At 69.7% G+C, this 57507-nt stretch carries 57 protein-coding genes; 39 read left to right on the top strand and 18 right to left on the bottom strand.

From position 1 onward, the window contains the following. Positions 1-146 precede the first annotated feature (146 nt). Positions 147-1952 (bottom strand): bifunctional metallophosphatase/5'-nucleotidase, encoded by a 1806-nt coding sequence (locus IQ210_RS45495; protein ID WP_194085127.1) that lies wholly within the window; start codon positions 1950-1952, stop codon positions 147-149. A gap of 182 nt (positions 1953-2134) precedes the next feature. On the opposite strand from IQ210_RS45495, the gene mshD reads away from it, so the two are divergent. After that, entirely contained in the window at positions 2135-3061 is a 927-nt protein-coding gene (mshD, locus tag IQ210_RS45490; RefSeq protein WP_194085126.1) for a mycothiol synthase, read from the top strand. A 45-nt stretch (positions 3062-3106) separates the two neighbouring features. Here the strand turns inward: mshD and IQ210_RS45485 are convergent, their stop codons facing one another. The 5 genes from IQ210_RS45485 to IQ210_RS45465 form a co-directional block, all read right to left on the bottom strand. Next, complete coding sequence (locus tag IQ210_RS45485) at positions 3107-3751, bottom strand: ABC transporter (protein WP_322658521.1); 645 nt, start codon at positions 3749-3751, stop codon at positions 3107-3109. Positions 3752-3868: 117 nt separating this feature from the next. After that, complete coding sequence (locus IQ210_RS45480) at positions 3869-5389, bottom strand: ABC transporter permease (protein WP_194085125.1); 1521 nt, start codon at positions 5387-5389, stop codon at positions 3869-3871. Further along, entirely contained in the window at positions 5386-6249 is an 864-nt protein-coding gene (locus tag IQ210_RS45475; RefSeq protein WP_194085124.1) for an ABC transporter ATP-binding protein, read from the bottom strand. Before IQ210_RS45475 ends, IQ210_RS45480 begins: the two co-directional genes overlap by 4 nt. Continuing rightward, a complete protein-coding gene (locus IQ210_RS45470) occupies positions 6246-7064 on the bottom strand; it encodes a cupin domain-containing protein (protein WP_194085123.1) in 819 nt (272 codons plus the stop codon). Before IQ210_RS45470 ends, IQ210_RS45475 begins: the two co-directional genes overlap by 4 nt. A 142-nt stretch (positions 7065-7206) precedes the next feature. Continuing rightward, entirely contained in the window at positions 7207-7746 is a 540-nt protein-coding gene (locus IQ210_RS45465) for an RNA polymerase sigma factor (protein ID WP_194085122.1), read from the bottom strand. A 144-nt stretch (positions 7747-7890) separates the two neighbouring features. Between IQ210_RS45465 and IQ210_RS45460 the strand changes: the two genes are divergently transcribed. The 13 genes from IQ210_RS45460 (at position 7891) to pstB (ending at position 21374) form a co-directional block, all read left to right on the top strand. Beyond that, the gene (locus tag IQ210_RS45460) at positions 7891-8319 is read left to right on the top strand and encodes a GntR family transcriptional regulator (RefSeq protein WP_194085121.1); all 429 of its coding nucleotides are present in this window, start codon (positions 7891-7893) and stop codon (positions 8317-8319) included. Continuing rightward, positions 8316-9224, top strand: coding sequence for an ABC transporter ATP-binding protein (locus IQ210_RS45455; protein WP_194085120.1), 909 nt, complete (start codon positions 8316-8318; stop codon positions 9222-9224). The genes IQ210_RS45460 and IQ210_RS45455 overlap by 4 nt, the downstream gene beginning before the upstream one ends. Further along, positions 9221-10216, top strand: coding sequence for a TMEM14 family protein (locus IQ210_RS45450; RefSeq protein ID WP_194085119.1), 996 nt, complete (start codon positions 9221-9223; stop codon positions 10214-10216). The genes IQ210_RS45455 and IQ210_RS45450 overlap by 4 nt, the downstream gene beginning before the upstream one ends. After that, positions 10213-11043 carry a hypothetical protein gene (locus tag IQ210_RS45445; protein ID WP_194085118.1) on the top strand — a complete coding sequence of 277 codons (831 nt, stop codon included), beginning with the start codon at positions 10213-10215 and terminating at the stop codon, positions 11041-11043. The genes IQ210_RS45450 and IQ210_RS45445 overlap by 4 nt, the downstream gene beginning before the upstream one ends. Then, positions 11040-12068, top strand: coding sequence for a hypothetical protein (locus IQ210_RS45440; protein WP_194085117.1), 1029 nt, complete (start codon positions 11040-11042; stop codon positions 12066-12068). Before IQ210_RS45445 ends, IQ210_RS45440 begins: the two co-directional genes overlap by 4 nt. Then, on the top strand, positions 12065-12916 hold the full coding sequence (locus IQ210_RS45435; protein WP_322658516.1) for a hypothetical protein: 852 nt from the start codon (positions 12065-12067) through the stop codon (positions 12914-12916). The genes IQ210_RS45440 and IQ210_RS45435 overlap by 4 nt, the downstream gene beginning before the upstream one ends. A gap of 161 nt (positions 12917-13077) precedes the next feature. Continuing rightward, entirely contained in the window at positions 13078-15447 is a 2370-nt protein-coding gene (locus tag IQ210_RS45430; protein WP_194085116.1) for an RNA degradosome polyphosphate kinase, read from the top strand. Then, a complete protein-coding gene (locus IQ210_RS45425; protein ID WP_194085115.1) occupies positions 15428-16531 on the top strand; it encodes a CHAD domain-containing protein in 1104 nt (367 codons plus the stop codon). The genes IQ210_RS45430 and IQ210_RS45425 overlap by 20 nt, the downstream gene beginning before the upstream one ends. 51 nt (positions 16532-16582) lie before the next feature. Then, positions 16583-17041, top strand: a complete 459-nt coding sequence (locus tag IQ210_RS45420) for an NUDIX hydrolase (protein ID WP_194085114.1) — start codon at positions 16583-16585, stop codon at positions 17039-17041. A 229-nt stretch (positions 17042-17270) separates the two neighbouring features. Further along, a complete protein-coding gene (gene pstS / locus IQ210_RS45415; RefSeq protein WP_194085113.1) occupies positions 17271-18398 on the top strand; it encodes a phosphate ABC transporter substrate-binding protein PstS in 1128 nt (375 codons plus the stop codon). 104 nt (positions 18399-18502) lie between these two features. Further along, positions 18503-19507 carry a phosphate ABC transporter permease subunit PstC gene (gene pstC, locus IQ210_RS45410; RefSeq protein WP_194085143.1) on the top strand — a complete coding sequence of 335 codons (1005 nt, stop codon included), beginning with the start codon at positions 18503-18505 and terminating at the stop codon, positions 19505-19507. Next, the gene (gene pstA / locus IQ210_RS45405) at positions 19504-20550 is read left to right on the top strand and encodes a phosphate ABC transporter permease PstA (RefSeq protein ID WP_194085112.1); all 1047 of its coding nucleotides are present in this window, start codon (positions 19504-19506) and stop codon (positions 20548-20550) included. Before pstC ends, pstA begins: the two co-directional genes overlap by 4 nt. 47 nt (positions 20551-20597) lie before the next feature. After that, complete coding sequence (gene pstB / locus IQ210_RS45400; protein ID WP_194085111.1) at positions 20598-21374, top strand: phosphate ABC transporter ATP-binding protein PstB; 777 nt, start codon at positions 20598-20600, stop codon at positions 21372-21374. Between the two features lie 303 nt (positions 21375-21677). Here the strand turns inward: pstB and IQ210_RS45395 are convergent, their stop codons facing one another. Continuing rightward, positions 21678-22676, bottom strand: a complete 999-nt coding sequence (locus IQ210_RS45395) for an inorganic phosphate transporter (protein ID WP_059195746.1) — start codon at positions 22674-22676, stop codon at positions 21678-21680. Positions 22677-22683: 7 nt separating this feature from the next. Further along, positions 22684-23304, bottom strand: coding sequence for a DUF47 domain-containing protein (locus IQ210_RS45390; protein ID WP_015659485.1), 621 nt, complete (start codon positions 23302-23304; stop codon positions 22684-22686). 224 nt (positions 23305-23528) lie between these two features. Here IQ210_RS45390 and IQ210_RS45385 point away from each other — a divergent pair, with 224 nt between their 5' ends. Beyond that, positions 23529-23855 carry a metal-sensitive transcriptional regulator gene (locus IQ210_RS45385; protein WP_194085110.1) on the top strand — a complete coding sequence of 109 codons (327 nt, stop codon included), beginning with the start codon at positions 23529-23531 and terminating at the stop codon, positions 23853-23855. Positions 23856-23888: 33 nt separating this feature from the next. Here the strand turns inward: IQ210_RS45385 and IQ210_RS45380 are convergent, their stop codons facing one another. Continuing rightward, positions 23889-24068, bottom strand: coding sequence for a hypothetical protein (locus tag IQ210_RS45380; RefSeq protein ID WP_059195744.1), 180 nt, complete (start codon positions 24066-24068; stop codon positions 23889-23891). Between the two features lie 97 nt (positions 24069-24165). After that, complete coding sequence (locus tag IQ210_RS45375; RefSeq protein WP_194085109.1) at positions 24166-24981, bottom strand: hypothetical protein; 816 nt, start codon at positions 24979-24981, stop codon at positions 24166-24168. A gap of 521 nt (positions 24982-25502) precedes the next feature. Between IQ210_RS45375 and IQ210_RS45370 the strand changes: the two genes are divergently transcribed. Beyond that, on the top strand, positions 25503-27068 hold the full coding sequence (locus IQ210_RS45370) for an FAD-binding oxidoreductase (RefSeq protein ID WP_194085108.1): 1566 nt from the start codon (positions 25503-25505) through the stop codon (positions 27066-27068). 6 nt (positions 27069-27074) lie between these two features. Here the strand turns inward: IQ210_RS45370 and IQ210_RS45365 are convergent, their stop codons facing one another. From IQ210_RS45365 to IQ210_RS45355, 3 genes are all read right to left on the bottom strand, one after another. Further along, entirely contained in the window at positions 27075-27782 is a 708-nt protein-coding gene (locus tag IQ210_RS45365) for a phosphatase PAP2 family protein (RefSeq protein ID WP_194085107.1), read from the bottom strand. A gap of 230 nt (positions 27783-28012) precedes the next feature. Further along, the gene (locus IQ210_RS45360; protein ID WP_228049600.1) at positions 28013-29020 is read right to left on the bottom strand and encodes a C40 family peptidase; all 1008 of its coding nucleotides are present in this window, start codon (positions 29018-29020) and stop codon (positions 28013-28015) included. 75 nt (positions 29021-29095) lie between these two features. Further along, entirely contained in the window at positions 29096-29803 is a 708-nt protein-coding gene (locus IQ210_RS45355; RefSeq protein ID WP_194085105.1) for a trypsin-like serine peptidase, read from the bottom strand. A gap of 183 nt (positions 29804-29986) precedes the next feature. Between IQ210_RS45355 and IQ210_RS45350 the strand changes: the two genes are divergently transcribed. Both IQ210_RS45350 and IQ210_RS45345 read left to right on the top strand, forming a co-directional pair. Further along, entirely contained in the window at positions 29987-31189 is a 1203-nt protein-coding gene (locus IQ210_RS45350; protein ID WP_194085104.1) for a hypothetical protein, read from the top strand. Next, positions 31182-31817: a class F sortase gene (locus tag IQ210_RS45345; protein ID WP_194085103.1), complete on the top strand. Its 636-nt coding sequence runs from the start codon at positions 31182-31184 to the stop codon at positions 31815-31817. The genes IQ210_RS45350 and IQ210_RS45345 overlap by 8 nt, the downstream gene beginning before the upstream one ends. 25 nt (positions 31818-31842) lie before the next feature. Here the strand turns inward: IQ210_RS45345 and IQ210_RS45340 are convergent, their stop codons facing one another. Next, positions 31843-32757, bottom strand: coding sequence for an oxidoreductase (locus IQ210_RS45340; protein ID WP_194085102.1), 915 nt, complete (start codon positions 32755-32757; stop codon positions 31843-31845). 71 nt (positions 32758-32828) lie between these two features. Here IQ210_RS45340 and IQ210_RS45335 point away from each other — a divergent pair, with 71 nt between their 5' ends. From IQ210_RS45335 to IQ210_RS45320, 4 genes are all read left to right on the top strand, one after another. Continuing rightward, positions 32829-33431, top strand: coding sequence for a TetR/AcrR family transcriptional regulator (locus tag IQ210_RS45335; RefSeq protein WP_194085101.1), 603 nt, complete (start codon positions 32829-32831; stop codon positions 33429-33431). A 251-nt stretch (positions 33432-33682) separates the two neighbouring features. Next, positions 33683-35032: a S53 family peptidase gene (locus tag IQ210_RS45330; RefSeq protein ID WP_194085100.1), complete on the top strand. Its 1350-nt coding sequence runs from the start codon at positions 33683-33685 to the stop codon at positions 35030-35032. A 412-nt stretch (positions 35033-35444) separates the two neighbouring features. Continuing rightward, complete coding sequence (locus tag IQ210_RS45325; RefSeq protein WP_194085099.1) at positions 35445-36734, top strand: S53 family peptidase; 1290 nt, start codon at positions 35445-35447, stop codon at positions 36732-36734. Positions 36735-36844: 110 nt separating this feature from the next. Further along, on the top strand, positions 36845-37132 hold the full coding sequence (locus IQ210_RS45320) for a hypothetical protein (protein WP_194085098.1): 288 nt from the start codon (positions 36845-36847) through the stop codon (positions 37130-37132). Here the strand turns inward: IQ210_RS45320 and IQ210_RS45315 are convergent. Both IQ210_RS45315 and IQ210_RS45310 read right to left on the bottom strand, forming a co-directional pair. Beyond that, the gene (locus IQ210_RS45315) at positions 37129-37773 is read right to left on the bottom strand and encodes a Uma2 family endonuclease (protein ID WP_228049599.1); all 645 of its coding nucleotides are present in this window, start codon (positions 37771-37773) and stop codon (positions 37129-37131) included. The genes IQ210_RS45320 and IQ210_RS45315 overlap by 4 nt on opposite strands. 103 nt (positions 37774-37876) lie before the next feature. After that, complete coding sequence (locus tag IQ210_RS45310; protein WP_228049598.1) at positions 37877-38320, bottom strand: ATP-binding protein; 444 nt, start codon at positions 38318-38320, stop codon at positions 37877-37879. A gap of 187 nt (positions 38321-38507) precedes the next feature. On the opposite strand from IQ210_RS45310, the gene IQ210_RS45305 reads away from it, so the two are divergent. From IQ210_RS45305 to IQ210_RS45255, 11 genes are all read left to right on the top strand, one after another. Beyond that, positions 38508-39350, top strand: a complete 843-nt coding sequence (locus IQ210_RS45305) for a helix-turn-helix domain-containing protein (RefSeq protein WP_194085097.1) — start codon at positions 38508-38510, stop codon at positions 39348-39350. A 10-nt stretch (positions 39351-39360) separates the two neighbouring features. Next, positions 39361-39687 (top strand): DUF397 domain-containing protein, encoded by a 327-nt coding sequence (locus tag IQ210_RS45300; RefSeq protein WP_194085096.1) that lies wholly within the window; start codon positions 39361-39363, stop codon positions 39685-39687. A 109-nt stretch (positions 39688-39796) separates the two neighbouring features. After that, a complete protein-coding gene (locus IQ210_RS45295) occupies positions 39797-41968 on the top strand; it encodes a PrsW family glutamic-type intramembrane protease (RefSeq protein WP_194085095.1) in 2172 nt (723 codons plus the stop codon). Beyond that, complete coding sequence (locus IQ210_RS45290) at positions 41965-42837, top strand: hypothetical protein (protein WP_194085094.1); 873 nt, start codon at positions 41965-41967, stop codon at positions 42835-42837. Before IQ210_RS45295 ends, IQ210_RS45290 begins: the two co-directional genes overlap by 4 nt. Positions 42838-43035: 198 nt before the next feature. Beyond that, the gene (locus IQ210_RS45285; protein WP_194085093.1) at positions 43036-43692 is read left to right on the top strand and encodes a hypothetical protein; all 657 of its coding nucleotides are present in this window, start codon (positions 43036-43038) and stop codon (positions 43690-43692) included. After that, positions 43680-44729 (top strand): hypothetical protein, encoded by a 1050-nt coding sequence (locus IQ210_RS45280; RefSeq protein WP_194085092.1) that lies wholly within the window; start codon positions 43680-43682, stop codon positions 44727-44729. The genes IQ210_RS45285 and IQ210_RS45280 overlap by 13 nt, the downstream gene beginning before the upstream one ends. A 41-nt stretch (positions 44730-44770) precedes the next feature. Beyond that, the gene (locus IQ210_RS45275) at positions 44771-45085 is read left to right on the top strand and encodes a hypothetical protein (protein ID WP_256780055.1); all 315 of its coding nucleotides are present in this window, start codon (positions 44771-44773) and stop codon (positions 45083-45085) included. Then, complete coding sequence (locus IQ210_RS45270; RefSeq protein ID WP_194085090.1) at positions 45082-46362, top strand: putative T7SS-secreted protein; 1281 nt, start codon at positions 45082-45084, stop codon at positions 46360-46362. Before IQ210_RS45275 ends, IQ210_RS45270 begins: the two co-directional genes overlap by 4 nt. Before the next feature lie 12 nt (positions 46363-46374). Next, complete coding sequence (locus IQ210_RS45265) at positions 46375-46947, top strand: hypothetical protein (RefSeq protein WP_194085089.1); 573 nt, start codon at positions 46375-46377, stop codon at positions 46945-46947. Next, a complete protein-coding gene (locus tag IQ210_RS45260) occupies positions 46944-47642 on the top strand; it encodes a hypothetical protein (RefSeq protein WP_194085088.1) in 699 nt (232 codons plus the stop codon). Before IQ210_RS45265 ends, IQ210_RS45260 begins: the two co-directional genes overlap by 4 nt. Then, a complete protein-coding gene (locus tag IQ210_RS45255) occupies positions 47639-48187 on the top strand; it encodes a hypothetical protein (RefSeq protein WP_194085087.1) in 549 nt (182 codons plus the stop codon). Before IQ210_RS45260 ends, IQ210_RS45255 begins: the two co-directional genes overlap by 4 nt. A gap of 22 nt (positions 48188-48209) precedes the next feature. Here the strand turns inward: IQ210_RS45255 and IQ210_RS45250 are convergent, their stop codons facing one another. After that, positions 48210-49442, bottom strand: a complete 1233-nt coding sequence (locus IQ210_RS45250; protein WP_194085086.1) for an HNH endonuclease signature motif containing protein — start codon at positions 49440-49442, stop codon at positions 48210-48212. Between the two features lie 341 nt (positions 49443-49783). Here IQ210_RS45250 and IQ210_RS45245 point away from each other — a divergent pair, with 341 nt between their 5' ends. From IQ210_RS45245 to IQ210_RS45220, 6 genes are all read left to right on the top strand, one after another. Next, the gene (locus IQ210_RS45245) at positions 49784-50092 is read left to right on the top strand and encodes a hypothetical protein (RefSeq protein ID WP_003991275.1); all 309 of its coding nucleotides are present in this window, start codon (positions 49784-49786) and stop codon (positions 50090-50092) included. 196 nt (positions 50093-50288) lie between these two features. Next, entirely contained in the window at positions 50289-51098 is an 810-nt protein-coding gene (locus IQ210_RS45240; RefSeq protein ID WP_194085085.1) for a hypothetical protein, read from the top strand. Further along, positions 51088-52449 (top strand): hypothetical protein, encoded by a 1362-nt coding sequence (locus tag IQ210_RS45235; protein ID WP_194085084.1) that lies wholly within the window; start codon positions 51088-51090, stop codon positions 52447-52449. Before IQ210_RS45240 ends, IQ210_RS45235 begins: the two co-directional genes overlap by 11 nt. Beyond that, the gene (locus IQ210_RS45230) at positions 52446-54005 is read left to right on the top strand and encodes an SCO6880 family protein (protein ID WP_194085083.1); all 1560 of its coding nucleotides are present in this window, start codon (positions 52446-52448) and stop codon (positions 54003-54005) included. The genes IQ210_RS45235 and IQ210_RS45230 overlap by 4 nt, the downstream gene beginning before the upstream one ends. A gap of 14 nt (positions 54006-54019) precedes the next feature. Continuing rightward, positions 54020-55450, top strand: a complete 1431-nt coding sequence (locus IQ210_RS45225; RefSeq protein WP_194085082.1) for an ATP-binding protein — start codon at positions 54020-54022, stop codon at positions 55448-55450. 18 nt (positions 55451-55468) lie between these two features. Further along, the gene (locus tag IQ210_RS45220; RefSeq protein ID WP_194085081.1) at positions 55469-56905 is read left to right on the top strand and encodes a TraM recognition domain-containing protein; all 1437 of its coding nucleotides are present in this window, start codon (positions 55469-55471) and stop codon (positions 56903-56905) included. A gap of 4 nt (positions 56906-56909) precedes the next feature. Here the strand turns inward: IQ210_RS45220 and IQ210_RS45215 are convergent, their stop codons facing one another. Next, positions 56910-57455: a GNAT family N-acetyltransferase gene (locus tag IQ210_RS45215; protein WP_194085080.1), complete on the bottom strand. Its 546-nt coding sequence runs from the start codon at positions 57453-57455 to the stop codon at positions 56910-56912. Between the last annotated feature and the right edge of the window lie 52 nt (positions 57456-57507).

The following is a 57507-nucleotide window of genomic DNA, read 5'->3' as shown; positions in this document are numbered from 1 at the left end:
CCAATTCCGCTTAGACCTCGATGAATTGAGCCTGAGACAAGTTTTCAGGGGAAACTCGGAACCGAACCCGGCCTCACACAGGTTTTAATACGCGAAGAGGCGGCCACGTCGGTGACATGGCCGCCTCTGGGGTGCTGCGGGAACCGCTACTGCACGATCGTGATCCGGTTCGTCGCCGGGGGCGCGATCGGGCTGGTGGCCGAGGAGTTGGCCGTGAGGTACTGCTCCAGGGCCGCCAGGTCGTCCGTGCCGACGAGGTCGTTGGTGCCCTGGCCCAGGGTGGTGATGCCGTCGCCGCCGCCCGCGAGGAAGCTGTTGGTGGCGACGCGGTAGGTGGCCGTCGGGTCGAGGGCCGTGCCGTTGAGCTTGACGGAGTCGACGACGATCCGGTCGGCGCCGGTCTTCGTCAGGTCCAGGGTGTAGGTGAGGCCCGAGGACGGCTGGAGGATCTTCGGGGAGGCCGCGTTGCTGCCGCTGACCTGCTCCTTGAGGACCTGGATCAGCTGAGCGCCGGTGAAGTCCTGGAGGTTCACGGTGTTGGAGAACGGCTGGACCGTGAAGCCCTCGGCGTAGGTGACTACTCCGTCGCCTTCCGTGCCCTTCTGCGCGTACGTCAGCCCCGCCCGCACACCGCCCGGGTTCATCAGCGCGAGGTCGGTCTCCGGGTCGAGCGTCTTGCCGTACGCCAGTTGCGCGTCCGCGATCAGGTCGCCCATCGGGGACTCGGTGCCGGTGTTCGGGATGTCGGCGGAGATGTAGCCGATCGCGCGGTTGCCGATGGGCGCCGCGAGGGTGTTCCACCTGCTGATCAGCTCGGTCATGTCCGGCGCCTTGGCGACGGTCCGGGTGACCACGTGGTTCGCCGACTTCACCGACGTACGGGCGATGTCACCCGTCCAACGGTCGTACGTCAGCGTCGTGTCCGTGTAGAGCCGGCCGAAGGACGCCGCTGAGGTGACCGTGCGCGGGTTGCCCGCCGGGTCGTTGATGGTGCAGGCGTACGCGGCGTGGGTGTGACCCGTCACCAGCGCGTCAACCTGCGGGGTGATGTTCTTGGCGATGTCCACGATCGGGCCGGAGATGCCGTCGCCCGCGCCGGGGGAGTCGCAGTTGTAGTTGTACGCGCCGGAGGCCGGGGCGCCGCCCTCGTGGATGAGGGCCACGATCGACTTCACGCCCTGTGCCTGGAGCACACGCGCGTACTTGTTGATCGTCTCGACCTCGTCCTTGAACTTCAGGCCCTTGACGCCCTCGGCGGAGACGACACCGGGGGTGTCCTCCAGGGTGACGCCGATGAAGCCGACCTTGATGCCGTCCTTCTTCCACACCCAGTAGGGCTTGAGGATCGGCTTGTTGGTCTTCTCGTTCAGGACGTTCGCCGCGAGGTACGGGAAGTCGGCGCCCTCGAACTCCTCGTCCGTGTAGCAGCCGGCGGTCGGGTGACAGCCGCCGTTCTGCAGGCGGCCCAGTTCCTTCGCGCCCTCGTCGAACTCGTGGTTGCCGACCGAGGTGACGTCCAGGTCCAGCTTGTTGAGCGCCTCGATGGTGGGCTCGTCGTGGAAGAGGCCCGAGATCAGGGGCGAGGCGCCGACCATGTCACCACCGGCCGCGGTGATGGAGTACTTGTTGCCCGCGCGCGCGTCGCGCAGATGCGTGGCGAGGTACTCGACACCACCGGCGTCGATCGTCTTGCTGGTGCCGTCCGCCTGGAGTTCGGTGACGCGGCCGGAGGAACCGGACGGGGGCTCCAGATTGCCGTGCAGGTCGTTGAACGACAGCAGCTGCACGTCCTGGTAACGGCTGGGCAGCTTGCCCGGCTTGCCCGCTTCTGCCGGGGCGGCCGACGAGGGCAGCGCGGCGGCGAGGGCACCGGCGGTCGCGAGACCGGCGGCTGCGGCGAGCAGTCGGACGGTCCGTCTGCGGCGGTGGTGCGGCTGGGATATGGCTGGCATACGCCCCCCTGTGGGTCGTCTGAGCAAGTGGGCCCCGTCCGGCGCAGCCTAAAGTCAACGCGCGTAGCGCGACAGGGGTTTCTTGGTTACATCCTGGTTTCCCTTTGCCCTGCCCTTTGCAGGCACTTTGCAGGGTTTACGGTGCCGCCACTTTGCTGCCTCTCCCCCGTACCCTCGTACGCATGACCAGCGACGACACCGTGCGGCCCGGCAGCACTCGCTCCATTCAGACCTGCTCGGCACTCTCCCCGGACCAGACGGACGCCGTCCTCGCGCTCCTCGCGGCGGCCGCCCGCAGCGACGGCCAGCAAGCCGTCTCGGAACAGGGCCGGTTGCAACTGCGCGGCGGCGCCCGCGAGGGGGTGGCCCATCTGCTGCTGACCGTCGACGACGAACTCGTCGGCTACGCCCAGCTGGAGGACACCGACCCCGTGGAGGCCCCGGCCGCCGAGCTGGTCGTCCACCCCGGGCACCGCGGTCGCGGCCACGGCCGGGCCCTCGGCTCCGCGCTCCTCGCCGCCTCCGGCAAACGGCTGCGGGTGTGGGCCCACGGCGGTCACGCCGCCGCCCGCCATCTCGCCCAGGTCCTCGGCCTCACCCTGTTCCGTGAGCTACGGCAGATGCGGCGGCCGTTGACCGACCTGGACCTCCCCGACCCGGTCCTGCCGGAGGGCGTGACCGTACGGTCCTTCGTCCCCGGCACCGACGACGCCGCCTGGCTCGCCGTGAACGCCGCCGCGTTCGCCCACCATCCCGAGCAGGGCTCCCTCGTCCAGCGCGACCTCGACGACCGGATGGCCGAGCCCTGGTTCGACCCCGCCGGCTTCTTCCTCGCCTTCCGCGGCGACGAACTCGTCGGCTTCCACTGGACCAAGGTCCATGCGACGGAGGGGCTGGGCGAGGTGTACGTCCTCGGTGTGAAGCCGGGCGTCCAGGGCGGGGGCCTCGGCAAGTCCCTCACGACCATCGGGCTGCGGCACCTCGCCAAGCAGGGGCTGCCGACCGCGATGCTCTATGTCGACGCGGACAACAAGGCGGCGGTGTCGGTGTACGAGCGGCTGGGGTTCGTGACGCATGAGACGGACCTGATGTACCGCACGGAGACGTGATGTGACGCCGGGGGCCTCAGGGTCCGGGGCTCAAGGTCCGAGGACTCAGGCCCTGGTGGGCTTCAAGAACACCCGGCGCCTCAGGGGTTCCGGCCCGCACACCCCCCACACCACCACCGCGCCGACCAGCACCATCCCCCACCGGTCATGCGCCGCCGCCCACTTCGGGTCCTGCGTCCCCACGAACAGCTCCCACCGCCCCGGCCACAGCAGCAGCCCCAGCACGGCCGTCGTCAGCACCGCGCCGGCCACCGCCTGCCCCGGTTCCGCCGCCTGTGTGAGGCGGATCGCCGCCGACGCCGCCGCGAGCGCCAGCGTGAACGCCGCGCCCGCCTCCAGGGTCACGTCGCCCACGGGCGGACGTATCCCGTCCGGCACGAGCAGCAGCGCCGCCGTCCACCACGCCGCGGTGACCGGCGCGACGAGCGCGACCCGCAGGGCGTGACGGGCGGGTCGGCGGGTCGGCACCGCAGCCGTCGTGTGCCGGGCCGGGTCGTCCAGCACGAACGCCAGGCCCAGGGCGAAGGCGAGGGCGGCGGCCCGCAGCAGGTTCAGCGCCAGCATCTCGTCGGCCTCGTCCGTCAGCCGCGCCATCGAGACGATCAGCAGCCCCACGGCACCGGCGGCACCGAGCGCCCGCCAGGGCAGGGTCCGCAGCACGGGTACCAACAACGCTCCGGTCAGCCGCACTTGCCCACCTCCAACGCCCCCGGAACCGGCACCACCGGCCTTCCCTTCACGCACACCTGCCCACCCCCACCATCACCTCGGCGAGCACCCGCGGAGCAGGCACCACCCGCCCTTCCCTCAGTCGCATTTGTCCGCCCCCACCTTCGCCGTGACCCCCAGCAACTCCGCCACCCGTGCCGTCGTCACCTTCGGGGACGTCAGTTCCGTCCAGTTCGTCCGCACCTTCGCCGCCACCCCGTCCCGCGGCTGCTCCAGCAGCTTGCGGACGACCGTCGTCTGACCGGCCGTCATGGTCAGCGGGTTCGTCTGGGACAGGACGATCGCCGAGCCGCTCACGCTGTCGTCGAGGCGGACGTTCTTGAGGCTGCCGATCGGGTCGGACCGGCCGGCCAGGGCCAGCCACATCACGGTGACCATGCGGCCGTCGCACAGCTCACCGGCCGTCTTCTCGTCGCCGGTGACCAGCACCCCCGCGACGGCGGCCGAGAACTCCGGGACCCGGTTGCCGCCCCAGGCCGTGCCCACCGTCACCTGGTGCGGGGTCGTCGCGGGGTCGAGCGCGGCGTCGCCGTCGAGGCCGTAGCGCGCGTCGAGCCGCTGGCGGACGAGGAGGCTCTGGTCGTGGGCGGTGCCGCCGGCGAGGGACTGGACCTCGGCCACGGCCCGCGCCCAGTCCGCGGTCCGGCCCCGCCACTCGGGGAACGCGCAGTAGCGCGACCCGTCCCGCTCCACGCATGTCTGCACCTGCTCGGGGTGGAGCGTGGCCCGCTCCCGCGCCGCCGTCACCTCGGAGGAGACGCCCTGGCCCTGCGCGACCGCGCCGAGGACCGTCAGCGCCAGCGCCCCGACGAACCCGGCCTGCACGGACCGCGCACGCAGCCCGCCGCCGACCAGCACCGCGAGCAGCGCCACCGTCAGACCGAGCGCGGCGAGATAGAGCGCGTGCCAGGCGGCGGGGCGGCCGATCAGGTCGGAGGGCAGGGTGTTGCTGCTGGCCACCCCTATGACCGGGGTCAGCCAGCGCGTCCAGCCCTCGTCGATGCCGGCGCCGGTGCTGAGCAGGAAGAGGAACAGGAAGAAGACCACGACCAGCGGTGCCGTGAAGGGCGTCCTGATCACGCGGGCGATCAGCACCCCGGCCGCCCCGAACGCGAGCACCGTCAGCGGTCCGACCAGCAGCTCGCCCGGCGAACCGTGCCCGAGCGCGCCCGGCTTGAGCGCCTGCCAGCCGAACTGCCCGGCCACGCACACCGCGGTGAGCAGCGCGGCCGGGACGACGGACAGTAGATGCGCGGCCGTCCGGTGTGCCGTGCTCATCACCAGCACCGTGAAGTGCCGTTCCGTGTCGCGGCGGAGGGATCTCAGCACGGCCTGGTTCACCGCCAGCAGGACCGCGAGGCCGACGAGGAGCGGGCCGCCCTGGGTGGCGCGGTCGGCGTCCTGGAGGGCCGGGTAGCCGTCCGCGTAGTCCTGGGCGCGCCATACGATCCAGGCCGCGTAGACGAGGAAGCCGAGGAGCACCGGGATGGTGGTGAGGAGCCTGCGCGCCTCGAAGCGGGCCAGGGCGAACACCGCCGGCCAGGGGTTGTGCGACTGCGTCTGCGTGGCGGTCGGGGCCGCCTCCATGACCGCGCTCATGCCGCCGCCACCTCCACGCCCGCGTCGTCCAGGGTGAGCAGGTAGCCGTCCTCCAGGGTGGGGTCGGTGAGGTCCGCGCCGGCGGGCGGGTTGCCCACGTTGCGGAAGGAGCCGGTGCCGGTGCGCCAGCCCGCCTTCGCGCCCGGGTCGCGTTCCGCGCTGTTCCACACGCGGCCCGCGGCGACCGCGGTCAGCTCGGCCGGGGTGCCGTCGAAACGGATCCGGCCGCCGGCCATCACCACGACCCGGTGGCAGAGCATCGCCACGTCCTCGGTCTGGTGGGTGGACAGGAGCACGGTCCGGCCCTCGCCCGCCCGGGCGATCAACTCCCGGAACCTCATGCGCTGTTCGGGGTCCAGGCCGACCGTCGGTTCGTCCAGGACCAGGAAGCCCGGGTCGCCGACGAGGGAGGCCGCCAGCGCCACCCGCTGCCGCATCCCGCCGGACAGCTTCTTGATGCGTTTGCCGCGCACGTCGCCCAGGTCCACCTCGTCGAGCACCCGCCGCACCTCGCGATGGCGGGCGCCGCGGTCGGTGAGCTCCTTCAGGATCGCCACGTAGTCGACGAACTCGAAGGCGGTGAAGTCCGGGTGGAAGCCGGGGGTCTGCGGCAGATAGCCGAGCCGCCGCCGCACCTCCTGCCGGCCGCGCGCGGTACCCGGGTCGTTCCCGAGGACCGTGAAGGCGCCGCGGTCGGCGGGGACCGCCGTGGCCAGCACCCGCAACAGGGTCGTCTTTCCCGCCCCGTTGGGGCCGAGCAGCCCGGTGACGCCCCGGGTCAGCCGCAGCGACACGTCGTCGAGGGCGCGGGTGCCGCCGTAATGGAGGCTGAGCCCCTCGGCGGAGACGGTGGGTGTCATACGGCACTCCTGGGGAAGACGTCGAAACGGTCACGTACGAGGAAGAGCAGGCCGACCGCGAGGGCGGCGACCGCCGCGGCGGCGCCCTGGCCGGCCGCGGTGAACGGCACGAGCGGGCCGTCCCCGGCCCGGTCGGCGGCGACGAGCAGCGCGACCCATGCCCCGCCGACCAGCGACGGCGCGAGCACCGGCCCCAGCCGGGGGGTGAGCGCGAGTCCGGTCGCGGTCAGGGCGAGCGCGGGCAGCAGCCAGGCCAGCGCGCGCAGGCCGTACGAGGGCAGCGCGAGGGTCGCCAGGCCGTTGAGGCCGAGGCCCGCGGCGAGCACCGCCACCGTGCGGATCATCAGCAGCCGGAAGCCATGGAGCGGGCTGACGACCGCCATCTCGTACGTCGGGTCCAGCGCGGGGCCGTACGACAGCGCGACCCCGGCGAGCGGGAGCAGCGGGGCGAGGGCGAGGAACAGGGTCGGCGAGTCCGCCGTGTAGACCACGCCGACGGTCGTCAGCAGCAGGAACACCACCGATGCCAGCCATGAGCGGCGCAGCACGGGTGTCGCCGTGAGCAGCCGGGCGACATGGTCGGCTACGCCGATCCGCACGAGCAGCGACTCGAACAGCCCCCTTCGGGGGACGTCGAGTTCGGCGTCGAGCCGGTCCCAGCCGGCGTCGAGGGCGACCGGGTCGCTCACCGCGGCGAGCGCCTCCCGGCACTCCGCGCAGGACATCAGATGCGTGTCGGCGGACCAGAGCATGGGCGGCGCCAACTCACCCTGGGCGTAGGCCCGTAGATCCTCGGCATCCACATGCCACGTCATGCCGCCACCTCCACTGTTCGTACCCGCACCGACCGAGCCGTCCGCGCGCGGCCCCGCGGACCGCGTCCGCCGGTCTGCCATGTGACGCCGTCACCCACCGTCCACGCGCGGCCCCGCAGACCCCGTCCGTCCATCCGCCCGCTCATGCCAGCGCCTCCCGCAGTTGCTTGCGGGCGCGCAGGGCCCGCGTCTTGACCGTCCCCGGCGGAATTCCCAGGACGACGGCGGCCTCGCGGGTGGTCAGTCCGTCGATGACCGTCGCCTGGAGGACCGCGCGGAGTTCGGGCGAGAGGCGGACCAGGGCGCCCGCGAGGTCTCCGTGCTCCACCCCCGCGAGCACGCGTTCCTCCGCGGACGCCTCGTCCCGGTGCCGCAGTCTGGCCAGCGCCTGCCGCAGCCGCCCCCGCGCCCCGTCACCGCGCAGCGCGTCGACCAGCCGCCGCGACCCGATCCGCCACAGCCACCCGGCCACGTCGCCGTCCTCCCGATAGCGGGCCTTGCCGCGCCAGATCGCGAGGAAGGTCTCCTGCACGACGTCGTCGACTGTCCCGGCGTCGGCGCACCGGCCCCGCAGTCGCGCGGTCAGCCACGGCGCGAACCGCCGGTACAGCTCCTCGAAGGCGCGCCGGTCCCCGGCTGCCGCGGCCCGCAGCAGCTCGCCGTCGCTTCTCGTCTCGCTCACACCCCCTCATCGCACGAGCCCCACCGATCGGTTCACGGATCGGCGAACGACTTTCCGCAGCCGTCGCCCGAAGCCGCCGCTTGACTTTGCCACCCCCCTTCCACCACCCTTTCACTACTCAATTAGTGAAAGGGTGGTTCACGGGTGCTCGAGTACCGCATCGACCGGCACTCCGGGGTCGCCACGTACGTCCAGATCGTCCAGCAGACCAAGCAGGCCCTCCGACTGGGCCACCTGGAGCCGGGCGACAAGCTCCCCACGGCTCGCGAGGTAGTGGAGGCCACCGCCATCAACCCCAACACCGTTCTCAAGGCCTACCGCGAGCTGGAGCGCGAGGGACTGGTCGAGGCCCGCCGCGGACTCGGCACCTTCGTGCGCCGCGGTCTCGGCGCCGCCCCGGCCGACTCGCCGCTCAACGCCGAGCTGGACGGCTGGACGGCCAAGGCCCGCGAGGCCGGCCTGGACCGGGACGACGTGGCCGCCCTCTTCACCGCCGTACTCGACAAGCACTTCCCGACGCAGTTCCCCGAACAGACCGCCGCGACCCAGCACAGCCAGGGAGACCCTTCATGACCGACACCGCCCTCGAGGCAGCCGCGCTGGGCAAGCGTTTCGGGCGGCTGCGGCGGAGCGCCGGCTGGGCCCTGCGGGACTGCTCCTTCGCGCTCCCCGCCGGGCGCGTGTGCGCCGTCGTCGGCCCCAACGGCGCGGGCAAGTCCACCCTGCTGGCCCTCGCCGCGGGTCTGCTGGCCCCGACCGAGGGCACGCTCTCCGTGCTCGGCGAGCCCGTCGGCCAGGCACGCGCGCGTGTGGGCTTCGTCGCGCAGGACAAGCCGCTCTACCCCCAGCTCACCGTCGCCGAGACGCTCCGCATGGGCGGCGACCTCAACCCCGGCCGCTGGGACGCGCGCGCCGCCGAGCGGATCGTCGCCGGCGGCGACCTGGACCCGAAGGCCCGCGTCCGCTCCCTGTCCGGTGGTCAGCGCACCCGGGTCGCGCTCGCGCTCGCCCTCGGCAAGCGGCCCGAACTGCTGCTCCTGGACGAGCCGATGGCCGACCTCGACCCGCTGGCCCGGCACGAGCTGATGGGCGTACTGATGTCGCAGGCGGCCCAGCACGGCACCACGATTGTCATGTCCTCGCACGTCGTGGCGGAGCTGGAGGACTCCTGCGACCACCTGCTGCTGATCGGCGGCGGACGGGTCCGGCTCGCCGGGGAGATCGACGCACTGCTGGAGACGCACGCGCGCGTGTCGGCCGCCGCCGACACCGACCTCGCCCCGCACACCGTCGTCGAGTCCCGCACCACGGGCCGTCAGCTCACCGCCCTGATCCGCCCGGCTGCCCCGCTCCCCGCCGACTGGCGCCCCGGCACGCCGTCCCTGGAGGAGCTGGTCCTCTCCTACCTGCGCAACCCCGAGGCGCAGACGACGGCGCCGGGCACCCCGGCGAAGTCCCCCGAGGAGTCCGCCGTATGACCACCCTCACCCCACCCGCCCCGGGCACCCCGCACCTCACGCGCTGGCTGATCCGCCTGCACCGCCCGGCCCTGCTGTTCTGGACGGCCGTGGTCGTCACCGTCTCCGGCGTCCTGCTGTGGCTGGGCGGTCCGCTCGCGGACGCGTCCGCGGCGGCCTGGCGGGCGTACGACGCCTGCCAGGCGTCCGCGTGCCGGTACGACCAGGCCGCGATCATCCACTACAAGGACGTCTACCAGTACGCGACGATCGCCGTCCTCGCCGCGCCCTTCCTGGTCGCCGCCTGGGCGGGCGCCGCCCTCACCGGCCGCGAGGTGGAGACCGGCACCGCGCGGCTGGCGTGGACGCAGAGCAGCTCCCCGCTGCGCTGGTTCGCCTCCCGGCTGGCGCTGCCGGCGGCCGTGGTCACCGCGGGCACCGGCCTGCTGGTCGTGCTGCACCACCTGGCGTGGTCGGCGGGCAAGGGCCGCATCGGCACCCTCAAGAGCTGGTACGACCTGCCGACCTTCTACGCCAACGGCCCGGTCGTCGTCGCCCTGGCCCTGGCCGGCCTGGTCGCGGGCGCCCTCGCGGGCCTGCTCCGGCGCGGCTCCCTGCCGGCGCTGGTCGCGGGCCTGGGCTTCACCGGCCTGCTCTGGTACGCCGTCCAGCTGGTCATGCCCCATCTGTGGACCACGTCCACCAGTGTGGTCGCCCTGAAGCGGTTCGCCCCGACCGGCGGCGGCCTCGGCGTCGACGAGGGCATCGTCACCGCCACCGGAGCCCACGTCTCCAACCTGACCTGCGGGAACTCCGAGAACGACGAATGCCTCGCGTTCTACGACAAGTTCGACGCCGTCGGCTGGTACCGCGACTACCACCCGGCCTCCCACTACTGGCCCCTCCAGCTCACCGCGACCGCCCTGGTCCTCGCCCTCACCGCCCTGCTGACCCTGCTGGCCTTCCGGCTGCTGCACCGCGAGACCGGCCTCCGCAAGGGAAGGTCCGCATGAGCGCCTTCACGGCACAGCTCGCCGCGGTGCTGCGCCTGCACCGCGCGGCCCTGATCGTGTGGACCGTCTTCGTCGCCGGCTGCGTCGGCTACCTGGTGTGGCTGACGGAAGTCACCGCCCCCGCCCTCCGCGAACCCCTCGCGGGCGCGCTCGGCCTGGACTACTTGGAGTACAGCAGCCCGATGGGCTGGGTCAGCACCTTCATGTACTACGGCTTCTGGGCCGTCGCCGCCTGGTCGGCCGCCGCGCTCGTCGGCCGCGAACTGGAGTCCGGCACCGCCCGGTTGGCGTGGACGCAGGGCGTCACCCCGGTCCGCTGGCTGGCCACGAAGCTCGCCGCGCCGGCTCTCGTCCTCCTCGCCGGCGGCGCGGTGTTCGTCCCGGTCTACCGCTGGGCCTGGTCGGCGCATCGCGAAATGATGGGCGACGACTGGACGTTCGCCGACGTCTTCGCGGCCCGCGGCCCGCTCGTGGTGGCGTACGCCCTGTGCGCACTGGCCGTGGGAACGCTCACCGCGCTCCTCGTACGCCGCGCGCTGCCCGCGTCCGCCCTCGCGGTCGCCGTGATGATCGTGCTCAACCGGTATGTCGAGAAGTACCGCGAGGACTACTGGCCCCCGACCACCGGCACCCCGCACGGCGCGCCGGTCATGCGGGTCGACTCGGCCTCGTACCACCCGCAGTCCCACTACTGGCCCCTGCACCTGGTCGAGACCGGCATCATCCTCACGGCCACGACTCTGGCCACAGCAGCCGCGTTCCTCCTCCTAGGCCCTGCCCGCCGCACCGTCCCCGCCCGCACGCCCCGCCAGGAGTCCCCCGCATGACCGCGACCACCACCGCCGCCACCCCGGCGCCCGCCACGGGAAGACCCGCTGCCACCGGGCGCACGGTGCTGCGCCTGCACCGCGCCGCGCTGATCGTCTGGCTGGTCGTCGTGGCCGCCGCCGCGGGCAGCCTGCTGTGGGCGTACGGTCCCGCCGCCACCGATGCCTATGCCCACTGGCGGCGGCAGTGCCCCGACGACATCGACGCCTGCATGTGGGACACCACGATCAACGGCTACTACCGGGCCGTACGGCTTCCCGAGCTGGCGCTCTCCTGGCTGTGCCTGCCCGTCGCCGCCTGGGCCGGGGCCGCGCTGATCGGCCGCGAGATGGAGAACGGCACCGCGAAGCTGGCCTGGACGCAGTCCGTGAGCCCCGCCCGCTGGCTGGTCGGCAAGCTCGCCGTGCCGGCCGCCGTGCTCACCGCGGGCACGACCGTGCTGGTGCTGGTGCACCGCCTGACCTTCGAGGCCAACCCGTTCCCGGTGTACCTGTACTGGTCGGAACGGGAGACCTTCGTCGCGAACGGCACCGTCGCCGTCGCCCTCCCCCTGTGCGCCCTCGCCCTCGGCGCCCTCACCGGCCTGCTGCTGCGCCGCACCCTGCCCGCGCTCGCCCTCGGCACCGCGGTCACCTGGGCCGTCGCCTACCTCGCCGCCCAGGCGACCCCCGACCTGTGGCCGTGGAAGACCGCCACCGCGTCCCTGGAGTCCGAGTGGCCCACCCTGGGCACCGACGTCCTGTACGGCGACCAGGGCATGCTGACCGACACGGGGTCGCGCATCCCCTACCCGACCTGCGGCGACGACTTCGCCCAGTGCATGACCGACCACCACGCGACCGCCTTCTACGCCGACTACCACCCCGCCTCCCACTTCTGGCCCCTCCAACTGATCGAGACGGGCATCCTGCTGGGCGTCACGGCCACAGCCGTCACCACCGCGTTCTGGCTGCTGCGTCGGAGGACCACGACGGGGGCCGCCACGTTCCCGCTGCCGCGCCGGAAGACCGGGGCCGCCGCGTGAGCACCCTGGCCGTCCGCAGCACCCTGCGGCTGCACCGCCCCGCCGCGCTCGCTTGGGCCCTCGCGCTTGCCGCCGCCACCGCGTATCTGATCCGCCTGCACGCCCTCGCCGACGAGGCCCGCAAGGGCATCAGCGCGTGTGCGGTACCCGCCCAGGACGGCCTTCCGCTCTGCTCGGCGGTCGAGGCGATCACCGCCGACGCCACCTACTCCGACGGCATCGCCCTGGTCACCGGCTGCCTGGCGCTGCTGATGTTCCCGGTGGCCGCCTGGGCGGGGGCGGTCGTGGGCCGTGAGCTGGAGACCGGGACGGCCCGGCTGGCCTGGACCCAGTCGACGCCCCCGACCCGCTGGCTGGCGAACCGGCTCACCGTCCCGGCCACGCTGCTCACCGTGGGTACCGCCACGGTCGTCCTGCTGAACAACTGGGCCCGCGGCGACGACAACCCGAACCTGGTCGGCGACTGGTACTACTCCGAGGTCTTCATCGGCACCGGCCCCGCCGCCGTCGCCCACGCCCTCGCGGGCCTCGCCCTCGGCACCCTCGCGGGCCTGCTCACCGGGCGCGCCCTGGCAGGCGCCGGGGTGGCCCTCGCCGCGTGCCTGGTCCTCCACAACGCCGTGGACCTCTTCCGCGCCGACCTGTGGCCCACGCTCACCCGCGTCGGCGCCTTCGAGCCGCCCCGCTCGTACTTCCAGGTCGACTGGTCGGCCGACGAGACCCGTCTGACCTTCCACCCCGCGTCCCACTACTGGCCGCTCCAGTACGTCGAGACCGGCGTCCTTCTCGCCCTTGCCGCCGCGGCGACGGCCGCCGCCTTCGTTCTCCTGCGCCGCCGTACCGCCTGACATCCAGGCCGCGACGGGTCACGACTTCCGGACCGCACGTCCTCCCACGGGGGTGGGGGACGTGCGGTCCGGGCGTGTAGATGCCCGGGAGCCGTCCCGCGATATCCCGCACGCCATGTCTCCGTAACCATTGGTTCAGACGGGCTTGCGACGCTCGGCGAATGAAGCCCGCCGTGCCAGAGCCTTCGCCGCCCCCCAGGGGGTCCGCGGGGAACGGGGACCTCCGCCTCGCCGCCGCGCTCCCGCCCGCGCTGTCCGACGCGCCCGTATCGCCCGTGGCGCGGAAGAATGGGTCCATGAGCCAGCCCAACACCCAGGCAGCACAGGTCCAGCACGCGCAGCCCTCCGTGGGCTCCATAGCCGCGCACCGCCCGCACACCGTCGCGGCGGCCGTCTCGGACCTGGAACCCGACATCGACGCCGACCTCGACGCGTACGAGGAGGCCCCCTACGACGGCGCCCAGCTGCCGCAGGGGCGTTTTCTCGACCGGGAGCGCAGCTGGCTCGCGTTCAACGAGCGCGTCCTGGAGCTCGCCGAGGACCCGAACACGCCCCTCCTGGAGCGGGCGAACTTCCTCGCCATCTTCGCCAGCAACCTGGACGAGTTCTTCATGGTCCGGGTGGCGGGACTGAAGCGCCGTATCGCCACCGGCGTCGCCACCCGCTCCGCCTCCGGCCTCCAGCCGCGCGAGGTGCTGGAGATGATCTGGGCCCGCTCCCGCGAGCTGATGGCCCGGCACGCCGCCTGCTACCACGAGGACGTCGCCCCCGCACTCGCGGAGGAGGGCATCCACCTGGTCCGCTGGAACGAGCTCCAGGAGAAGGAGCAGGCCCGCCTCTTCACCCTGTTCCGGCACCAGATCTTCCCGGTCCTGACCCCCCTCGCGGTCGACCCGGCGCACCCCTTCCCGTACATCTCGGGCCTCTCCCTGAACCTCGCGGTCGTCGTACGGAACCCCGTCACCGGCCACCGCCACTTCGCCCGCGTCAAGGTCCCGCCGCTGCTGTCCCGCTTCCTGGAGAGCTCCCCCGGCCGCTACGTCCCCATCGAGGACGTCATCGCCGCCCACCTGGAGGAGCTCTTCCCGGGCATGGAGGTCCTGGAGCACCACGCCTTCCGCCTCACCAGGAACGAGGACCTGGAGGTCGAGGAGGACGACGCCGAGAACCTGCTCCAGGCCCTGGAGAAGGAGCTCATGCGGCGCCGCTTCGGCCCGCCGGTGCGCCTGGAGGTCGAGGAGTCCATCGACCGCGAGGTGCTGGACCTCCTCGTGCGCGAGCTGAAGATCTCCGAGGCCGAGGTGTATCCCCTCCCGGGCCCCCTGGACCTCACCGGCCTCTTCCGCATCGCCTCGCTCGACCGCCCCGAGCTCAAGTACAAGAAGTTCATCGCCGGCGTCCACCGCGACCTGGCCGAGGTCGAGACGGCGTCCGCGCCGGACATATTCGCCGCCCTGCGCGCCCGCGACGTCCTCCTGCACCACCCGTACGACAGCTTCTCCACCTCCGTGCAGGCCTTCCTCCAGCAGGCGGCCGAGGACCCGGACGTCCTCGCCATCAAGCAGACCCTGTACCGGACTTCGGGCGACTCCCCCATAGTCGACGCCCTCATCGACGCCGCCGAGGCCGGCAAGCAGGTCCTCGTCCTGGTCGAGATCAAGGCCCGCTTCGACGAGCACGCCAACATCAAGTGGGCGCGCAAGCTGGAGGAGGCCGGCTGCCACGTCGTCTACGGCCTCGTCGGTCTGAAGACCCACTGCAAGCTGTCCCTGGTGGTCCGTCAGGAGGGCGAGACGCTACGGCGGTACAGCCACGTCGGCACCGGCAACTACCACCCGAAGACGGCCCGCCTGTACGAGGACCTCGGCCTGCTCACCGCCGACCCCCAGGTCGGCGCGGACCTCTCCGACCTCTTCAACCGCCTCTCCGGCTACTCCCGCCGCGAGACGTACCGCCGCCTCCTGGTCGCCCCCAAGTCCCTGCGCGACGGCCTGATCTCACGGGTGAACAAGGAGGTCCAGCACCACCGCGCGGGCCGCCCCGCCTTCATCCGTATCAAGGTCAACTCGATGGTCGACGAGGCCCTCATCGACTCGCTCTACCGCGCCTCCCAGGCCGGCGTGCCGGTCGACGTCTGGGTGCGCGGCATCTGCGCGATCCGCCCCGGCGTGGAAGGCCTGTCGGACAACATCAAGGTCCGCTCGATCCTCGGCCGCTTCCTCGAACACTCCCGGGTCTTCGCCTTCGGCAACGGCGGCGAGCCCGAGGTGTGGATCGGCAGCGCCGACATGATGCACCGCAACCTCGACCGCCGTATCGAAGCGCTGGTACGGGTCACCGACCCGGCCCACCGCGCAGCCCTCAACCGCCTTCTGGAAACGGGCATGTCCGACACCACCGCCTCCTGGCACCTGGGCCCGGACGGCGACTGGGAGCGGCATGCCACCGACGCGGACGGCCAGCCCCTGCGCAACATCCAGGAGATGCTCATAGACGCCCGGAGGCGCCGGCGTGGCACAGCAACACCTTGAACCGACGGACGCCTCGGCCGGGGCGGTCACGGCGGACGCCCTCGCGGGCTACCTCCGCGCCCAGGCCACGGAGTTCCTCCGAGCCCTGCGCCAGCACCGCGAGAACGGCGGTGCGGCGGCGGGCGGCTCGGAGGCGTCCGTCGACGCGGCCCGAGCCCTCCGCCGCTCGTCCCGCCGCATCAGCGCCAGCCTCCACACCTTCCGCCCCCTCCTGGACCCGGACTGGTCAGAACGCATCCGCCCGGAACTGGCCTGGCTGTCAGGCACGTTGGCACTGGAGCACGCGTACGAGGCAAGACTGGAGAGGCTGCTGCTGGCCCTGCACAGGTTGTCGGGCGCGATGGTCCCCACTCAAGTGGACGTAGTTGCGGGCAGTCGTGCCGCTGGGGCGGCGCCCGGCCCACAGAAAACGGCACCCGCCAACGCGGCTAGTGGAAACCCCGGTACGCCAGCCCCGGACCGCGGCAACCTCACAGTAGGCGCGGCGAAGGCAGGCGCCCTCCTGGACCGCCAGCTAACCCTCGCCCGCACCCGCGCCCACAGCACCGCCCTCCAGGCCCTCGGCTCCTCCCGCTTCCACGCAGTCGCCGACAACATCGCCGTACTGGCCAGCGAAGTCCCCCTCTCCCAGACAGCCGCGACCACCCCCCTCCCACCCCTCGCCGCCGCAGCCGAGGACCGCCTCAACGACGCCATCACCGCCCTCCCCCTCGTCACCGCAGGCCACCCCTACAACGCCGAGGCCCTCATCCACGGCCTCTCCCCGGACCCGTCCCCCCACCCCCAGGACGCCCCCTGGCACCAGGTCCGCCTCCTGCTGCGCCTGCACCGCTACGCCCGCGAGGTCCTCCAGGACGCCGAGATCGTCGACGTACGCCTGCTCACGGCGGGCGAAGCCCTGGACCGGCACCGCGACGCGTCGGAGGCGGCGGCCGCCGCGGCACAGGCGGCGCGCACCCCGCGTATCGCCCCGGCCACCGCGTACGCGCTCGGCGTGCTCCACGCCGATCAGCGCCACGAGGTGGAGGCCGCGAGATTCGCCTTCCAGCAGGCATGGCAGAAGGAAACGGTCAGCACCCCATAGCCGAGACAACAGAGACAGCCACGACAGCCGAGAAGGAACGGTGAGCGCCCAGTGAGCTCTCCCGACACGACCGACCCGACCGGCCCGACCGACCCGACCGGCACCACCACCGTCCACGCGGCCGGCTGCGTCCTGTGGCGCCGCTCCCCCATCGACGGCGAGCTGGAGATCTGCCTCGTCCACCGGCCGAAATACGACGACTGGTCCCACCCGAAGGGCAAGCTGAAGCGCGGCGAGGACGCGCTCGCCGGCGCGCTGCGCGAGGTGGAGGAGGAGACCGGTTACGAGGCGACCCCGGGTGCCAGGCTGTCCACCGTCCGCTACCTGGCGAACGCCCGCCCCAAGCAGGTCCGCTACTGGGCGGCGGAGGCCACGGCCGGGGCCTTCACCCCGAATACCGAGGTGGACCGCATCCTCTGGCTCCCCCCGACGGCGGCCCGCAACCGGCTGACCCAGCCGCGGGACCGCTCGCTGATCGACGATCTCCTGGCGGCCCTGCACCTCGCATGAGGCCGGTGCGCGACATGGAATGCAACCGTTCCGTGACCTAACCGCACCTTCCGCAGGGGTTCACCCCCCGTTCATTTCCGCCAGTCGGCGCCTTCACCTGATCTGCCTAATTTCGGCCTTACGCGGTGCGGACCGCGCCTCGCGGGAACACCTCGAAGTCGCATCCGCGCCACCCAGTCTTCGCACGCCGCCGAATTCAGGACGGCGGCTCTCGGAAGGAACTCCCTCAGTGAAGCTTCAGCGCAAGAACCGGCGGGCTCTCGCTCTCGGCGCGTTCGCCGTCTCCGGCGCCCTGGCCCTCACGGCGTGCGGCTCGGACGACACCGGCAACAGCAACGGCGGCGACTCCTCCGCCAGCGCGCAGGCCGGCAACATCAAGTGCGACGACGCCAAGGGTCAGCTGCTCGCCGACGGCTCCTCCGCGCAGAAGAACGCGATCGACGCCTGGGTGAAGGCCTTCACGGCCTCCTGCTCCGGTGTGCAGATCAACTACAAGGGCTCCGGCTCCGGCGCCGGTGTCACCGCCTTCACGCAGGGCCAGGTGGCGTTCGCCGGTTCCGACTCGGCGCTCAAGCCCGAAGAGGTCACCGCCTCCAAGTCGGTCTGCAAGGGCGGCCAGGGCATCGACCTCCCGATGGTCGGCGGCCCGATCGCGGTCGGCTTCAACGTCCCCGGCGTCGACAAGCTGGTCCTGAACGCCGAGACCCTCGCCAAGATCTTCGACAGCAAGATCACCAACTGGAACGACGCGGCGATCAAGAAGCTCAACCCCGACGCCAAGCTCCCCGACCTGAAGATCCAGGCGTTCCACCGCTCGGACGAGTCCGGCACCACGGACAACTTCACCAAGTACCTGATCGCCGCCTCCCCGGCGAACTGGAAGTACTCGGGCGGCAAGGCCTGGCAGGCCAAGGGCGGCCAGTCGGCGTCCGGCTCCTCCGGTGTCGCCCAGCAGGTCAAGCAGACCTCCGGCGCCATCTCCTACATGGAGCTGTCGTACGCCAAGGACGGCATCGTCCCGGTCACCATCGACACCGGCGCCTCCGCCCCGGTCGAGGCCACCGTCGAGAACGCCACCAAGGCGATCGCGGCCGCCAAGGTCGTCGGCACCGGCAAGGACCTGTCGCTCCAGCTGGACTACGCGACCAAGGCCGAGGGCGCCTACCCGATCACCCTGGTCACCTACGAGATCGTCTGCGACAAGGGCAACAAGTCGGACACCCTCGCCGGCACCAAGGCGTTCCTGCGCTACATCGCCTCCGAGGACGGCCAGGGCCAGCTCTCCGCGGCCGGCTACGCCCCGATCCCCGACGACATCATCACCAAGGTCCGCACCACCATCGAGGGCCTGAGCTGATCTGAGCGTGCGGCCCGTCCCCGCACCGGGGCCGGGCCGCACCGTCCGGTGCACCGCCGCCAGGAGCCGCACACACCGTGCGTCTCCGCAGACCGGAGAACCCGATGGACACCACACAGATAACCGACACACCTCCCCCCGCAGCCCAGCCCACCGCGACCGAGCAGAAGCGCGCCGCCCGCGGCGCCACCCGCCCCGGAGACCGGATCTTCCTCGGCCTCTCCCGCGGCTCGGGCATCTTCCTGCTGGTGATCATGGCCGCGATCGCGGTCTTCCTCACCTACCGCGCGTCCCTCGCCATCAGCAAGGACCACGGCAACTTCCTGACGACCTTCGAGTGGAACACCAACCTGCAGGAGCCGGTCTTCGGCATCGCGGTCCTGGCGTTCGGCACGATCGTCTCCTCGATCGTCGCCATGGCCATCGCGGTCCCGATCGCGGTCGCCATCGCCCTGTTCCTCACCCACTACGCCCCGCGCAGGCTGAGCGGCCCGATCGCCTACGTGATCGACCTGCTCGCCGCCGTGCCGTCCATCGTGTACGGCCTGTGGGGCGCCCTGGTCCTCGTACCGCACATGAACGGCCTGTTCGGCTGGCTGGACGACTACCTCGGCTGGACCGGCATCTTCTCCTGGCAGGGCGGCGCGCCCCGCTCGATGCTGACCGTCGGCATCCTGCTCGCGATCATGATCCTGCCGATCATCACCAACGTCAGCCGTGAGGTCTTCCGGCAGACGCCCCGGATGAACGAGGAGGCGGCCCTGGCGCTCGGCGCCACCCGCTGGGAGGTCATCCGCATGGCGGTGATCCCCTTCGGCCGCTCCGGCGTGATCTCCGCGTCGATGCTCGGCCTCGGCCGTGCGCTCGGCGAGACGATGGCCGTGGCCACCGTGCTCTCCCCGACCTTCGACATCCAGGCCAGCCTGCTCGACCCGGGCGGCGGCACCTTCGCGCAGAACATCGCCAGCAAGTTCGGCGAGGCCACCGAGTTCGGCCGGGACGCGCTGATCGCCTCCGGTCTGGTCCTGTTCGTCATCACGCTGCTGGTCAACGGCGCGGCCCGGGCGATCATCGCCCGCCGCGCGGAGTACTCGGGGGCCAACGCATGAGCACCGCAACCGTCAGCACCCTCAAGGGCGCCCGCCTGCCCAAGTGGTCCCCGTACGCCATCGCCGGCGGTTCGGTCGGCCTCGCGATCGCCATCGGGCTTGGCGCGGGCCTCGACAGCCGCGTCCAGTGGGGCCTGATCGCCGCGATCCTCTTCGTCGTCGGGACGTACGGCATCGCCGCCCGCGTCGAGGGCAAGCGCCAGGCCAAGGACCGCATCGCCACGTCGCTGGTCTGGGTCGCCTTCCTGCTCGCCGTGATCCCGCTGGTCTCCCTGGTCTGGGTGACCGTCGCACGCGGTGTGAAGGTCCTCGACGTCTACTTCCTCACCCACTCCATGGGTGTGGTCGCCGACACCGAGCCCGGCGGCGGTATCTACCACGCCATCATCGGCAGCCTGGAGCAGGTCGGCCTCGCCACCCTGATCGCCGCGCCGGTCGGTGTGCTCACCGCGATCTACCTGGTCGAGTACGGCCGGGGCAAGCTCTCCAAGGCCATCACGTTCTTCGTGGACGTCATGACCGGCATCCCGTCGATCGTCGCGGGTCTGTTCATCCTCAGCCTCATGCTGCAGTTCGAGATGCAGCCCTTCGGCTTCGCCGGCTCGCTGGCCCTGGCCATCCTGATGATGCCGGTGGTCGTCCGCTCCACGGAGGAGATGCTCAAGCTCGTCCCGAACGAGCTGCGCGAGGCCTCCCTCGCGCTGGGTGTCCCGAAGTGGCGCACGATCCTGAAGGTGGTCCTGCCGACCTCGATCGGCGGCATCACGACCGGCATCATGCTGGCGGTCGCCCGTATCGCCGGTGAGACCGCCCCGGTGCTGCTGCTGGTCTTCGGCAACCCGTTCATCAACACCAACCCCTTCGAAGGGGCGCAGGCGTCGCTGCCGCTGTACATCTACCAGCAGTACGCGAACAGCGCGGGTTCCGGAGCGGCGTACGACCGCGCCTGGGCGGCGTCCCTGACGCTGATCGCCTTCGTGATGATCCTGAACCTGGTGGCCCGCGGCATCGCCCGCTGGAAGGCCCCGAAGACCGGTCGCTGACGCGGCCATACAGCGACCGACGAATCTCTGGAAGTGAAGTAGTCATCATGGCCAAGCGAATCGACGTAAGTGGGCTCACCGCCTACTACGGCTCCCACAAGGCGATCGAAGACATCTCGATGACCGTCGAGCCCCGCTCGGTGACGGCCTTCATCGGCCCCTCCGGCTGCGGCAAGTCGACGTTCCTGCGCACCCTGAACCGGATGCACGAGGTCACCCCCGGCGGTCGCGTCGAGGGCAAGGTGATGCTGGACGACGAGGACCTGTACGGCACGGGCATCGACCCGGTGTCGGTCCGCCGCGAGGTCGGCATGGTCTTCCAGCGTCCGAACCCGTTCCCCACGATGTCGATCTTCGACAACGTGGCGGCGGGCCTGCGCCTGAACGGCTCGTACAAGAAGTCGGAACTGGCCGACGTGGTCGAGAAGTCCCTCAAGGGCGCGAACCTCTGGAACGAGGTCAAGGACCGCCTGAACAAGCCCGGCTCCGGCCTGTCCGGCGGCCAGCAGCAGCGCCTCTGCATCGCGAGGGCGATCGCGGTGGAACCGAAGGTGTTGCTGATGGACGAGCCCTGCTCGGCCCTCGACCCCATCTCCACCCTCGCGATCGAGGACCTGATCGGCGAGCTGAAGGAGCGCTTCACGATCGTCATCGTGACGCACAACATGCAGCAGGCGGCCCGTGTCTCGGACCGCACCGCCTTCTTCAACCTCGCCGCCGTCGGCCAGCCCGGCAAGCTGATCGAGATCGACGAGACGGAGCGCATCTTCTCCAACCCGTCGGTCCAGGCGACGGAGGACTACATCTCGGGCCGCTTCGGCTGATCCCCAGATCCCCTCGCGGTGCTGCATGGCGGTGCCACCGCGAGGACGCAAAAGGGCCCGCCCCCTGGCTCATCAGGGGGCGGGCCCATTTTCGCGTCACCTTCTCGGCGCCGATCCAGGCCATCTCAGCCCGCTCGGCACCTGTGAAGCGCCGGCCCGCATCTCTCAGCCCGTCCGGCGTTTGAGGACGAGGCCCTTTCGGGGCCGACGGGGGTCTGGGGGCGGAGCCCCCAGGGGCGGGGTCGAAGGGGTGGCAGCCCCTGGTGATGGGACGGGTAGGGGCGGCGGGGGCGAAAACTGCCCTTACAGGAACGCCAGATTCACGATCCCGAACGACGCCGCAGCCACCAGTGCCGCCGCCGGCATCGTGATGAACCAGCCCAGGACGATGTTCTTGGCGACACCCCACCGCACGGCGTTCACGCGCTTCGTCGCGCCGACGCCCATGATCGCGGAGGTGATGACGTGGGTCGTGGAGATCGGCGCCTTGAAGAGGAACGCGGTGGTGAACATGATCGACGCACCGGTCGTCTCCGCGGCGAACCCCTGCGGCGGATCCAGCTCGATGATCTTCCGCCCCAGCGTCCGCATGATCCGCCACCCACCGGCGTACGTCCCCAGCGACAGCATCACGGCGCACACGATCTTCACCCACACCGGGATCGGATCGCCGTAGTCCTCGACATCGGCGATGACCAGCGCCATCACCACGATGCCCATGGTCTTCTGCGCGTCCTGCAGACCGTGCCCCAGCGCCATCCCGGCCGCCGACACGGTCTGCGCGATCCGGAAACCGCGCTTGGCCTTGTGCGGGTTGGCCCGCCGGAAGATCCACATGATCGCGGTCATCACCAGATAACCGGCGATGAGACCGACGAACGGCGACACGAACATCGGGATGACGACCTTCTCCAGCACCCCGTGCCAGTAGACCGTCGTACCGCCCGCGAGCGCCGCCCCCACCATGCCGCCGAACAGCGCGTGCGAGGAGGACGAGGGCAGCCCGAAGTACCAGGTGATGAGGTTCCAGGTGATCGCCCCGACCAGGGCCGCGAAGAGGATGCCCATCCCCTTAGACCCCTCGGGCGTCTCGATCAGCCCCTCGCTGACGGTCTTGGCGACCCCGGAACCGAGGAACGCGCCGGCGAGGTTCATGACAGCGGCCATCGCCAGCGCCGCACGCGGCGTAAGCGCCCGCGTCGAGACCGACGTGGCGATCGCGTTCGCCGAGTCGTGGAAGCCGTTGGTGTAGGTGAATCCGAGCGCGACGCCAATGGTCACGATCAGCGCAAAGGTGTCCATGAAGGGCTCAGGACTCCTTGACCGCGATGGTCTCCACCGTGTTGGCCACGTGCTCGAAGGCGTCCGCCGCCTCCTCCAGCACATCCACGATCTGCTTCAGCTTCAGCACCTCGATGGCGTCGTACTTGCCGTTGAAGAGGTGGGCGAGCAGCTTGCGGTGGATCTGGTCGGCCTGGTTCTCCAGCCGGTTGACCTCGATCCAGTACTCGGTGAGGTTGTCCATGGTCCGCAGGTTCGGCATGGCTTCCGCCGTGAGCTCCGCGGCCCGCGCCAGCACCTCGATCTGCTGCTCGACGCCCTTCGGCAGTTCCTCGACGTTGTAGAGGACGACCAGGTCGACGGCCTCCTCCATGAAGTCCATGATGTCGTCGAGGGAGGACGCCAGGGAGTAGATGTCCTCACGGTCGAACGGCGTGATGAACGAGGAGTTCAGCTGATGGAAGATCGCGTGTGTGGCGTCGTCACCCGCATGTTCCGCGGCCCGCATACGCTCTGCGATCTCGGCCCGGCCGGCGGTGTCCGCCCCGAGCAGTTCCATGAGGAGCTTCGAGCCCGTGACGATGTTGTCCGCGGATGCGGCGAACATGTCGTAGAAGCTCGTCTCCCTGGGGGTCAGACGGAAGCGCACAAGGGGTCCTCGGGGTGCATCGGTTTCGGTCAGGCTGATGCTAAGTGCATCATCCGGCCACGGCTAATGGGCCGTCCCCCAGTGTCGCCCATCAGGCAGAGTGGTCAGCACGGGGGCCTTCCGCAGGCCCTATACCCGCCAGAGTTCGGTACGATATACCCAGTAGGGGTATATACCTGCCCGGGTGTCGCCCGGGCGGACGCCCAAGGGACATGGAGGACGCGATGACGACCACCGAGGCCGGCGCGGCAGCGCCCTCCGAGCACGCCACGCACGGGTACCACAAGCAGAAGGACGAACACCTCAAGCGCCTGCGCCGCATCGAGGGCCAGATCCGTGGCCTGCAGCGGATGGTCGACGAGGACGTCTACTGCATCGACATACTCACGCAGGTGTCCGCCTCCACCAAGGCGCTTCAGTCCTTCGCCCTGCAGCTCCTGGAGGAACACCTGCGGCACTGCGTCGCGGACGCGGCCGTCAAGGGCGGCGACGAGATCGACGCGAAGGTGGAGGAGGCGACGCAGGCGATCGCCCGCATGCTGCGGACGTGACCTGATCCTCGCTCCCACAGGAACGCCTCCGGCTCATTCGCCGGAGGCGTCCTCGCGTTCCTGGGCCACTTTCAGCACCTCGTCGATGCGTCCGAGGCTGAGCCGGTCCTCGTGCGCGGCCGACGCCGCGATGATCAGCTCTCCGCACAGCTCGATCTCGGCGAGGGCCACGTGGTCCTGAACTGCCGTACCGCCGACCGGAGCCACGTGCATCACCTCTTCTCTGCCGTCACCGCTTCCTAGAGTAGGGAGCGGTCTACGCACCGCGCATGGCACGGACGGGCTAGTTCTTGACGCCCGTCACGACCGCTCACCCCTCCGCGATCTTCCCGGCGTAGATGTCCTCGTGATCCGGCAGGCGTACGTCGACGGCGACGCCGAAGTCGAACAGCAAGGTCGTCGACGCGACGGCTACGGTGCCCTTCTGCTGCCCGTTGACGAAGCTGAACCGGTGCCGGATCTTGCGGATGCGGCCGTCGTCGTCGAGGTACACGTCGAAGGGGACGTGCGCCGTGGCGAACCCTTTCGCCGCCGCGCCCAGCGACGCCTTGTTCCCGTCGGTCGCGTCCCGCGCGGCGACGGCGAGATCGGCGGTACCGCGATAGTGCCGTACGGCGATCCCGGCGACGTCCGTCTTCCCCACGTACGTCGCGGTCCGCGCCCCGCGCAGCAACTCGGCGGCGGCGAAGGGGTCGGTGGCACCGCCGGTGACCAGGTTCCCGTCGGAGAGGGTGGCGGTGTCGACACGCACCCACTTGTCCGCGGGGACACCGGCTCCCCGGTTCTTCATGAACAGGGCACCGGGAGCGAGCAGTTCGGTGATCGGCCGATGCTCGCTCTCCCCCGCGGGGTCCTGCGGCAGCAGCACCTTCAACTGCCCGAGCTGCCGCCGGTAGTCATAGACGCCCTCGCCCCGGATGGTGACACGGGTCCCGCCGGTGGCCATCTCCATGGAGGTACGAGCCTTGGAACTCCCGGCCTCCACAAGCCGCTCAGCGGCGGCGTGCAGCACGACAACAGGGTCCCCTCCACGCCCGTCCCCACCATCGCCACTCCCCCCGCACCCGGACAGGACAACGACCCCCGCGACGATCGCCCCGCCGACCCTGTGCTGCCGCTCCGCCATCGCCTGCCTCCGTCACGGACCCCCTGTCGCTCCCCTTAACGACGGGTCGTTGGGGCCGTCACGCATACCGCCCCTTTACCGAGGGTCGGTAACGTTGTCGCCGTGGCGCAGCAGGACAGGGTCCCCCCACCCCAAGAACCCCCCGAACACCTCACGACAACGGTCGACCAGGGCCGCTTCTGCACAGCCCGCTGCACCTGCGGCTGGCGAGGCCCAGCAAGAAGAGCAAGAAGCCAAGCAAGAACAGACGCCCAGAACCACACCCTCACGCCCTAGCAGGCGCCATAGCTGCGTAGCTGCGGGCAGTCGTGCCGCTGGGGCGGCACGGGTGGGCGCAGCGGCACCCCGCAAGCGCGGGCGAGCGAAACCCGCCCCCGTCAGCAGCGGCACCCCGTAAACCCAGGCAAGCGAAACGCACCCCCGCCCCCAACTCCGTGCACCATGGAACCCCGGCCACCCCCACCCCGTCTCGTTCCACGACAGCCACGACAGCCGACCCGAGGCCACGGAGGGCACGCACCATGGAACGCCGTACGTTCATCGGAGGCACCGTCGCCGCCCTGGCCGCCGCCACCACCGCGGCCTGCACCGGCGACGACAAGGCCACCGCGGCCCAGACCACCACCGCCTCCGGCACCTCGACCTCCGCCACCGGCAAATCCGCCGCCCTCCCCTCCGCCGCCGCCAACTGGACCGCCCTCGCCCAGGACCTCGACGGCCCCCTCCTCCGCCCCGGCGACACCAACTGGCCGGCCGCCCACCAGCTCTACAACACCCGCTTCGACAGCCTGAAGCCCACCGCCGTCGCCTACGTCGCCCACACCGACGACATCCGCACCACCCTCGCCTACGCCCGCGCCCACCACCTCAAGGTCGCGATCCGCAACGGCGGCCACTCCTACGCCGGTTGGTCCTCCGGCAACGGCCGGCTGATCATCGACGTCTCCAAGCTCAACAAGATCCGCACCTCCGGCGGCACCGCGGTCGTCGGCGCCGGCTCCAAGCTCATCGACGTCTACCGCGCCCTCACCGCGAAGGGCGTCACCATCCCCGCCGGCTCCTGCCCCACCGTCGGCGTCTCCGGCCTCACCCTCGGCGGCGGCCACGGAGTCGTCTCCCGCGCCTACGGCCTGACCTGCGACAGCCTCACCCAGGCCACCCTCGTCACGGCCGACGGCAAGCAGCTCACCGCCAACGCCACCACCAACAAGGACCTGTTCTGGGCCCTCCGCGGCGCGGGCAACGGCAACTTCGGCATCGTCACGGAACTCCAGTTCAAGACGCACCCGGCCCCACAGGCGGTGACCGGCTATCTCTCCTGGCCCTGGTCGAAGGCCGCCGCGGTGATAAAGGCCTGGCAGGAGTGGGGCCCGGACCAGCCGGACGAGATCTGGTCGTCCCTGCACCTGGCAGGCACCACCGGCGGCTACACCACCATCAGCGTCGCCGCCTTCTCCCTCGGCACCTACGGCGAACTCCAGAACGCCGTCGACCGCCTCGCCGACAAGGTCGGCGCCCCCGCAAGCAGCGTCTCCCTGCGCCGCCGCTCCTACGAGGAGGCGATGGAGATCTACGCCGGCTGCTCCTCCTTCGCCACCGACGCCCAGTGCCACCTCCCCGGCAAGACCCCCGGCCGCTCCCCGCAGGGCGCGCTGAACCGGGAGACGTACGCCGCGAAGTCCGACTTCTTCGACCGCTCGCTCTCCACGGCCGGCATCAAGGCCCTGCTGAAGCAGATGGAGACGGTCCGCGGCGGCTCCGGCAGCATCGCCCTGACCGCGCTCGGCGGAGCGGTCAACCGCGTCTCCCCCACGGCCACGGCGTTCGTCCACCGCCGCTCCCGCATGCTGGCCCAGTACATCGTGTCCTGGCGGGCCGGGACCTCCGGCGCCACGGGCCAGTCCTGGCTGACCGCGGCACACGACGCGATGAAGCCGTACGCGTCGGGAGCGGCGTACCAGAACTACACGGACCCGACGCTGACGAACTGGCGGAAGGCCTACTACGGGGACGCGGCGAACCGCCTGGCGACGCTGAAGAAGCAGTACGACCCGCAGGGCTTCTTCACGTTCCCGCAAGCCCTGTAAGACCGACTAGGCCGCGAGGTCCCGCTCCTCGGCCCCGGCTTCCTTCCGCGCGCCGGGGACGACGGCGCCCTGTCCGTCGTACGCCGAAGCCTTCCGCGACCGGATCAGCCACCCCGCGCGCGGCGACCGCTCGATCGCCTTCGTCAGGGGGGTGAGCAGGGCCATGGCCAGCGGGGAGAGGAGGAGGGCGACGGCGGTGCCGAGGGCGAGGCCGCCGAGGACGTCGGTGGGGTAGTGGACGCCCATGTAGACCCGGCAGAAGCCTTCGAACAGGGCGAGCAGGATGCCGGCGACACCGAACTTCCGGTTGGCGAGAAACAGTCCGACCGCGAGGGCCATGGTGATGGTGGCGTGGTCGCTGACGAAGGAGTAGTCGGTCTTGCCGGAGACCAGGACCTCCAGGCCGTCATGGTCGACGAACGGCCGGGGCCGCTCCACGAAACCTCGTATCGGCACGTTGATCAGCACGGCGACACCGGCGGCGAGCGGCGCCCACACGAGGGCCGCGACCGAGGGCGCGGCCTCCTCGCCGCCGCGCCTGCGCACGGACAGCCAGCACCACAGCACGAGCAGCACGGTGGCGAGCAGGATGCCGTACTCACCGACGAACTCCATGACCCGGTCGAACCAGTGCGGCGCGTCCTTGGCCAGGCCGTTGATGTCGTAGAGCAGCTCGACGTCGGGGTTCGACCCGGATGCGGCGAGTCCAGCCATGGTGCTGTGGCCCCTTCGTCGTCTGTCCCGGCGCGCAAGGTTTCGCGCGCCGCTGTTCCACCCCCGTGGTGTGTAGATCGGCTCTCTGAGAATCGGCTCTACGGAATCGGCCTACGCCAACAGGAACGCACGGTCCCTGTTAATACGTTCCACACTCCACTGAATGATCACGCAGACGTTATCGAAGAGAGACACATCTCTGCAGCTCAGGGGGTAGGTTCACAGCCCGTTCAGACCGTCGTGGGGAGCGCTTTCGCGCCATCTTCGGTGACCCGGGTCGCGCCGAAGTAGTCGGGGGTGTCGATCGGGTCGAACCGGATCACAGCACCCGTTCTCGGGGCGTCGATCATGTATCCGCCGCCGACATAAATCCCCACATGCCGGATGGCGCGGGAGTTGGTGAGGTCGTCCGAGAAGAAGACCAGATCGCCCGGCAGCAGCTCGTCCCTGGCCGGATGCGGCCCCGCGTTCCACTGGTCGTTGGCGACGCGCGGCAGCGTGACCCCGACGCTCTCGTACGCGGCCTTGGTCAGCCCCGAGCAGTCGAACCGTCCACCGTCCTGAGCAGTACCGTCACCGCCCCAGAGGTAGGGCGTGCCGAGCTTGTTCTGCGCGTAGGTGATCGCGGCGGCGGCCTGCTTGGAGGGGTCGACGCGGGTGACGGGAGCGGCGAAGCTCTCCTCCAGCGTCGTGATCGTCTTCACGTAGTTCTGGGTCTCCTTGTACGGCGGTACGCCCCCGTACTTGATGACCGCGTACGCGCCCGCGTTGTACGACGCGAGCATGTTCCTCGTGGCGTCGCCGGGGACGTCCTTCACGTACGAGGCGAGCTTGCAGTCGTACGACGCGGCCGACGGAATCGCGTCATTCGGATCCCATACGTCGCGGTCGCCGTCGCCGTCGCCGTCGATCCCGTGCGTGGCCCAGGTGCCGGGGATGAACTGCGCTATCCCCTGCGCGGCCGCCGCGCTCTGCGCCTTCGGGTTGAAGCCGCTCTCCTGGTACAGCTGGGCGGCGAGCAGCGCCGGGTTGATGGCGGAGCAGAGGTTGCCCCACTTCTGCACGAGCCCCGAATAGGCGGCCGGCACAGCCCCCTTGGCGAGCGCCTTGGTGGCTCCCCCGACCCCGTTGGCGAGGTTCCCGGCGACGACGTAGACCCCGACGACGAGCAGCATCACGAAGCTCAGCCCCGCCCCGAGGACGGCACCCGCCACGAGCCACGCCTTACGCACCGTCAACCGCCCCTCACCGCCCGGGAGTCTGCCCGCGCCAGTTTAGGAGCTTCCCCCGTGAAAGCCGTGGCAACCGACGGATCAGGTCCCGGCCGCGCGCCGGTACAGCGCGGCGGCTTCCTGCCCCAGGACGACGCTGTACGAGATGTCGTCGGTCTCCCCGCCCTCCTCGTGCCCGCCGAGCACGCCGACGACCTGCCCGTCCCCGTTCACCCAGGGGCTGCCGCTGGTCCCGCCGCTGAGGTCGGGACAGTCGATGCGCTGCTGCGTACGGCTGTGCGGGGTCGGCTTGTTGGTGCAACGCAGGGGGACGTCACGGGAGTTGGGGTACCCGGTGACGGTCACGGCGGTGGCGCCGGTGGCGGTGCCGGTGGTGAAGCGGTTCGCGCCGACGACGTCCTCGACGCCCTTGCCATGCTGCTCGGCCACCTCCGCGAACGCCACGTCGCTGTCCTCGTCCCACCCGTCGGGCAGGAACCGCCGCGTCACCCGCCACTTCCCGTACGGCGCCGCACCGTTGCGGTACCCCGGCACGAACTCGAGCCCGTCCTCGGCACCGTCGAGACAGTGCGCGGCGGTCGCGATGAGGTCCCGGCCCGGGCTGTGCACGACGGACGCCGTGCAGAAGTGCTCCCCGTCGTCGAAGAGCGCCCCGACTCTCGCCGTCTCCGCACTCGCCTGCGCGACAGCGGTGACACCGAACGGCCCGGGCCCGTCGTCGGCGGCCGCCTCGGAGGCGGAGGTGACGGCGAGCAGCACGAGGGCGACACAGAGGGGCGTGTGCTTCATCGAAGCCAGTGTGGCCACCAAAGGTGAGAGAAGCGTCAGACGACTACGCCGTCCGAGGGAACGGGCGCTTACGGGACTTTCGTACCGGAACAACGGGTCGAACGGCACGTAACCCGGTGAACGGGACGTACCTCCTCTTCGGTGAGCCGGGAGACACCCCGGGTCCCGCCAGGAGGTTCACCCATGCGCAAGGCACTCACCGTCTCGGCGATCGCCGTCGCCGCTTCCATGGCCCTCGCCGTTCCGGCGACCGCCTTCGCGGCCGACACCGGTCCCACGCCGTCGCCCACCGCGTCGACGGTCCCGGACGACCCCGCCCCGGACACCGCGGCGGCCACCCTCTCCCTGGGGCGGACCACCGCCGCCCCCGGGGACCAGGTCGACCTCACGGTGACCGCCCCTACCGGGTCCACCGCGGTCGCCGTCTCCTCCCAGGCCCTGGACGACGTCACGCTGTCGGACAACGGCGACGGCACCTGGACCGGCACCGCGACCGTCGCGCAGGTCGACGACGGCGACTACGGTGTCGCCCTCACCGGCACCGGCCCCGACGGCACGGCGTTCCAGGCCTCCGCCGATCTGACCGTGCGGAACGACACCCCCGCCCCTGCCCCACAGGCCTCCCTCAGCCTGTCGAAGGACAACGGCGCCCCCGGCGCGAAGGTCGACGTCGTCATCGAGCCCGGCGACCTCGAAGGCGCCGCCCACGTCACCTCCGACGCCTTCGGCGGCCGCGTGAACCTCACCGAGCAGGCGGACGGCAGCTGGAAGGGCACGGCCACCGTCAAGGGCATCGAGCGCAGCTACTACGGCGTGACCGGCTACGTCGGCTCGACCGAGGTCGACACGGTCAAGTTCACCGTCACCGAGAGCCACAACAAGCCCAAGCCCACGCCGAAGCCGTCCCCCGTCGTCGGCAAGTCCGTCATCCTCCTCGGCAAGTCCTCCGGCAAGGCGGGCGACAAGGTCGCCGTCACCCTCGACGCCCCGTCCATCGGCCCGCACAACAAGCTCGACGTCCGCTCCGCCGCCTTCGGCGGCCGGGTCCACCTCACCCAGGGCAAGGACGGCAAGTGGCACGGCACCGCGACCGTGGCCAAGGTCAGGAACGGTTCGTACGACGTGACCAGTCCGATCGCCCGGACCGTCCACTTCAAGGTCATCGGCAGCGGCAGCAAGCCCCATGGCCACGGCAGTGTGCAGCCGCTCGCTCCCGGCGACCACAAGACCCCCAAGGGCTCCGTGGACACCGGCATGGCACCGGCCGCCGCCTCCGCGACCACCAGCCACGCCGGCGCCGCCGGTCTGCTGCTCGGCACCGGCGTCCTCGGGGCCGCGTCCCTCGCCGGAGCCTTCGGCCTGCGCCGCCGCAAGAACAATGACTGACGCCCGCCTCACCACCCCGTCCCGCCGGGGCCGCCGTACACGCCACGCGGTCGCCCTGGCGGGGGCGGCGACGGTCGTCGTCACGCTGGCCACGGGCTGCGCGTCGCCTGCCAAGGACCCGACGCACGCGGCGCCTTCAACGCCGAAGCCCGTCGCCTCCGCCCTCCCCGCCTCCGTCCCCACCCACATCACCATCCCGGCCCTCGGCACGGACGCCGACCTCGGCACGGTGGGCCTGGACGCCGACGGGGTGATGCGGACCCCGGCGTACGACAAGCCGATGCGGGCCGACTGGTACAAGGAGGGCCCGACGCCGGGCGAGCGGGGCGCGGCCGCGATCGTCGGCCACAAGGACACTCCGCGGACGTCGAGGGCGGTGTTCCACAACCTCGCCGAGCTGGGCAAGGGACAGAAGGTCGACGTACGCCGCGCGGACGGCACGACGGCCGTCTTCACGGTCGATGCGGTGGACACCTTCGCCAAGGACGCCTTCCCGACGCGGAAGGTCTACGGCAGCACCGGCGGCAAGGCCGAACTCCGCCTCATCACCTGCGGCGGCCGACTGACCCCCGACCGCCACTGGGACTCGAACGTGGTCGTCTTCGCCCACCTGACGGGGACCACCTGAGGCGTGTCCGGCCCCAGGGCCTGTCCTAGCCCCGTACCGCCGCCTCCAGCGGGAACCGCACCCCGGTCAGTTCCTCCGACACGCTCCACAGCCGCCGCGCGGCCACCGTGTCGCTCGCCGCGCGAGAGCGGCTGACCAGCGTCGGGCCGCCGCGCCACTCGCCCAGCCCGTCCGGGCCGGCGTAACTCGCGCCGGGGATGTCCTCGGTCGCCGCGAACAGGGTGGGCAGGGCGCCCGCGCGGTCGTCCTGGGCGACGAGCCTGTTGCCGATCGCCATGCCGAGGCGCATCAGCGGGTTGGCGTGATGGCTCTGGAGGTTGGTTGCCGCCCAGCCGGGGTGCGCGGCGGTGGCGCGGACGGGCGAACCCGCCTCCGTCAGCCTGCGCTGGAGTTCCAGCACGAAGAGCAGGTTGGCGAGCTTGGACTGGGCGTAGGCGCGGGTCGGGGTGTAGTTCGAGGTGAGGTTCAGGTCGTCGAAGTGGATCTTCTGGTCGCCGAGGCGGTGGGCGCTCGAGGCCACCGTGACGACCCGGTCCGTGACGTAGGGCAGGAGCAGGTTCGTCAGCGCGAAGTGCCCCAGATGGTTCGTGCCGAACTGCATCTCGAAGCCGTCCCGCGTCCGCTGCCGCGGCAGCATCATCACGCCCGCGTTGTTGATCAGCAGGCTCAGCGGCCGCCCCTCCCAGCCGTCCGCGAACTCCCGTACGGACGACAGGTCCGCCAGATCGAGCCGCCGCACCTCGGTGCTGCCGTCCACCCGCGCCGCCGCGGCCTGCCCCCGCTCCACGTCCCGTACGGCGAACACGACGTGCGCGCCCGCCCGGGCCAGCCCTTCCGCGGCGCGCAGCCCGATGCCGCTGTTGGCTCCCGTGACGACGGCCGTACGGCCCGCGAGGTCAGGGAGGTCGTTCGGATTCCATGCGTTCTGCTTCTCGGCCATGACCTCAATGTAGGCGTTGCCAACAATGCTGTCAATGACAACAATGATGACGACGCCAACATGCGGATACGATGATGCCCATGTCCACGAGCCGCCCCTACCACCACGGAGACCTGCGCTCAGCGCTGCTCACCGCCGCCGAGCGCACCCTGCGCGACAAGGGCGCCGCCGCGCTGTCACTGCGCGAGCTGGCCCGGGACATCGGCGTGAGCCACGCCGCCCCCGGCCGGCACTTCAAGGACAAGCAGGCCCTGCTCGACGCGTTGGCGCTCGACGGCTACGACCGCCTGATGCAGACCCTCGCCACCGCCGACGACCCCACGCTCCCGCTCCAGCCCCGCCTCACCGGCCTGACCCGCGCCTATCTGCGGTTCGCCACCGACAACGCGGCGCTGCTGGAGCTCATGTACTCCCTCAAGCACGACCCGGACGCCTCCGAGCAGATGGCCGCCGCGGCCGAGCGCACGGTGCAGTCCCTGGCCGCGATCGTCGCGGAGGCCCAGCGGCGCGGCGAGATCATCGAGGGCGACCCGGCCATGCTCACCCTCACCGTGGGCGCCGCCCTGCACGGCATCGCCACGTTCGCGGCCAACGGCCACGCCGACGCCCAGGCGGCCGTAGACGGCGTCGACACCCTCGTCCACCTCCTGCTGCACGGCCTGCTGCCCCGGTAACCGCCGCGGCCCACTCCTTGTGAGCCGGCTGTGCGCACAGTCAAGCCACAGCCAACGCACGGCCATCGGCCCGCCATTGATCAGTAAGCCCTGACGCCCCCGAGTCATGCGGAAGTCAGAACTCCGCAACCCGTCTTGTTGTCGCGTACTCAACAAGGGGATGGTCTACGCGGGTCGCCGCCCCCACCGGGAACCTCACCGGTGGTCCCCCCACCGCAGGCCTCTGCAACCCACTCACTGGAGGCAGTACGTTGCGTACGCCCAACACCCCCCACACCTCCGGCAGATGGCGCAAGGCGGGCTCCGCCGCCGCGGCCACCACCGCCCTCCTCCTCGCCGGCCTCGGCACCGCCGCCCAGGCGCACGCCGACACCCACACCCCGTACAAGGCGAGCGCGAAGGCCGTCGCGGCGCAGGTCGCCAAGGCCCATGTGCAGTACGAGAGTTCGTGCGCCGCGACCCCCAAGAAGGGCTACGCCGCCTGCAACGCGCTCCGCGTCACCGCGGGCACCACGGCGTTCATGGAGAAGCAGGCCGCGCTGAAGGGCACGACTCCCAAGTCCCTCAAGCCGAACGCCACTTCCGCCACCCCCACCGGCTACGGCCCCAGCGACCTCCAGGACGCCTACGGCCTCACGTCCGCCGCCACCTCCAACGGCTCCGGCGAGACCATCGCGATCGTCGACGCCTACGACGACCCCAACGCGGCCGCCGACCTCGCCACTTACCGCTCGTACTACGGCCTCCCGGCCTGCACCACCGCCAACGGCTGCTTCAAGAAGGTCAGCCAGACCGGCTCCACGACCTCCCTCCCCACCGCCGACAGCGGTTGGGCCGGCGAGATCTCCCTCGACCTCGACATGGTGTCCGCGATCGCCCCGAACGCCAACATCCTCCTCGTCGAGGCGAAGTCGTCGAGCATGGCCAACCTGGGCACGGCCGTGAACGAGGCGGTCAAGCTCGGCGCGAAGTTCGTCTCCAACTCCTACGGCGGCGGCGAGTCGTCGAGCGACACGACGTACGACTCGTCCTACTTCAACCACCCGGGCGTCGCCATCACCGTCTCCGCGGGCGACGAGGGCTACGGCGCCGAGTACCCGGCCGCGTCGAAGTACGTGACGGCGGTCGGCGGCACGAAGCTCTCCACCTCCTCCACCAGCCGCGGCTGGACCGAGTCCGTCTGGAACACCAGCAGCACCGAGGGCACCGGCTCCGGCTGCTCCTCGTACGACGCGAAGCCGTCCTGGCAGACCGACACCGGCTGCTCGAAGCGCATGATCGCGGACGTCTCCGCGGTCGCCGACCCGGCGACGGGCGTCTCGGTCTATGACTCCTACGGCTCCGACGGCACCGGCTGGAACACCTACGGCGGCACCAGCGCCTCGGCCCCGATCATCGCGTCGGTGTACGCCCTCGCGGGCACGCCGGGCAGCAGCGACTACCCGGCCTCCTACCCCTACGCGGCCACCTCCGCGCTGAACGACGTGACGAGCGGCAGCAACGGCTCCTGCACCACGAGCTACTTCTGCACGGCCAGGTCGGGCTACGACGGCCCGACGGGCTGGGGGACGCCGGCGGGGCTGGACGCCTTCACTGGCTGAGCCACTGATCCGCTGAGCCATCGATCCACTGGCCCACTGCTCCACTGCTCCACTGGCCCACCGGCCATCTGATTCGTCCCCGCCGGGTCACGGGGAGCCGCCCTCAGAGGGGGACGTGGGGTCCCCTTCGGCGGCACACACGGCAACGGGCCGCGGCATCCGGTCGCGGCCCGTTCGCCGTCCACCTGTGAATAAGGTCAAGCAACCGCCGTACGCAGTCCATTGAGCGGCCATCAGGAAGTAAGCCCCGACCCCCGTTCGGTATGGCGGAAGTCAGGATTCCACCACCCGCCTTGTTGTCACGTACTCAACAAGAGACCGTCGTTCCGGGCCGCCGCCCGCCGCCGGGGACACCGCACCGGCGACTCGCACCCGCACTGCTCCTGTTCCACCACCTTCAGGAGGCTGCACGATGCGCACGACCCCCACCGACAGACCTTCCCCGCGGACGAGATGGCGCCGTATCGGCACCGCGGCCGCCGCCGCGACGCTGATGCTCGCCGGCCTCGGCACCGCGGCCGGAGAGGCGAACGCGGCCGTCCCGTCCAAGGTCACCTGGGCCGCGACCCCCTGCTCGACCCCCAAGAAGACGGGCGAGCTGGCCTGCAACTCCCTCCGCGTCACGGGCGGCACCACGGCGTTCCAGCGGGCGAACGGCGTGACCCCCAAGGCCGCTGACGCCACCACCCCCTCCGGCTACGGCCCGAGCGACCTCCAGGACGCCTACGGCCTGACGTCCGCCGCCGCCTCCAACGGCTCCGGCGAGACGATCGCGATCGTCGACGCGTACAACGACCCCAACGCCGAAGCGGACCTGGCCACATACCGCTCGTACTACGGCCTCTCCGCCTGCACCACGGCCAACGGCTGCTTCAAGAAGGTCAGCCAGACCGGCTCCACGACCTCCCTCCCCAGCAACGACACCGGCTGGTCGGAGGAGATCTCCCTGGACCTCGACATGGCGTCCGCCATCTGCCCGAACTGCAACATCCTCCTGGTCGAGGCCAAGTCGGCCACGATGGCCAACCTGGGCACGGCGGTGAACGAGGCGGTCAAGCTGGGCGCGAAGTACGTCTCGAACAGCTACGGCGGCAGCGAGTCGTCGAGCGACACGACGTACGACTCCTCCTACTTCAACCACCCGGGCGTGGCCATCACGGTCAGCGCCGGCGACAGCGGCTACGGCGCGGAGTACCCGGCGGCGTCGAAATACGTGACGTCGGTGGGCGGCACGGCCCTGACGGCCTCCTCGACGACCCGAGGCTGGTCGGAGACGGTCTGGAAGACCAGCAGCACAGAGGGGACGGGTTCCGGCTGCTCCTCGTACGACGCGAAGCCGACCTGGCAGACCGACACCAGCTGCACCAAGCGCATGATCGCCGACGTCTCGGCGGTGGCCGACCCGGCGACGGGCGTCTCCGTGTACGACTCCTACGGCATCACGGCGGGCTGGTACACCTTCGGCGGTACGAGCGCGTCCGCGCCCATCATCGCGGGCGTCTACGCCCTGGCGGGCACCCCGGGCAGCAGCGACTACCCGGCGTCCTACCCCTACGCGGCGGCAGGCACCTCAGCCCTCAACGACGTGACGTCAGGCAACAACGGCACCTGCACCACGAGCTACTACTGCACGGCCAGGTCGGGATATGACGGCCCGACAGGCTGGGGCACCCCGGAGGGAGTGGGCGCCTTCACCGGCTGAGACCCGCACCGGTACCGGCACTGACGCCGGCACGGATACTGAGGGGCGGGCTGTGGCGACGAGCCGCGGCCCGCCCTTTCGTCATGTCCGATACCCACGGGGGAAGTCACATGAAGCGCACACTCGCAGCCCTTGCCACCGTCGCCGTCCTCACCACACCGCTGCTGACGGCCTGCGGCAGCGACTCGAAGCCCGTCACCGGCACGGTCATCGGCAAGGACACGGACAACGAGTGCAAGACAAAGAAGAAGAACGGCAAGAAGACCCGCAGCTGCCACACCGAGTACGAGCTGACGGTCCGCACGAAGAGCGGCGACGAGGAGGAGGTCGACGTCAGCAGCAGCGCATACGACGCCTGCACGAAGGGAGCGGCCTACCCCAAGTGCACGACGCGCTAGCGCTTCGGGCCCGTGATCGCCTCCCCGATCACGAAGCCCTTGGCGGGCCCTTCAGAAAGGGTGACCTCGGTGCCGTAGGGGACGCGATGCACTCCCACCCAGTCGGCCTTGTCGGGCTCAGGCTCGGTGAGAACGGTGACGGTGCCGTGGCTGTCGTAGTCGTCGATGATGACGTACACGGGGATCCCGGCGCGGGCGTACTCACGGCGCTTGCGGACACGGTCGCGGTCCTGGTTGCGCTTGCCGGGTGAGACGACCTCGACGATGAGTTGCACGAACTCGGCCTTGACCCCCATGTCGTCCTCGTCGCCACAGGACTCCGTGTCCTCCGGGGCGACGAAAGCGTCCGGGATCCACGCCTTGTGTTTGTGGATCACGTTCACGTCCTGATGGCAGGCGTACTCGCCTTCGTCCAGGAACTTGTCCAGGGCCCTTCGCACACGATTGGCGATCAGGCCGTGCGAGCGGCGGGCGGTGGGCGACACCTCGATGGCTCCCTCGATGATCTCAGCGCGGTAGCCCTCGGGGAGTTCCATGGCTTTCCATGCCTGCCACAGGACCTCGTCCAGGTCGAGTTCGTTCAGGGGTTCGGCATGAGCCTGGGACATGGCCTGAGGCCTCTCGTGTGCGAGAGCGGTCAAGGTGGCACCTCCTCCTCAAGTGTGGGCTGGGTGTGCACGAGGCACAAGCAACACGATCACGGTAGGTACGGCGACGGGGCTGACCAGGGGCAATGCCTACGACTCACCCGATCGGGCAACGGCGACTGGTCACCGGCACTCGGCCCACAACAGCTTCCCGCCCCTCGACGCACCGAGCTCCCGCAGCACGGACGACGGAGTCCGCGAAGGCCCGCACGAGGTGCAGTCCGCGGCCGTTCTCGGCGTCGGGCGGGGGGACGGCGATGTCGGCGCCGCCGAATCCGGGCGGAACCCGTGGGTCGTTGTCCCATACGGCGACCCGGAGGCGGCCGGGTTCCATCGCTCGAAGGCGGAGGGCGTAGGGGCCGGTGGTGTGCCGGTGGGCGTTGGTCAGGAGCTCGGAGGCGAGGAGCTCGGCGACGGGGACGAGGTCGGAGAGACCGTGGGCGGCGAGGACGGTACGGAGGGTCGCGCGGGCGATCCCCGGTGCGTGTGGATCGTGCGGGAGGTGGAGGGTGTAGGCCCAGGGCGGGGTTACGGTGGCCATCGGAAGTCTCCGATCACGGTGGGGAGTTGAGTGGTGACCCAGTGACGGTGCCGCCCCGTCGGGCGGTGTGCTTCTGGGTGTGGGGCCCAAGAAGTAAGGTAGCGGCGAGCAGTGAATACGTTCACGATTTCTCCGGTATCGCGATTACTACCACCCATGTGAGTGACAGCGAGGAGGCGGCAAGCCCGTGAGAAACCCAACGGGTCGCCAACTACGGTTCGGCGCCGAGCTGCGCAAACTGCGAGAACGGGCCGGCCTGAGCGCCACCGAGGCCGGTCAACTGCTCGGCATCAAGCAGGCGCAGGTCAGCAACATGGAGGCCGGCCGCGTAGGGATGAGCGCCGAGCGGGTACGCGCAATCACGTGTCACTACAAGTGCGCGGACAAGGCTCTGATCGACGCACTGGCGAACATGACCTCGCAGCGCCACCGCGGCTGGTGGGAGGAGTACCGCGAACTCCTGCCGCCCGCCCTGCTGGACCTCGCCGAACTCGAGCACCATGCCGTACGCCTACGCGCGTCTGTCACCGTTCACATCCCGGGCCTGCTGCAAACCATCGACCACGCGCGTGAGCTGTTCCGCCAGGTGATTCCCGAGCTCTCGCCACCGGACATCGAGCATCGCGTGTCGTTCCGCATCAAGCGCCAAGCGGTGCTCTTCAGGGACGCGCCGACCCGGTACGAGGTGATCGTCCACGAAGCCGCGCTCCGGATGCAGTTCGGTGGACCCGCCGTGGCCAAGGCGCAGTTGCACCACATGCTGGACATGAGCGAGCGGGACCACATCACCGTACGGGTACTCCCGTTCGCCGCCGGATCGTTCCCCGGTTCAGGTCAGTCGGTCTTCTACTCCAACGGTCCGGTACCCCAGCTCGACTCCGTCCATCTCGACCAGTCCCACGGGCCGGTGTTCCTCGACGCCGAAGCCCAACTGCACATGTACCGAACGCTTCTTGACCGCATGGAAGCCAACGCCCTCCCAGCGACGAAGTCGCGGAACCTCATCCACCACATCGCCCAGGATCTGTAAGGAGTCACCCATGCCCCGCCTCACCTGGCAGAAGTCGACCTACTGCGGCTCGGGCGACTCCTGCATCCACGTAGCCGCCACCCCCGAAGCCATCCATCTCACCGAAAGCAGCGACCCCACCGGCGCGATACTCACGGCCACCCCGGCCACCTTCGCCTCCTTCCTCACCACCCTCAAGCAAAGCCCCCTCCCCTCCACCCCCGCCCCCGACACCACCCCGATCCACATCCGCACCGCCGCCACCACCGTCACCACCGACCGCGCCAAATGGCACGCCTTCGTACTCGGCGTAAAGGCAGGCGAGTTCGACCACTTCGTCACCGCACCGGCGAACTGAGCCGACGTCCACCCGTCTCACAACTCCCTTCCCGACCCGGCAATCGTCTGCCTAGCATCGCGTTCACAGTCACGAACGGATGTTGTTCCGGCGCATCGGGGGGCCTGGCGTGACGTTGGTGATGGCGGTGGCGGCCTTCTGGGGCGTACTGCAACTCTTCGCGATCTCCTGGCCGAAGCGTTCGGTTCGCTTATCGACCGTTCTGCTGGCGCTGGCGGTCGGCGTGTACGGCTGCGGCGTGGCGACGGCCTTGGTGCAGCTCGCGTACACCCGGATCTACGCGGAACAGTCGGGGCAGTCGCTGGTGACTGTGGTGAACACGACCGGCTACACGGTGGCGCCCTGGGTGGAGGAGTTACTAAAGGCCACCCCGCTGCTCCTGGCGGGGCTGAGCCTGAAGGTCCGCCGGCAATGGGGCCTGACCGACTTCGTGGTGATGGGCGCAGCCCTGGGCGCGGGGTTCGGGCTGCTGGAGGCAGTACTCCGTTTCGGCCTGGACGCGGACCGGGCGATGCCCCGTGACGGAGGCTGGATCATCCCCGACAGCTTGTCCCCGCCCTATATCCCAGGCCTGGCGCAGGTGTTGACGTCCTGGCTCCCGGCACCGTTCAGCCAACTCGACCTGGGCGGCCCGGCGGTCACGGAAACGTTCACGCATCTGGTGTGGACAGCCATGGCCGGCTTGGGGGTGGGACTGTTCTGGCGCGCACGCGGCTGGATGCGGCTGCTGTCGGCGCCCCCGATCCTGGCAGCCGCGGCACACCACACGCTGAACAACTACGCGATCCAGGAGCATGCCGCAGGCGCCGACCAATGGCTGGATTCCCTGGACGGTACGGCGTGGGCGGCACCCCTGGTATGCCTGGCCCTCGCCATGGCCGTCGACCTACGCCAACTCCACCACGGCAAGCGCACCTGGCCCGGCCTACTGCTCACCTCCGAACGCGCCGACGGTGACAGCCTGGGAGCCCTGCTGCGATGCGCGACCTGGCGCCTGCCCTGGAGCATGCTGCTCGTCCTGCGCTACGTCAGACTGCGACGCTCCGTGCTGTACGCCGCTGCGTCGGCGCCGCCCGAGGAGACCGAAGAACTGCGGCAAGTGGCCGCGGGGATCACGACCCGTATGGACGCGGCCGACAACCAGCGCGCCTGGCAGACCTTGGACATCCGCGCCTGGCTGAACGCGGTCCGAAGGGCCCACCGCTCTCGGGGACGGTGGCTTCTGCTGATCCCGTGCGTGCTCATGCTCCCCTCACTCCTCTTCCTGGGCGTTGGCTCGTTCACCTCCACTGCCGGACTCCAGGAGTTCTTCAATACGGGTTCGGGGCCGAACATCCTGATGGGCTTCGGCATCGCCACCCTGGCCTGGATCACGTACCAGCTCACCACCCTGTTACGCACCTGGCGGGCGACATCGGCCCACCCCATGGGGGAAGTGCTGGCGACCCACCGCTTCCGCCTCGGAATCACGCTGGGCGCCGCGACCACCGGCACGCTCCTGCTGTGGCGCGGACTCGGCGACGCCGGTGCCGACGGCAGAACCATCCGCACGTTCCACCTTCTCGACGCCCTGAACACCTTCCTGGTCTACCTCGGCTTCGCCCTCCTCCTGCTCTCCCTGCTCGCCCTGTTCCCGCCCGGAGGCCTCGCCCTCGCCGGGGGCGGAGCGGTCGGCGCCCTCACCGCCGAGGCCGCACTCAACGCCGGCCTTCTCGGTACGGCGGGGCTCGTCCTCATGGGGCTGGGCGCCTCGAACGGGGGCGGCGACGGCAACGAGGGCACGCCATCGGAATCCAACGGCGGGGCATCTGGTTCGGGCTCAGGGCAGGGGCACGGGAAGGGACCATGGCAGGCGGGCGACAAGATCGAAGGACCGGCCAGGGGCAAGCAGTTGCGCTTCCCCAATTCCCGGCACACGGTCTCCGGGTCGGGCAGCGGCATGGTCAAGGAACGGAACAGCGTCATCATGCGCGGCCATGAGCAGGAGGTGGCGCAGGACATCGAGGGGATCGCGGCAGGGCGAGCCGAGTGGGTCAACATGCTGTCGCGTTACAGGATCAATGGCCGCACATACGGCATCGAAGAAAACGGAACGGTATTTCCTGACAGTGGATCAAACATAGTGAATCTGAACAGGATCGAATATGGCGCCCTCAAAGAGATCGTCCGGGCGCGAGGCGACCTGTCGGCAGCACCACGCCTCACCAGAGATCCGAAGTTCATCGAGAACCCTGAGGCCATCGAAAAAGCCTTGAAGATCTACAACGGGATCATTCCATGATGTACAACCTGCTGGTCACCGATGCGGCGGAACCGTCCAGCCTTGCAGCCGTCCTGGCGACGGCCTTCAACGTCGGTCGCCGAGATGTGGACGTTGCCAATTCCCTCGGCGATCCCGACCTGCGGAACTGGGAAGCCGCCGTGTCCTGCGAATACAGCACCCTTCGCGGGCACCTGGCGTGGTCTTTGGAGATCTACGCCCAGAAATCCGTCACCGACCCTCCTTCGGAGCCGGCGCTGGCACAGCAAGTCGCCACAGCAACCGGGGCAGTGGTCTTCTTCCCTGCCGAGGAGGACCTGCCGAGTGCCTACTGGGCAGCCACGCCCCAAGGACACCTCACCCGTGCGCGACTTTACGAATCGAATGACGAAGAGCCCGTCTACGTTGTCGACGCCATCGAATCCCCGGTGCCACAGCTGCCGAACGTACGAGTCATGAGGATCCCGGAAGTGGTCAGGGAGCTGAGGATCCCCACTCCGATCTCCGACGGCTTCGACGAACTGCTTCGCGCACATCCCCTGCCTCCCGAGAGCGCGGAGTATCGCGTATCGGATTACCTGGGAGCGTGGGAGAGACTCGTCAGCCACATGGGATCGGGGTGGGCCGGTTCAGGCTGGTGCCCCCCGGACCTATACCAGGAGCGCCTCGAAGCGCGGGACGGCCTGGAACGCCTCGCGCCACAGCTCACCGACGCCGAAGCACTCGCAGGTCACCTGCGTGATGCCGTACGCCAGTTGGACCACACCTACGTACGGCTCACCGCGGAAGACCAACGGGGCGAGCTGGCCCACCTCTTGCTCGGGACGGCGGCGCGGCAGCGGCAACTGGGCTGGTGGTGGCACCGGCGACCGGAGCCGCTGCCCTGGTGATCGAGACCGAGGAAAACGCTCACAGACTTCGTTGCGTTACGAAACGGTGATCGCTCAAGCACGCTACGCATGGCGGCATCTGTCGGCATTTGCCCAGTTAGGGAACCGGGGTTGACGTAAACCCAACTGGTGTCTTCTCAAGACCCATAGATAGCGTTGGCACACTCGTGAGAACCCTCGCCCCACCGGGAGCCATCCGTGAACCGCCGCCCCAAGCTGCTCGCAGCCGCCGCGCTGACCGCTGTCGCGGCCCTGTCGCTGTCCGCCTGCGGGGGCGACGACGACAGCGCCAAGGGCAGCGACAAGATCGCGGGCGCTGACACCGCGGGTGACGCATCAGCATCCCCCACCGCTTCGGCATCAACCGCGTCTGACCGGCCGAAAATCGAGCTGCCGTCGGATCTGACGTACACCTTTGAGTGGCCCACGACGGGCGACGAGGACAAGGACGCAGTCCTGGCCGACAGCGAGCAGTTCATCAAGGCCGTCGACATGGCCATCGCCGAACAGGACCCGCTCAACAAGGCATACCGCTACTACTCCGACGGTGAGGCGGCAGCGGGAAGCAAGAAGTTCATCCAGGAATTCGTGGACTACAAGGATCGCATCACCGGGGCCAAGCGCTACTACAGCGCCAATGTCAAGATCAACAGTGACGGCACCGCGGGCTTCGTCTACTGCGAAGATCAGAACAAGGCGTACAACAAGAGCCTCAAGACCGGCAAGACCGACGTGACCCCGGCCTCGAAGGACAACTACGTCCTCTACAACAGCCGACTTCGGGTCAACAAGCAGGGTGTCTGGATCACCGAGACTCTGACGTCGCAGCGCGGGAGTGCCGCATGCCAGTCCTGAAGCACGGCAGGCCGGCGGTGGTTGCCCTCGCCGCGGCTGTGGCCCTCGTGCTGTGCTCACCACAAGCGTTCGCAGGCTATGGCCACGATGGCAGCACCAACGGCTCCAAGACTGACGAAAATGCCTCGGGCGGAGCCAACGACGGCAGGCTGACCTCCACGGTCTCCGCCGGAATCGTCTACGACCGCTCGAAGAACGGCAGCGGCAAGTCGACCGGCGCCGTCACATCGACCACCGCCTCCTGGACTCCCCCGGCCTGCTACTACGCACCGAAGTACACGCCCAAGGAACTTGAGGCGCAGATGAAGCAGGTGTGGGAGAGCAGCGCGCCGAGTCACGAGTGGGCGCTGATGACGCAGAACTACTTCGTCAACGGCGACCCCTACAAGGACTTCAACAAGGACAAGGCAGACGACGGTTACTGGTGGGACGCGTACGTCACCGAGGGCCGGGAGGCGGACCCGGGCGCCAACGACTGCGACGAAATGCCGTTCTGGGTCGACAAGGGTGACGCACCGCCGGCCAACCGTCCGCAGGCCATCACCGCCGAGACCCTCGCCCAGCTCGCCTACGGCGAGATCCGCGTCCCTTCCACCAAGGTCGACCTCGCCCCGGAGAACACCACGAAGGTGAACCTGCCGACCTGGGCCTGGCTGGATACCTCGGACTTCAAGCCGGTCTCGGTCACGGCTTCCGTCCCAGTACTCGATCTCAGCGCGACAACCACCGCCGAGCCGATCTCACTGAAGATCGAGCCGGGCACGGGCGACGCTGTCACTTACCCGGCCTCCGGCGAATGCGCGATCAACAACGGAAAGATCGGCGAACCGTACGCCAAGGGCAAGGCCGGCGAAACCCCGCCGTGCGGCGTGAAGTACCTGCGCTCCTCCGGCAACGGCTCGTACAAGCTCCAGGCGACCATCACCTGGAAGATCAGCTGGACGAGCACTACCGGCCAGGGCGGCGATCTCCCGAACGGTACGTTCGGCGCCGACCAGGACGTCGTCGTACAGGAGATCCAAGCCGTCAACCGGTAGGCAGCAACGAGCAGTTCGGGACCTTCATGGGGGGATTCGGCGTGGCTGACAGGATGCAAGCGGACCTTGACATGATCAAGGACTGCTCGGACGCACTTTTCCGTCTCCACAAGGAGTTCGACGAGCACGGCAATCCCGCTGAGGGCTACGGCGACGAGCTGGGCAGCAGCACGCTCCGCGACGTCTTCGACGACTTCTCCGACACGTGGGAGAAGAACCGGAAGAAGCTGATGAAGGACATCGAGAACCTGGCCAAGTTCACGCAGAACGCGGCCGAGTCCTACGACGGTCTCGACCACGAACTCGCCAACGCCCTCCGGGACGCCAAGAAGAGCGGGAAGAAGGGGAAGAAGTGACAGCCCGCCCGAAGGACTGGTCGCCGCTGTACGACTCCGATCCCGTACCCGGCGACCCCGACGAAGTGGCCAAGCTCGGCAAGAAGCTGCGCGCCATGGCCGACGAGATCGACAAACAGGCCCGCAACATCAAGGCACTGTCCTCGGTCGACGGCTGGGACAGCGAAGCCGGCCGGGCCTTCCACGAGACGGCGGGCGACACCGCGGGCCGGTTGAAGAAGGCGTACGACCGCTACGACGAGGCATCCATCGCACTCGGCACCAAAGTCATCGACGGGGAGAGCGACGAGTACGCCAGCGAGCTACACCGGGCACAACGCCTGGCGGACAGGGGTCTGCAGGAGTACCGGGACGCCGAGGTCGACTGCAAGGCCGCCAACAAGGTGCTGGAACCGCTCAACGGCAAGGTCCTGACCGGCGACGACGCGGTGACGCACAGCAAGCAGCAGAAGAAGCACGACGATGCCGCGCAGCTCATGCTCGAAGCCGAGAAGAAGATCATGCGGGCGAAGTCCATCCGCGACGAGGCCGCACGCCGCGCCGCCAGGCGGATCAAGAACGTGATCCACCATGACGGGGTCCATGATCCCGGCGGGCTCATGGACTGGCTCGCGGACCACGCCGACTGGATCTCCACCCTGGGAACAGTGCTGGCCGTGGCGGCTCTGGCTGCCGCCATCTTCCTCGGCCCCATCACCGCGGTGGCTATCGCGGTGCTTGCCGCCGCGACCAGCGCCGTCGCCTTGACCGGCCGTCTCTACGACGTCTTCGCCCGTGGTGGCAAGCTCGATCTGCTGAAGATCGGTGTCGATGTACTGGGGCTGTTTCCCGCGTTCGGAGCTCTCAAGGGGATTTCGGCGGCGGCCAAGGGGGCACGATTTCTTGCCGCCAGAAGCGGCATCTGGGCCGGGTTCACGAACGGCTTCGGTGTGAAGAGGATCAACGACGGGGTCAGGCTCGCGTCCAAGATTCTCTCGAAGAAGGGGATCACCAAGATCAAGCTCCCCGCGGAGGGATTCAACCCGGAGGTGGTGACCCGGTGGCTCAAGGGTGCCGCGCTCGGCAACGCGTATGTGCACTCTCTCGTCAGGCTGCGTTCTCGGTTCGGCGCCGACGACACCGTGCACGACGTCTCTCCCCCGCCTGGCGATGCTCGCCCCACACCGGCACCGGACACGTCACCGAGCGCCCCATCCGGATCGGGAACTCCTTCACCGACGCCGCAGCCGTCCCCGTCGTCGACCTCGTTCCACGCCGCCCTGGCGCCCGCCCGATAGGAAGACACATCCATGGGTGACTACCACGCGCTGAAACCCGGACAGTTCGTCGACGACCAGGGGAGCGTGCACGACCTCATCCCCTCGTCCGTCATCGCCTCGGTTCCATCGGCCAAGGCGGCGGCGGCGCAGTACGGACGCGCAGTGCGCTTCGACTTTCTGGATGACCGGGCCGTGCAGTGGTTGCTGTTCCAGCGCCGCCAGGACACGGAGAAGGGCAGCGTTCTCGGCTGCCTGCTGGCCATTCCGCTCTTCGTCTTCGGGCTCGGCGCCTGGCCGTTCTGGGACCTGGTCGCGTCCCAGAAGTCCCGCCCGTTCCAGATCGGCTTCATCGTCGTGGACGCACTGATCGTGTGCGCCTCCATCCTGGCGACCTACCTGGCGCGGCGGCGAGACCTGCTTGATCCGACGATCCGGAACATGCGGTGCCGGGTCCGCCTGTACCGCAAGATCGTCGGCATCGCCCGCCGGGGCGGCGCCGACATCCCGAGCCTGTATCCGTACTACGGGATGTACGTGACCTCCCGGAAGTTCTTCCCTGACGCCCCCGAACATCCCATCCCCGAGAAGGAAGAGCCGGCGTGACAACCCAGGTCGAACTGTCGGAGTTCATCCCCACCCACCCAGCACCGCCGGCCCTCAACGCAGACGACATCCACGTCCGCTGGGTGATGCCCGAACTCTTCTACGACCTCCCCCTCCACGAAAAGGACGACGACGAAGCGATCCGGCTGCTGGAGGAACTCGCCGACAAGGCCCTGTCCGGAGCGACCGAGGACGACAGGACCAGGTTCGCCGTGATCTGCGCCCTGGGCTTCGACGAACTGCACGCGGCCGGGGCCGAGTATGCGGCCATCGGCGTGATCGCCGTGAACGACACTCCCTGCACCGCCACGGTCTTCGCAACGCTCGTCGACGCCCCCGACGTTGACGGCATCCCGGCCCAGGTCAGCGCCATCGCCTCCAGCCTCCGTCAGGCGGACGCCAACGAGGTGTCCGAGCTCGAACTGCCCTGTGGCGCGGCCGTGTCGTGCATCGGCACCCGTGAGTCCAAGCTCATCGGCGACCTGACCGAGACCGGCGAGAGCATCGTGTTCCCAATCTGGTTCATACGCGTATTCATCCCTCTGCCGAATGGCAGCACCGTGGTGATGGAGCTGAGTACCCCGACGCTGGTCGGCTGGGACACCTTCTCCACCATGTTCGGGAACGTCGTGAGCAGCATCCGCCTGTTCACGTCGGACGGCACCCCGCTGGTCACCTCCGGGACCACGGCGTGACCACGGCCGAGGCCCCGCCATCGGACTACCGGCTCCTCGTCCCCCGCGACTGGTTCCGCGTCGACCTCACCCACGAGCGCTGGCGCCGCCAGCTGAAGACGTTCGTCGACAAGCAGTCCACGGGGAGCGGCGCCTCCGCGGAGACCACGCGACGCATCTGGACGGCCCTGCGGAACGCCGCCGAATCCGGCGTGGCGCAGGGCGCGTTGGAGTTTTTCCTGAAAACCGAGTCGCCGGATGGCGCCGCCGTCCCGGCTTCACTCCTGGTCTCGATGGCGCCGTCCCCACGCGGGCTGGCCCCGCGGACAGGTGACTTCGCCCGAGCCCTGGCCCGGCGAGTCGATGCGAGCACGACGGTGGACGTGGTCGAACTGCCCGCCGGGGAGGCAGTGCGTACGCTCACGGAAACGGCCATGGATTTCCATGTCCGTATGCCCGGCGAAGTCGGTTACCTCCACCTCGCGTTCTCCATCCCTCTCAGTGGCACGGACAGCCTCATGGGCAACCTCTGCGACGCCATCGCGCACTCCCTCCGATGGGTCTGACGGACACATGGGGCGGCGGCGGTCAGGGTGACGTCGATGATGGCTCCCTGCTCGCGTCTCTCGCCGCGTTGTGACGCTCCACGGCGACTCGGAGCAGGATCTCGCGGAGCGTCTCGCGTGTGCGTCCACGTGTCTTGACAGCGTGGCAGTTCGGGCAGAGAGCCACCATCTGGCTGGGGTGATCGCGGCCCCCGAGAGCGAGGTCCACCACGTGATCGACTTCGAGTATCGGCTTCCTCGCCTCGGTCAGATCCTCGGGCTGCCCCGTGCAGCCGGGGTTCTCGCACCGCCCCTCGCAACGGTCCAGGACGGCCTGTCGCGCCCAGGCCGAGCGCAGGGGGTTGTGCGTCGTGCGGGTGACCCTCCTGCCGCCGTTCCTGGCCTCCTGCCGCTCGGCGTTCCGGCACAGACGCTCGTAGCGGGCCGCGTCGAGGAGCCACTGCTCGGGCCGGCCGTCAGGTTCGTCGGTGTCGACGTCGTCGGCCACCTCATCGTCGTACAGACCGACCTCGGTAAGCAGCGGACCGTAGTCGAGACCCTCGAAGAACGTGGACAACAACTCCTCGATCACCGAGAGGCGGGTCTCGCCGGAACGCCGTACCAAGTCGTACACCGGCTCGGGGAGCCCGCCGAGCGGTTGGTTGTCCGTGAACCAGTTCCGCAGCCGGGCGTCACCGTGGGCGGTCGGCACCACACCCGAATGGTTTCGCAGCTCCCAGAGGCCGGCGCGATACAGGGCTGCGACGGGATAGTCCGGTCGCGAACGCTCGCCGCGCGCTCCGTACCGTTCCAGGAGAGAGCCGACGGCCGCGTCCGTGTCGTGCCAGGACACCAGCCGGGGCTCGCCGCGCCGGGCCCGTCCGATGGCCCAGAGCAGGGTAATCGGTTGATACAGCGCGGGGCGTCCGGACGAACGGTTGGCCCTCAGCCTGGTGATGCTGTCGACGAGGGCACCGGGAGTGGCATCGGCGCGCACCATCTCCTGCTCGACGGTGTAGCCGAGACCTCTCAGGAGCCCCGCGGCATGCTGCGCCCCTCCGGAGAAGTGGCTCGCCGTCAGCGGTTCCTGGCCCGTCAGAAAGCCGTGCGCGGCGCCGACGATGGCCTTGGAGTCGTACTGCCTGCCCTCGTACGACAGCAGATAGCTGCGGGCACGCCGGAAGCCGTAGCTCTTGAGGAAGAGATCACGCCCCAACCGGTCGCACTCCTCGATTGCCTTGGCCACCTCGGAGCGGGTTATGTCACTCAGCGCCATGGTGGGAACAGTAAGCGACAGCCCATGACCTCGACGCCTTGCTGCCTGACCCTCCGTCACCCGCAACGCGGCATACGGGGTTAGCCTTCACCCACAGAACATGGATGCAAGAAGGGGTCAACGACGGAACCACACGAAGGTTCCGCTCAGGCCTCATTGCCCGGCGTGACCTGCCGTGATACACAGAGTGACCGGACGAGTACCAGACAAGCATTCGTACGAAACTCGCCAATCAATGACGCCAAGTCGACATACGACGGCGGATTTGTCGGCGACAATGAGGCCTGACCTCTGCGCACCCGCAGGGGAAGCGGAACTACCCACCAGGGGCGGTGACTTACATGCTCTTTGCGGCCGACAAGGGAGACATCAACACCATCATCGGCGGGATCGCTCCGGACTGGGGCCCCTTCGGCAGCCTGGGCAACGAGGCGAAGGTGATGATCGAGGTCGTGATGGCGGTGGCCATCCTGCTCTGCCTCGGCATCGCCATCTGGGGCGCCGCGAAGCAGCGCATCGGCGCGACCGCGCTCCGCGACACCTTCAGCGCCGAACAGGGCAAGGGCCTCATCATCGCCGGCCTCACCGGAGTCTTCATCATCGGTTCACTCGGCACGCTGTTCACCATCGTGTACGGCATGGCGGTCTAGCGGGTCATCCAGGCCATCCCTCCAGTCCCTCCGGGCACGCCCGGCTGTCCCCCACCACCCACCCGCCCGTCGTGCCCACCGGCTGAGGTTGCGTTTCCCTGATGTCCAGTCACCACACCGCGCCCGCGCGGGAACCAGCACGGCTACCGTCGTATGCCTACGAGTTTCCGCACGACGTCGAGGGGGCGTACGCGGCATGAGTCTCGGGGACGAACGCGAGGGCTCCGGCGGTTACGGAGGCACGGGTCAGACCCGCACGCGCCTGCCGGACGGCGGCGGCGACGTGTACGGCGGCGCCCGGAGAGGCGGCCGCTCATCATCCCGAAGCCTCGTCACGGTGGTCGGCGTGGTGGTGGTCCTCATCGCCGCGATCGCCTTCGCGAACCGCGGCGGGGACGATACCTCTTCGGAAACGGGCGGCGGCAACAAGCCGGTGACTTCACCTACGGCGGCGACGGGGAAGACGCCGGTGGGGTCGGGGTTCGCCCATGACTCGCAGGGGGCGCAGAGTGCGGCGGCGAATTATGCGGTGGAGCTGGTTTCGGCCGACATCCTCAAGCCCGCCCGGCGAGCCGAGATCGTCCAGCAGGTGTTCGTCACCGACAAACAGGCCGAGCTCTCCGCCAAGTTCGACAAGGCGTACTCCAAGGACTTCCTGAGCAACCTCGGCCTGGACGAGAACGGCAACGCAGCCACCGGCCAGACCTACGTCTCACGGACCGTGCCGATCGGCACCACGGTCACGAGCTACTCGGCCAACGCCGCCACCACCGAGGTCTGGTGCACCGGCCTCTTCGGTACCGCCGGTGGCGACTCGACCAACCCTGTCACCAGTGACTGGTTCACCCTCACCCTCCAACTGCGCTGGGCAGAGGGTGACTGGAAGGTCGACAGCTTCTCCCAGAAGGACGGCCCCGCCCCAGTCCCCGGGGACAACAAGGCCTCCAGCGCCGACGAGATGTCCAAGGCCGTCGAGGAGTACGGAGGGTTCTCTTATGCCCGGTAGCCCACGCCGCGCGCTCAAGGTCGCCGCCGCCCTCACCACCGTACAAACGGCAGCCGTGCTGCTGGCCACCCGCGCCGCCGCAGCGCCCACTCCTACCCCCACTCCCACGCCTTCACCGTCCCCGTCGGCATCGAGCAGCAACTGCGACCTCATCGTCGGCCCCGCCAAGGACTACTGCGAACAAGGCAACGGCACCGGCTCCGGCGGCTCCACCACCCTCGACCCCACCTCCTCCCTCGACCCCCTTTCCTCCCTCGCCAAGGGCTGTGCCGACGCCGCCTCCTGGACCGTCGACAAGCTCAGCGAGGCCGTGAAGGACACCGCGAACGTCGACTTCACGAACCCCAAGTTCCTCCAGCAGTACGCGGTCGTCTTCGCGGCGTCGACCGTGCTGACCCTGCTCCTCTGGCTGCTGGCCGTCGCCAAGCGTGCCGTACGCGGCGTCCCCCTGAGCACCGCCATCAGCGAGGCGATCGGGTTCCTCTGGCTCACCGTCCTGGCCTCGGCCTTCACCCCGCTGATCCTCTACACCGTCGTATCGGCGACCGACGGCATCACAGAGGTCCTCGCGAAGACGACCGGCGACCAGACGGACACCTTCTTCGGCACCTTCTCCGGCGCCCTCAACAAGGGCGAGGACATCGGCGGCGGCCCGATCATGCTGATCGTCGTGTCACTGGTCAGCATCCTCGCCGCCGGAATCCTCTGGCTGGAGCTCGTCATCAGGGCCGCCCTGCTCTACGTGGGCGCACTGCTCGGCACCGTCGTCTACGCCGGCCTCGTCGACAAGAACCTGTGGGGCCACGTCCGCCGCTGGGCGGGCATCATGATCGCCGTCATCCTGGTGAAGCCGGTGATCGTCATCGTCCTCGGTCTCGCCGGCGCACTGTCCACCGACGACGGCCCCGACGCCTTCTCCGCGGTCGTCTCCGGCCTCGCCATCATCCTGCTCGCCATCTTCGCGTCGGCGATGATCTACCGCTTCGTCCCCGGCTTCGGCGACGAGATCGCCGGCTCCCGCAACAACCGCATCATGCAGGGCGCGGAAGGCAAGGCGGCCGCCGTCATCAGCAGCCCCGCCACCCTCGTTGCGCAGGGCATCAAGACCCACAGCACCCGGGCCGACAACAACGGCGGCGGACAAGCCTCCGGAGGCGGCGCCCGCCCCTCCAACCCGGCCTCCGGCGGCGTCGCCGCCCACAGCACGCGCGGCTCGAACGGCGGCGGCGGTGGCGGCGGATCTGTCCCCTCCGCCGCCCCCTCGCCCCGCTCGAGCAGCCCGGTGAACACACCCCATGCCAGCAACACCCGCAACAGCAGTAACAACCGCACGGGAGGTGAAGGGCGTTGACGACCGAGTCCCACGTGTCCCATCCGGTCACGCCCCGCCGTACATATCTGATCGGCCGCGCCCGGCCGAACGCGATCGTCGGCAGAAATCGTGAGACCGGCGAGATCGCGCTCATCATCGGCGGCGCGTTCCTCGGCATGATGTGCGGGCTCCTCGTCCCGGTGCTGTCCCTGCGCATCGTGCTGCTGATGGGCTTCCCGCTGCTCGCACTGGCGGCGGTCTACGTGCCGTACAAGCACCGCACGTTCTACAAGTGGTTCGAGATCAACCGCAGTTACAAGCGCACCCTCAAGCAGGGCACCGTCTACCGCTCCGGCGTCATGGAGGCCGGCACCCGCGTCGACGGCCGCGAGGTCGAGATCGGCCCGCCCCCCGGCATCGGCCGCATCACCTGGCTCGCCGCCCCCTTCGGCCCCGACGAGATCGCCGTACTCCTGCACGCGGACCGCCGCACGGTGACGGCCGCGATCGAGATCGAGGGCCCCGGCGTCGGCCTGCGCGACTCCGAGGACCAGGAGGCGCTGGTCGACCGCTTCGGCACGCTCCTCAAGCACGTGGCCAACGGCGACGGATTCGTCACCCGGCTGCAAATGCTCGCCCGCACCCTTCCCGCCGACCCGGACGCCCACGCCAAGGACGTGGCCGTACGTGGCGACGAGAAGGCACCGGGATGGCTGCAACAGTCGTACGACCAGCTCCAGTCCATGGTCTCCACCAGCAGCGAGCAGCACCGCGCGTACCTCGTCGCCTGCATGCACTACACCCGCGAACTCTCCGCCGAGGCCCACGCGATGGCCCGCGCTGCGCGCCCCCAGTCGGGCCGCAAGCTGGACCGTGACGCGGGCCTGGCGGTGGTCATGGCGCGTGAACTGACGGACATCTGCTCGCGGTTGCAGGAGGCGGACATCCGCGTACGACAGCCGCTGGGCCAGGGCCGTCTCGCCTCCCTCATCCACTCCATGTACGACCCGGACCACCCCATCGACCACATCCAGGCGATGACCAAGCGCAACGCCTGGCCGGCCGAACTCGACGCCATGGAACCGACGTTCCTCCAGGCGAAGACCCGCGAGTCCTCCACCCGCGCGCCCTGGTGCCACGCCACCGCCTGGGTGAAGGAGTGGCCGATGACCCCCGTCGGCGTCAACTTCCTCGCGCCCCTCCTCGTCCACACCCCGGACGTCATCCGCACGGTCGCCGTGACGATGGACCTCGAACCCACCGAGGTCGCCATCGAGCGCATGCTGACGGAGAAGACGAACGACGAGGCGGAGGCGTCCCGCGCCGCGAAGATGAACCGGACCGTCGACCCCCGCGACATCGCCGCCCACAACCGCCTCGACCAGCGCGGCGAGGACCTTGCGAGCGGCGCGGCCGGCGTCAACCTGGTCGGCTACATCACCGTCTCCTCCCGCTCCCCCGAGTCCCTGGCCCGCGACAAGCGGACCATCCGGGCCTCGGCCGGAAAGTCGTACCTGAAGCTGGAGTGGTGCGACCGCGAGCACCACCGCGCCTTCGTGAACACCCTCCCGTTCGCCACCGGAATCCGAAGGTAGAGGCTGATGCGCTGATGCGGGACCCGCTCTCCGTCCTGACCGACGCCTTCACGTCCTTCCTCTTCGGGAAGGTCGAGACGACCCGCCTGCCCGTCCGCACCTCCACGGGCCAGGCCCAGGCGGTCTATCTGCCCACGGCGGCACCGGGGTTGGGCGACTCGGGCGTCATCATCGGCCGCGAGGTCTACTCCGGCAAGGGCTACATCTACGACCCCTTCCAGCTGTACGGCCAGCAACTCCCGGCCCCGCACTGGCTGGTCCTCGGCGAGTCCGGCAACGGCAAGTCGGCGCTGGAGAAGACGTACGTCCTACGGCAGTTGCGCTTCCGGGACCGGCAGGTCGTCGTCCTGGACGCCCAGGGCGAGGACGGCGTCGGTGAATGGAACCTCATCGCACAGGAGTTGGGGATAACTCCCATCCGCCTGGACCCGATGGCCGCCCTGGACATGGGAATCCGCCTCAACCCCCTCGACCCCGCGATCACGACGACGGGCCAGCTCGCGCTGCTCCGCACCATCATCGAGGTCGCGATGGGCCACGGCCTGGACGAGCGCTCGGGCTTCGCCCTCAAGGTCGCGCACGCCTACGTCAACGAGACGATCGTCGAACGCCAGCCGGTCCTCACGGACATCGTCGAGCAGCTACGGCATCCCGAGCCGGAGTCCGCCGAGGCGATGAACGTCGACATAGACGATGTACGGGCGTGGGGCCTGGACGTCGCCCTGGTCCTGGACCGGCTCGTCGACGGTGACCTGCGCGGCATGTTCGACGGCCCGACGACGGTCGGCATCGACCTGGACGCCCCGCTGATCGTCTTCGACCTGTCCCACATCGACCGCAACTCCATCGCCATGCCCATCCTCATGGCCATCGTCGGCGTGTGGCTGGAGCACACCTGGATCCGCCCGGACCGGAAGAAGCGCATCTTCCTGGTCGAGGAGGCCTGGCACATCATCAACAGCCCCTTCGTGGCCCAGCTCTTCCAGCGCCTGCTGAAGTTCGGCCGACGGCTGGGTCTGTCGTTCGTGGCGGTGGTCCACCACCTGTCCGACGTCGTCGACGGAGCGGCGGCGAAGGAGGCCGCGGCGATCCTGAAGATGGCGTCGACCAGGACGATCTACGCCCAGAAGGCGGACGAGGCGAGGTCGACGGGACGGGTGCTGGGCCTCCCACGCTGGGCGGTGGAGATCATCCCCTCCCTCACGCCCGGCATCGCCGTCTGGGACGTCAACGGCAACGTCCAGGTGGTCAAACACCTGATCACCGAGACGGAACGCCCGCTCGTCTTCACGGACCGCGCGATGACCGAGTCCTCCGCCGACCGCGACCTGACGGACGACGCCCTGCGCGCGGCCGAGCTGGAGGCGGAGGAGCGAGCGGCGGCCTTCGTGGAAGCGCACATGGAGCAGCAGCACATGGGCGGCTCCGAGTCGACGGTGGCGTAGGCAGGGAGGCGGGCTGTGGTGCGACCTGACGACCGCCGGCAGCAGGAGGGCCAGGGCGGCATCCCGGACGGGCTGCTGGTCGGCATACTCGCCTTCCTCATCGGCATGACGCTGATGGTCTGGTCGGCCACCGGCCTGGCCGGCTGGTTCGCCCACGGCGCCTGGCCCGACGGCGTCACCTTCACCCGCACTCCCCTGGCCATGCGCCAACTCATCGGCCAGCCCCACGACATGCCGGGCGCCTGGCCGGAGACCCCGGCGGCCCAGCTCTCCGGCTACGGCCTCTTCTGGGGCCTGTTCATCGGCCAGCTGATGGTCCTGGTCGTGCTCACCGTGTTCGTGCTGGGGACGGTGGCCCGTTGGAGGGCGGTACGACGGGCGCGGAAGGCGGCACCTCAGGTGGCGCCGCGGACCGTGCCCGTGGAGCAGCCGGCGACTCCCGAGCCCGTTGTCGAGAGGGTCACGCACCACGAGGTGCCCACACCGAGGGCGGAACCGGTGCCCGTCTCCGCGACGACGGTCCCCCAGCGGGTGGAGAAGGTGCTGGTCGCTCCGCGGGAGACCCGCCAGACCACGGCGACCCAGGCGGTCCGAGACGCGGAGGGCCCCACCCTGGTGGTCACGTCCAACCCCGCCATCTGGTCGGACACGAAGGACGCCCGCGCCAAACTGGGCCCGGTCCACCTCTACGACCCCACCCACCTCTGCGACACCCCGGCACGGCTGCACTGGTCTCCTACGGCAGGCTGCGAGGACAAGCAGACGGCGAAGGCGAGGGCCGCCGCGCTCCTCACCCCGGTCCGCCCGACCGCCCGCCTCGACCAGGCGGTCAGCGACACCGCGGAAACGCTCCTGCGGAGCTATCTGCACGCCGCCGCCATAGACGGCCGCACCATCCGCCACGTCCACCGCTGGTCCCAGGGCACCCAGATCCAGGACGCGGTACGCATCCTCCGTACGAACCCGAAGGCGGCCCCCGGCGCGGCAGGTGAACTGGAAGCCACCCTCACCGCCCACCCGGAACGCCGGGACATCGCCCAGGAGTTGACCGGCCGAGCCCTCTCCGCGCTCTTCACGGTCAACATCCGCGAGGCCTGCACTCCAAACCGAACTGATGCGCTCGCCTTGGATTCCTTCGTCGACGAAGGGGGCACGCTTTACGTAGTGGGGGAGTCCATCGAGGACCCCAGGACCAATCCGGGCGCGATGCCACTCCTGACGGCCCTCGTCTCCAGCGTGGTCGAGCGTGGCCGGCGCATGGCCGAACGGTCATCCTCCGGTCGCCTCGACCCACCACTGACGCTCGTCCTCGACGACGTCGCCGCCGTGGCTCCGCTTCCCCAGCTCCCGGAGCTGCTGGCCACCGGAGCGGACCGGGGCCTACCGACCCTGGCCCTGCTCCGGTCAAGGGAACAGGCAAGGGCCCGCTGGCCGCACGACGAGCTCCCGGTCTGACACCTCACTCACGCTCGAGCGCGAACTCCAACTCGGTCTCCGTGGACGCCTGCGCCAACGGCACGGTGACCCCGGTCGGCTCGAACCCCACCTTCCGATAGAACCGCTGGGCCCGCGCGTTGTCCTCGTGCACGATGAGCCGGACCCGCTCGGCACCCCGCGACCACGCCCACTCCAGGCCGGCGTCAAAGAGCACTTCGGTGAGTCCGATCCCCCGATGGTCAGGCTGCACGAACACCCCGACGACATGCCCCTGCCGCCGCTCGACGGGGAACCCGGCCCAGTCGGTGGACCCGGCCTCCTCCATCAGTACGGTCAGCGTCCCGACCCACTGCCCATCAGGGCCCTCGGCGATGATCTGCTGGGCACCCTCAGCGCCCTCGGCACCACCCGCGGCCCGCTCCTGCCAGAAGGAGTCCGGATGCCCCAAGGCCGCCTCATAGGTCTCCAGAAAAGCGAGATGCGCGACGGGATCTTGAAGCGAGGCAAGCCGGATCGCCTTCGCCTCGGGCCACTCGTCGGCTTGTATGGGCCGTACCTTGTAGTTCATGCCGGCCACGGTAGTACAACGCAGAAAACCCCCGTACCGAATTAACGGTACG

The organism is Streptomyces justiciae (genome assembly GCF_015163075.1).
GTDB classification, from domain to species: domain Bacteria; phylum Actinomycetota; class Actinomycetes; order Streptomycetales; family Streptomycetaceae; genus Streptomyces; species Streptomyces justiciae.
Note: the sequence above shows the minus strand (reverse complement) of the source record. Positions and strands in the feature narration are given on the sequence as shown.

Coding starts and splice junctions, on each gene's coding strand:
- IQ210_RS45375 (WP_194085109.1), bottom strand. CDS start 24,981: ATGGCGGAGCGGCAGCACAGGGTCGGCGGGGCGATCGTCGCGGGGGTC.
- IQ210_RS45370 (WP_194085108.1), top strand. CDS start 25,503: ATGGAACGCCGTACGTTCATCGGAGGCACCGTCGCCGCCCTGGCCGCC.
- IQ210_RS45480 (WP_194085125.1), bottom strand. CDS start 5,389: ATGAGCGCGGTCATGGAGGCGGCCCCGACCGCCACGCAGACGCAGTCG.
- IQ210_RS45325 (WP_194085099.1), top strand. CDS start 35,445: ATGCGCACGACCCCCACCGACAGACCTTCCCCGCGGACGAGATGGCGC.
- IQ210_RS45235 (WP_194085084.1), top strand. CDS start 51,088: ATGCCCGGTAGCCCACGCCGCGCGCTCAAGGTCGCCGCCGCCCTCACC.
- IQ210_RS45310 (WP_228049598.1), bottom strand. CDS start 38,320: ATGGCCACCGTAACCCCGCCCTGGGCCTACACCCTCCACCTCCCGCAC.
- IQ210_RS45395 (WP_059195746.1), bottom strand. CDS start 22,676: ATGGACACCTTTGCGCTGATCGTGACCATTGGCGTCGCGCTCGGATTC.
- IQ210_RS45455 (WP_194085120.1), top strand. CDS start 8,316: ATGACCGACACCGCCCTCGAGGCAGCCGCGCTGGGCAAGCGTTTCGGG.
- pstA (WP_194085112.1), top strand. CDS start 19,504: ATGAGCACCGCAACCGTCAGCACCCTCAAGGGCGCCCGCCTGCCCAAG.
- IQ210_RS45475 (WP_194085124.1), bottom strand. CDS start 6,249: ATGACACCCACCGTCTCCGCCGAGGGGCTCAGCCTCCATTACGGCGGC.
- IQ210_RS45495 (WP_194085127.1), bottom strand. CDS start 1,952: ATGCCAGCCATATCCCAGCCGCACCACCGCCGCAGACGGACCGTCCGA.
- IQ210_RS45280 (WP_194085092.1), top strand. CDS start 43,680: ATGCCAGTCCTGAAGCACGGCAGGCCGGCGGTGGTTGCCCTCGCCGCG.
- IQ210_RS45320 (WP_194085098.1), top strand. CDS start 36,845: ATGAAGCGCACACTCGCAGCCCTTGCCACCGTCGCCGTCCTCACCACA.
- IQ210_RS45245 (WP_003991275.1), top strand. CDS start 49,784: ATGCTCTTTGCGGCCGACAAGGGAGACATCAACACCATCATCGGCGGG.
- IQ210_RS45240 (WP_194085085.1), top strand. CDS start 50,289: ATGAGTCTCGGGGACGAACGCGAGGGCTCCGGCGGTTACGGAGGCACG.
- IQ210_RS45250 (WP_194085086.1), bottom strand. CDS start 49,442: ATGGCGCTGAGTGACATAACCCGCTCCGAGGTGGCCAAGGCAATCGAG.
- IQ210_RS45365 (WP_194085107.1), bottom strand. CDS start 27,782: ATGGCTGGACTCGCCGCATCCGGGTCGAACCCCGACGTCGAGCTGCTC.
- IQ210_RS45445 (WP_194085118.1), top strand. CDS start 10,213: ATGAGCGCCTTCACGGCACAGCTCGCCGCGGTGCTGCGCCTGCACCGC.
- IQ210_RS45335 (WP_194085101.1), top strand. CDS start 32,829: ATGATGCCCATGTCCACGAGCCGCCCCTACCACCACGGAGACCTGCGC.
- IQ210_RS45345 (WP_194085103.1), top strand. CDS start 31,182: ATGACTGACGCCCGCCTCACCACCCCGTCCCGCCGGGGCCGCCGTACA.
- IQ210_RS45350 (WP_194085104.1), top strand. CDS start 29,987: ATGCGCAAGGCACTCACCGTCTCGGCGATCGCCGTCGCCGCTTCCATG.
- IQ210_RS45385 (WP_194085110.1), top strand. CDS start 23,529: ATGACGACCACCGAGGCCGGCGCGGCAGCGCCCTCCGAGCACGCCACG.
- IQ210_RS45290 (WP_194085094.1), top strand. CDS start 41,965: ATGATGTACAACCTGCTGGTCACCGATGCGGCGGAACCGTCCAGCCTT.
- IQ210_RS45450 (WP_194085119.1), top strand. CDS start 9,221: ATGACCACCCTCACCCCACCCGCCCCGGGCACCCCGCACCTCACGCGC.
- IQ210_RS45440 (WP_194085117.1), top strand. CDS start 11,040: ATGACCGCGACCACCACCGCCGCCACCCCGGCGCCCGCCACGGGAAGA.
- IQ210_RS45430 (WP_194085116.1), top strand. CDS start 13,078: ATGAAGCCCGCCGTGCCAGAGCCTTCGCCGCCCCCCAGGGGGTCCGCG.
- pstB (WP_194085111.1), top strand. CDS start 20,598: ATGGCCAAGCGAATCGACGTAAGTGGGCTCACCGCCTACTACGGCTCC.
- IQ210_RS45215 (WP_194085080.1), bottom strand. CDS start 57,455: ATGAACTACAAGGTACGGCCCATACAAGCCGACGAGTGGCCCGAGGCG.
- IQ210_RS45470 (WP_194085123.1), bottom strand. CDS start 7,064: ATGACGTGGCATGTGGATGCCGAGGATCTACGGGCCTACGCCCAGGGT.
- mshD (WP_194085126.1), top strand. CDS start 2,135: ATGACCAGCGACGACACCGTGCGGCCCGGCAGCACTCGCTCCATTCAG.
- pstC (WP_194085143.1), top strand. CDS start 18,503: ATGGACACCACACAGATAACCGACACACCTCCCCCCGCAGCCCAGCCC.
- IQ210_RS45340 (WP_194085102.1), bottom strand. CDS start 32,757: ATGGCCGAGAAGCAGAACGCATGGAATCCGAACGACCTCCCTGACCTC.
- IQ210_RS45225 (WP_194085082.1), top strand. CDS start 54,020: ATGCGGGACCCGCTCTCCGTCCTGACCGACGCCTTCACGTCCTTCCTC.
- IQ210_RS45265 (WP_194085089.1), top strand. CDS start 46,375: ATGGGTGACTACCACGCGCTGAAACCCGGACAGTTCGTCGACGACCAG.
- IQ210_RS45380 (WP_059195744.1), bottom strand. CDS start 24,068: ATGCACGTGGCTCCGGTCGGCGGTACGGCAGTTCAGGACCACGTGGCC.
- IQ210_RS45355 (WP_194085105.1), bottom strand. CDS start 29,803: ATGAAGCACACGCCCCTCTGTGTCGCCCTCGTGCTGCTCGCCGTCACC.
- IQ210_RS45300 (WP_194085096.1), top strand. CDS start 39,361: ATGCCCCGCCTCACCTGGCAGAAGTCGACCTACTGCGGCTCGGGCGAC.